The sequence below is a fragment of the Streptomyces sp. NPDC002787 genome, from assembly GCF_053592095.1.
This window is the reverse complement of the sequence record NZ_JBSFVC010000011.1, coordinates 230,687-279,727: the sequence shown is the minus strand read 5'-3', so window position 1 is coordinate 279,727 and position 49,041 is coordinate 230,687. Positions and strand designations below refer to the sequence as shown.

Annotated in this window: 50 protein-coding genes (1 of these 50 running past the window's edge); 24 read left to right on the top strand and 26 right to left on the bottom strand. The window is 71.1% G+C overall.

What is annotated here, in order from left to right:
• Positions 1-177 precede the first annotated feature (177 nt).
• Complete coding sequence (gene rhaI, locus ACWD26_RS17760) at positions 178-1,338, bottom strand: L-rhamnose isomerase (protein WP_451270984.1); 1,161 nt, start codon at positions 1,336-1,338, stop codon at positions 178-180.
• Between the two features lie 257 nt (positions 1,339-1,595).
• Between rhaI and ACWD26_RS17755 the strand changes: the two genes are divergently transcribed.
• The 7 genes from ACWD26_RS17755 to ACWD26_RS17725 all read left to right on the top strand — a co-directional run bounded on the left by ACWD26_RS17755 (position 1,596) and on the right by ACWD26_RS17725 (position 9,321).
• Positions 1,596-3,113 (top strand): sugar ABC transporter ATP-binding protein, encoded by a 1,518-nt coding sequence (locus ACWD26_RS17755; protein WP_451270982.1) that lies wholly within the window; start codon positions 1,596-1,598, stop codon positions 3,111-3,113.
• Positions 3,110-4,150, top strand: coding sequence for an ABC transporter permease (locus tag ACWD26_RS17750; RefSeq protein WP_451270980.1), 1,041 nt, complete (start codon positions 3,110-3,112; stop codon positions 4,148-4,150). Before ACWD26_RS17755 ends, ACWD26_RS17750 begins: the two co-directional genes overlap by 4 nt.
• Entirely contained in the window at positions 4,143-5,168 is a 1,026-nt protein-coding gene (locus tag ACWD26_RS17745; RefSeq protein ID WP_451270978.1) for an ABC transporter permease, read from the top strand. Before ACWD26_RS17750 ends, ACWD26_RS17745 begins: the two co-directional genes overlap by 8 nt.
• 99 nt (positions 5,169-5,267) lie before the next feature.
• Complete coding sequence (gene rhaS, locus ACWD26_RS17740) at positions 5,268-6,350, top strand: rhamnose ABC transporter substrate-binding protein (RefSeq protein ID WP_451270976.1); 1,083 nt, start codon at positions 5,268-5,270, stop codon at positions 6,348-6,350.
• 17 nt (positions 6,351-6,367) lie between these two features.
• The gene (locus tag ACWD26_RS17735) at positions 6,368-6,688 is read left to right on the top strand and encodes an L-rhamnose mutarotase (protein WP_451270974.1); all 321 of its coding nucleotides are present in this window, start codon (positions 6,368-6,370) and stop codon (positions 6,686-6,688) included.
• 62 nt (positions 6,689-6,750) lie between these two features.
• Positions 6,751-8,175, top strand: a complete 1,425-nt coding sequence (locus ACWD26_RS17730; protein ID WP_451270972.1) for a BNR repeat-containing protein — start codon at positions 6,751-6,753, stop codon at positions 8,173-8,175.
• A 120-nt stretch (positions 8,176-8,295) separates the two neighbouring features.
• Positions 8,296-9,321, top strand: coding sequence for a LacI family DNA-binding transcriptional regulator (locus ACWD26_RS17725; RefSeq protein ID WP_451270970.1), 1,026 nt, complete (start codon positions 8,296-8,298; stop codon positions 9,319-9,321).
• Between the two features lie 41 nt (positions 9,322-9,362).
• On the opposite strand, the gene ACWD26_RS17720 is transcribed toward ACWD26_RS17725, so the two are convergent.
• A complete protein-coding gene (locus ACWD26_RS17720) occupies positions 9,363-10,250 on the bottom strand; it encodes a GNAT family N-acetyltransferase (RefSeq protein WP_451270968.1) in 888 nt (295 codons plus the stop codon).
• A 295-nt stretch (positions 10,251-10,545) separates the two neighbouring features.
• On the opposite strand from ACWD26_RS17720, the gene ACWD26_RS17715 reads away from it, so the two are divergent.
• Positions 10,546-11,847: an alpha/beta fold hydrolase gene (locus ACWD26_RS17715; RefSeq protein ID WP_451270966.1), complete on the top strand. Its 1,302-nt coding sequence runs from the start codon at positions 10,546-10,548 to the stop codon at positions 11,845-11,847.
• 29 nt (positions 11,848-11,876) lie between these two features.
• Positions 11,877-12,341 (top strand): GNAT family N-acetyltransferase, encoded by a 465-nt coding sequence (locus tag ACWD26_RS17710; protein WP_451270964.1) that lies wholly within the window; start codon positions 11,877-11,879, stop codon positions 12,339-12,341.
• Positions 12,342-12,379: 38 nt separating this feature from the next.
• Here ACWD26_RS17710 and ACWD26_RS17705 read toward each other — a convergent pair whose 3' ends face one another.
• From ACWD26_RS17705 to ACWD26_RS17690, 4 genes are read right to left on the bottom strand one after another with little or no spacing between them, the layout of a single operon-like run.
• Entirely contained in the window at positions 12,380-15,292 is a 2,913-nt protein-coding gene (locus ACWD26_RS17705; RefSeq protein WP_451270962.1) for a TIR-like protein FxsC, read from the bottom strand.
• Positions 15,285-16,220, bottom strand: coding sequence for an AAA family ATPase (locus ACWD26_RS17700; RefSeq protein ID WP_451270960.1), 936 nt, complete (start codon positions 16,218-16,220; stop codon positions 15,285-15,287). Before ACWD26_RS17700 ends, ACWD26_RS17705 begins: the two co-directional genes overlap by 8 nt.
• The gene (locus ACWD26_RS17695; protein ID WP_451270958.1) at positions 16,217-18,295 is read right to left on the bottom strand and encodes a vWA-MoxR associated conflict system protein; all 2,079 of its coding nucleotides are present in this window, start codon (positions 18,293-18,295) and stop codon (positions 16,217-16,219) included. Before ACWD26_RS17695 ends, ACWD26_RS17700 begins: the two co-directional genes overlap by 4 nt.
• On the bottom strand, positions 18,292-19,248 hold the full coding sequence (locus tag ACWD26_RS17690; protein WP_451270956.1) for an alpha/beta hydrolase: 957 nt from the start codon (positions 19,246-19,248) through the stop codon (positions 18,292-18,294). The genes ACWD26_RS17695 and ACWD26_RS17690 overlap by 4 nt, the downstream gene beginning before the upstream one ends.
• A 132-nt stretch (positions 19,249-19,380) precedes the next feature.
• Between ACWD26_RS17690 and ACWD26_RS17685 the strand changes: the two genes are divergently transcribed.
• Positions 19,381-20,133: a PIG-L deacetylase family protein gene (locus ACWD26_RS17685; RefSeq protein ID WP_451270954.1), complete on the top strand. Its 753-nt coding sequence runs from the start codon at positions 19,381-19,383 to the stop codon at positions 20,131-20,133.
• 59 nt (positions 20,134-20,192) lie between these two features.
• Positions 20,193-21,032, top strand: a complete 840-nt coding sequence (locus tag ACWD26_RS17680) for a pentapeptide repeat-containing protein (protein ID WP_451270952.1) — start codon at positions 20,193-20,195, stop codon at positions 21,030-21,032.
• On the opposite strand, the gene ACWD26_RS17675 is transcribed toward ACWD26_RS17680, so the two are convergent.
• Complete coding sequence (locus ACWD26_RS17675; RefSeq protein WP_451270950.1) at positions 21,000-22,496, bottom strand: cytochrome P450; 1,497 nt, start codon at positions 22,494-22,496, stop codon at positions 21,000-21,002. The genes ACWD26_RS17680 and ACWD26_RS17675 overlap by 33 nt on opposite strands.
• A 116-nt stretch (positions 22,497-22,612) precedes the next feature.
• On the opposite strand from ACWD26_RS17675, the gene ACWD26_RS17670 reads away from it, so the two are divergent.
• Entirely contained in the window at positions 22,613-23,221 is a 609-nt protein-coding gene (locus tag ACWD26_RS17670) for a TetR/AcrR family transcriptional regulator (RefSeq protein WP_451270948.1), read from the top strand.
• A gap of 83 nt (positions 23,222-23,304) precedes the next feature.
• The gene (locus ACWD26_RS17665; protein WP_451270946.1) at positions 23,305-24,030 is read left to right on the top strand and encodes a DUF2470 domain-containing protein; all 726 of its coding nucleotides are present in this window, start codon (positions 23,305-23,307) and stop codon (positions 24,028-24,030) included.
• Here ACWD26_RS17665 and ACWD26_RS17660 read toward each other — a convergent pair.
• The 5 genes from ACWD26_RS17660 to ACWD26_RS17640 all read right to left on the bottom strand — a co-directional run bounded on the left by ACWD26_RS17660 (position 23,998) and on the right by ACWD26_RS17640 (position 29,099).
• Entirely contained in the window at positions 23,998-25,260 is a 1,263-nt protein-coding gene (locus tag ACWD26_RS17660; RefSeq protein WP_451270944.1) for a lactonase family protein, read from the bottom strand. The two genes, ACWD26_RS17665 and ACWD26_RS17660, sit on opposite strands and share 33 nt — an antisense overlap.
• A 133-nt stretch (positions 25,261-25,393) precedes the next feature.
• Positions 25,394-26,551 carry a hypothetical protein gene (locus tag ACWD26_RS17655; protein ID WP_451270942.1) on the bottom strand — a complete coding sequence of 386 codons (1,158 nt, stop codon included), beginning with the start codon at positions 26,549-26,551 and terminating at the stop codon, positions 25,394-25,396.
• 34 nt (positions 26,552-26,585) lie between these two features.
• On the bottom strand, positions 26,586-27,842 hold the full coding sequence (locus tag ACWD26_RS17650; protein ID WP_451270940.1) for an aromatic acid exporter family protein: 1,257 nt from the start codon (positions 27,840-27,842) through the stop codon (positions 26,586-26,588).
• A gap of 87 nt (positions 27,843-27,929) precedes the next feature.
• Entirely contained in the window at positions 27,930-28,424 is a 495-nt protein-coding gene (locus ACWD26_RS17645) for an FBP domain-containing protein (protein ID WP_451270938.1), read from the bottom strand.
• 201 nt (positions 28,425-28,625) lie between these two features.
• Complete coding sequence (locus ACWD26_RS17640) at positions 28,626-29,099, bottom strand: NUDIX hydrolase (protein WP_451270936.1); 474 nt, start codon at positions 29,097-29,099, stop codon at positions 28,626-28,628.
• A 189-nt stretch (positions 29,100-29,288) separates the two neighbouring features.
• Between ACWD26_RS17640 and ACWD26_RS17635 the strand changes: the two genes are divergently transcribed.
• Positions 29,289-29,555, top strand: coding sequence for a hypothetical protein (locus ACWD26_RS17635; protein ID WP_451270934.1), 267 nt, complete (start codon positions 29,289-29,291; stop codon positions 29,553-29,555).
• 94 nt (positions 29,556-29,649) lie between these two features.
• Here ACWD26_RS17635 and ACWD26_RS17630 read toward each other — a convergent pair whose 3' ends face one another.
• Positions 29,650-30,678 carry an SDR family oxidoreductase gene (locus ACWD26_RS17630; RefSeq protein WP_451270932.1) on the bottom strand — a complete coding sequence of 343 codons (1,029 nt, stop codon included), beginning with the start codon at positions 30,676-30,678 and terminating at the stop codon, positions 29,650-29,652.
• Positions 30,679-30,853: 175 nt separating this feature from the next.
• Between ACWD26_RS17630 and ACWD26_RS17625 the strand changes: the two genes are divergently transcribed.
• Positions 30,854-31,510 carry a M15 family metallopeptidase gene (locus ACWD26_RS17625; RefSeq protein ID WP_451270930.1) on the top strand — a complete coding sequence of 219 codons (657 nt, stop codon included), beginning with the start codon at positions 30,854-30,856 and terminating at the stop codon, positions 31,508-31,510.
• A 360-nt stretch (positions 31,511-31,870) separates the two neighbouring features.
• Here ACWD26_RS17625 and ACWD26_RS17620 read toward each other — a convergent pair whose 3' ends face one another.
• Together ACWD26_RS17620 and ACWD26_RS17615 are read right to left on the bottom strand one after the other, a co-directional pair.
• Positions 31,871-32,536, bottom strand: a complete 666-nt coding sequence (locus ACWD26_RS17620; RefSeq protein ID WP_451270928.1) for an HAD family hydrolase — start codon at positions 32,534-32,536, stop codon at positions 31,871-31,873.
• A gap of 52 nt (positions 32,537-32,588) precedes the next feature.
• Positions 32,589-33,632: a PHP domain-containing protein gene (locus tag ACWD26_RS17615; protein ID WP_451270926.1), complete on the bottom strand. Its 1,044-nt coding sequence runs from the start codon at positions 33,630-33,632 to the stop codon at positions 32,589-32,591.
• A gap of 77 nt (positions 33,633-33,709) precedes the next feature.
• Here ACWD26_RS17615 and ACWD26_RS17610 point away from each other — a divergent pair, with 77 nt between their 5' ends.
• The gene (locus ACWD26_RS17610; RefSeq protein WP_451270924.1) at positions 33,710-33,946 is read left to right on the top strand and encodes a hypothetical protein; all 237 of its coding nucleotides are present in this window, start codon (positions 33,710-33,712) and stop codon (positions 33,944-33,946) included.
• Here the strand turns inward: ACWD26_RS17610 and ACWD26_RS17605 are convergent.
• Both ACWD26_RS17605 and ACWD26_RS17600 read right to left on the bottom strand, forming a co-directional pair.
• Entirely contained in the window at positions 33,927-34,553 is a 627-nt protein-coding gene (locus ACWD26_RS17605; protein WP_451270922.1) for a VanZ family protein, read from the bottom strand. The two genes, ACWD26_RS17610 and ACWD26_RS17605, sit on opposite strands and share 20 nt — an antisense overlap.
• Positions 34,554-34,725: 172 nt before the next feature.
• Positions 34,726-35,382, bottom strand: a complete 657-nt coding sequence (locus ACWD26_RS17600; RefSeq protein WP_451270920.1) for a DUF4230 domain-containing protein — start codon at positions 35,380-35,382, stop codon at positions 34,726-34,728.
• A gap of 196 nt (positions 35,383-35,578) precedes the next feature.
• On the opposite strand from ACWD26_RS17600, the gene ACWD26_RS17595 reads away from it, so the two are divergent.
• The gene (locus ACWD26_RS17595; protein WP_451270918.1) at positions 35,579-36,544 is read left to right on the top strand and encodes a ribose-phosphate diphosphokinase; all 966 of its coding nucleotides are present in this window, start codon (positions 35,579-35,581) and stop codon (positions 36,542-36,544) included.
• Between the two features lie 12 nt (positions 36,545-36,556).
• Here the strand turns inward: ACWD26_RS17595 and ACWD26_RS17590 are convergent, their stop codons facing one another.
• Positions 36,557-36,940 (bottom strand): anti-sigma factor antagonist, encoded by a 384-nt coding sequence (locus ACWD26_RS17590; RefSeq protein WP_451270916.1) that lies wholly within the window; start codon positions 36,938-36,940, stop codon positions 36,557-36,559.
• A gap of 147 nt (positions 36,941-37,087) precedes the next feature.
• A complete protein-coding gene (locus tag ACWD26_RS17585) occupies positions 37,088-37,516 on the bottom strand; it encodes a MarR family winged helix-turn-helix transcriptional regulator (protein WP_451270914.1) in 429 nt (142 codons plus the stop codon).
• Positions 37,517-37,621: 105 nt separating this feature from the next.
• Here ACWD26_RS17585 and ACWD26_RS17580 point away from each other — a divergent pair, with 105 nt between their 5' ends.
• From ACWD26_RS17580 to ACWD26_RS17570, 3 genes are all read left to right on the top strand, one after another.
• The gene (locus tag ACWD26_RS17580; RefSeq protein ID WP_451270912.1) at positions 37,622-39,079 is read left to right on the top strand and encodes an aldehyde dehydrogenase family protein; all 1,458 of its coding nucleotides are present in this window, start codon (positions 37,622-37,624) and stop codon (positions 39,077-39,079) included.
• Positions 39,080-39,150: 71 nt separating this feature from the next.
• Positions 39,151-40,260: an NAD(P)-dependent alcohol dehydrogenase gene (locus tag ACWD26_RS17575; protein WP_451270910.1), complete on the top strand. Its 1,110-nt coding sequence runs from the start codon at positions 39,151-39,153 to the stop codon at positions 40,258-40,260.
• Between the two features lie 171 nt (positions 40,261-40,431).
• Positions 40,432-41,298 carry a hypothetical protein gene (locus tag ACWD26_RS17570; protein ID WP_451270909.1) on the top strand — a complete coding sequence of 289 codons (867 nt, stop codon included), beginning with the start codon at positions 40,432-40,434 and terminating at the stop codon, positions 41,296-41,298.
• A 32-nt stretch (positions 41,299-41,330) separates the two neighbouring features.
• Here ACWD26_RS17570 and ACWD26_RS17565 read toward each other — a convergent pair whose 3' ends face one another.
• Together ACWD26_RS17565 and ACWD26_RS17560 are read right to left on the bottom strand one after the other, a co-directional pair.
• Positions 41,331-41,903 carry a TetR/AcrR family transcriptional regulator gene (locus ACWD26_RS17565; RefSeq protein WP_451270907.1) on the bottom strand — a complete coding sequence of 191 codons (573 nt, stop codon included), beginning with the start codon at positions 41,901-41,903 and terminating at the stop codon, positions 41,331-41,333.
• Positions 41,900-42,262, bottom strand: coding sequence for a DUF1304 domain-containing protein (locus ACWD26_RS17560; protein WP_451271001.1), 363 nt, complete (start codon positions 42,260-42,262; stop codon positions 41,900-41,902). The genes ACWD26_RS17565 and ACWD26_RS17560 overlap by 4 nt, the downstream gene beginning before the upstream one ends.
• A gap of 262 nt (positions 42,263-42,524) precedes the next feature.
• Here ACWD26_RS17560 and ACWD26_RS17555 point away from each other — a divergent pair, with 262 nt between their 5' ends.
• Together ACWD26_RS17555 and ACWD26_RS17550 are read left to right on the top strand one after the other, a co-directional pair.
• The gene (locus ACWD26_RS17555; RefSeq protein ID WP_451270905.1) at positions 42,525-42,884 is read left to right on the top strand and encodes a GNAT family N-acetyltransferase; all 360 of its coding nucleotides are present in this window, start codon (positions 42,525-42,527) and stop codon (positions 42,882-42,884) included.
• A 73-nt stretch (positions 42,885-42,957) separates the two neighbouring features.
• On the top strand, positions 42,958-43,350 hold the full coding sequence (locus ACWD26_RS17550) for a VOC family protein (protein WP_451270903.1): 393 nt from the start codon (positions 42,958-42,960) through the stop codon (positions 43,348-43,350).
• 77 nt (positions 43,351-43,427) lie between these two features.
• Here the strand turns inward: ACWD26_RS17550 and ACWD26_RS17545 are convergent, their stop codons facing one another.
• A complete protein-coding gene (locus tag ACWD26_RS17545) occupies positions 43,428-43,724 on the bottom strand; it encodes a DUF4235 domain-containing protein (protein WP_451270902.1) in 297 nt (98 codons plus the stop codon).
• A 14-nt stretch (positions 43,725-43,738) separates the two neighbouring features.
• Positions 43,739-44,776 (bottom strand): glutathione S-transferase family protein, encoded by a 1,038-nt coding sequence (locus ACWD26_RS17540; RefSeq protein WP_451270900.1) that lies wholly within the window; start codon positions 44,774-44,776, stop codon positions 43,739-43,741.
• Between the two features lie 106 nt (positions 44,777-44,882).
• Between ACWD26_RS17540 and ACWD26_RS17535 the strand changes: the two genes are divergently transcribed.
• Positions 44,883-45,926 (top strand): cation diffusion facilitator family transporter, encoded by a 1,044-nt coding sequence (locus ACWD26_RS17535; protein ID WP_451270898.1) that lies wholly within the window; start codon positions 44,883-44,885, stop codon positions 45,924-45,926.
• A gap of 86 nt (positions 45,927-46,012) precedes the next feature.
• Here ACWD26_RS17535 and ACWD26_RS17530 read toward each other — a convergent pair whose 3' ends face one another.
• The 3 genes from ACWD26_RS17530 to ACWD26_RS17520 form a co-directional block, all read right to left on the bottom strand.
• Complete coding sequence (locus ACWD26_RS17530; protein ID WP_451270896.1) at positions 46,013-46,459, bottom strand: nitroreductase family deazaflavin-dependent oxidoreductase; 447 nt, start codon at positions 46,457-46,459, stop codon at positions 46,013-46,015.
• A 146-nt stretch (positions 46,460-46,605) separates the two neighbouring features.
• Positions 46,606-47,259, bottom strand: coding sequence for a LysE family transporter (locus tag ACWD26_RS17525; protein WP_451270894.1), 654 nt, complete (start codon positions 47,257-47,259; stop codon positions 46,606-46,608).
• Between the two features lie 252 nt (positions 47,260-47,511).
• On the bottom strand, positions 47,512-48,084 hold the full coding sequence (locus tag ACWD26_RS17520; RefSeq protein WP_451270892.1) for a MarR family winged helix-turn-helix transcriptional regulator: 573 nt from the start codon (positions 48,082-48,084) through the stop codon (positions 47,512-47,514).
• 66 nt (positions 48,085-48,150) lie between these two features.
• On the opposite strand from ACWD26_RS17520, the gene ACWD26_RS17515 reads away from it, so the two are divergent.
• Positions 48,151-49,041 carry the 5' portion of an LLM class flavin-dependent oxidoreductase gene (locus tag ACWD26_RS17515; protein WP_451270890.1) on the top strand. 51 nt of this gene lie beyond the right edge of the window, so only the first 891 of its 942 coding nucleotides appear in the window; its start codon is at positions 48,151-48,153; its stop codon lies beyond the right edge, outside the window.

Genomic DNA, 49,041 nt, shown 5'->3' with positions numbered 1-49,041 from the left:
CGCAGTTCCCCGCGCCCCTGAAAAGCAGGGGCTGCGCCCCATGCTTTCCAGGCCCGCAGGGCCTGGGCCTTTAGGGGCGCGGGGAACTGCGCGACCAGCCACGAACCGGCCCGCAGCCCGCGACCGGCGGTTACCCGGCAGACGAAACGCGGCATCGGCTTCAGCTCGGCGCGGCGGTCACGCCCCCCAACCCGCCTGCTCCCCACCCACCCGCTCCTCAACGATCTTCGAGGCCCACCCGGACCGCCGGTACGCCTCCATCGGCTCGGGGTCCAACCCCATCTCCTCCCGCACCTCACGCAGCAACGGCCGCACATCCGTGTTGTACGCGTCCATCACCACGGCGTTGGCCTCCAGCACATCCCCGGCCTGCTGAGCGGAGCGCAGCGCGTCCCGGTCCACCAGCAGCGCCTTCGCCGTGGCCTCCTGCACGTTCATCACCGACCGGATGATCGCCGGGATCTTCGCCTCGATGTTGTGGCACTGGTCGAGCATGAACGCGACCTCGGGAGTGAACCCGCCCCCACGCACGACCTCGTACATGATCCGGAACAGCTGGAACGGGTCGGCGGCGCCCACCATCAGGTCGTCGTCCGCGTAGAAGCGCGAGTTGAAGTCGAACGCCCCGAGCTTCCCCTCCCGCAGCAGCGTCGCCACGATGAACTCGATGTTGGTCCCCGGCGCGTGGTGCCCGGTGTCGACCACGACCTGCGCCTTCGGCCCGAGCTTCAGGCAGTGGGCGTAGGCCGTGCCCCAGTCCGGCACGTCGGTCGTGTAGAACGCCGGCTCGAAGAACTTGTACTCCAGCAGCATCCGCTGGTCGTCCCCGAGCCGCTGGTACACCTCGGCCAGCCCCTCGGCCAGCCGGTCCTGCCGCTCACGGATGTCGTCCTGGCCGGGATAGTTCGTACCGTCCGCGAACCACAGCTTCAGATCGCGCGACCCGGTCGCGTCCATGATGTCGACGCACTCCAGCAGGTGGTCGACGGCCTTGCGGCGCACCGCCGCGTCCGGGTGGCAGATGCTGCCCAGCTTGTAGTCGTCGTCCTGGAAGGTGTTGGAGTTGATCGCGCCGAGCTTCACACCCCGCTGCTCGGCGTGCTTCGCGAGCGCCGCGTAGTCCTCGACCTTGTCCCAGGGGATGTGCAGGGCCACGGTCGGGGCCACGCCGGTGAACTCGTGGACCTTGCCGGCGTCGTCCAGCTTCTCCCAGGGGTTGCGCGGAACACCCCGTTGGGCGAACACCTTGAAGCGGGTTCCGGAGTTTCCGTACGCCCACGACGGCGTCTCGACGGCCTGGGTTTTGAGGGCGGCCTTCACCGCGGCGAGCTCGGTCACGTCAGGGCTCCTACCGGCTTTGATGTCTGAAACGATTCAGAACGGGAAACTATGAGCGGCTCGCCGGACTGTCAACCCCCCAGGTCAAGACCGCTATCCGTGACCCGGTTGTGACCTCATCCATCGAAAGAATTTCGACCGAAACCCATTGACGTGACCTGCGTGCGATGCCTAACGTCCCGGCAACCAAGTTGAAACCTTTCACGACGCAGTGAGGCAGCCTCTCGCTAGCCACCGGCCGTCGTCGAGGAGCCTCCATGACCCACCGGTCCGACAAGGGTCCGGCCCCCGTTCTCGCTCTGAAGGGCATCTCCAAGTCCTTCGGCGCCGTACGCGCCCTGCGAGACGTGTCCCTCGAACTGTTCCCGGGCGAAGTGCACGCACTCGCCGGGGAGAACGGCGCGGGCAAGTCGACCCTGATCAAGAGCCTCGCCGGGGTGCACCGACCGGACTCCGGTCAGGTGCTCCTCGACGGTGCGCCCACGGTCTTCCACGGCCCGGCCGACGCCCGGGACGCGGGCATCGCCGTGATCTACCAGGAGCCCACGCTCTTCCCCGACCTCTCGATCGCCGAGAACATCTTCATGGGCCGCCAGCCCCGGCGCGCCCTCGGCCGCATCGACCACAAGGCCACGCACACGGCGACCCTCGCGCTGATGCAGCGGCTCGGCGTCGAACTCGACCCCGACCGCCCGGCGCGCGGCCTGTCCATCGCCGACCAGCAGATCGTCGAGATTGCCAAGGCGCTCTCCTTCGACGCCCGCGTCCTGATCATGGACGAGCCGACCGCGGCCCTCACCGGCAGCGAGGTGGCCCGGCTCTTCGGCGTCGTCCGCACCCTGCGCGAGCAGGGTTCCGCCGTCCTCTTCATCTCCCACCGTCTGGAGGAGATCTTCCAGATCTGCCAGCGGGTCACCACCCTGCGCGACGGCGCCTGGATCTCCAGCGAACCGATCGACGGCATGACCGAGGACGACCTGGTGCGCCGCATGGTGGGCCGCGACCTCGACGAGCTGTACCCCAAGCAGGAGGTCGAGCCCGGCGAAGTCGCCCTCAGCGTCCGCCGGCTGACCCGCGAGGGCGTCTTCACCGACGTCTCCTTCGACGTCCGCCGCGGCGAGATCGTCGGCCTGGCCGGCCTCGTCGGCGCAGGACGTACGGAGGTGGCCCGCGCCGTCTTCGGCATCGACCGCTGGGACGCGGGCGAGGTCTCCCTCGACGGCCACGCGCTCACCAACGGCGCCCCCTCCACCGCCATGGCCGCCGGGCTCGCCCTGGTCCCCGAGGACCGCCGCGCCCAGGGCCTGGTGATGGACATGTCCATCGAGCGGAACATCGGCCTCACCGGACTCCGTACGACCGTCAGGGCCGGCCTCGTCGACCGCGGCGCCGAACGCAGCCGCTCCCTCGACTGGGCGGTCAAGCTCCAGGTGAAGTACGCCCGGATCGCCGACACCGTCAACACCCTGTCGGGCGGCAACCAGCAGAAGGTCGTCCTCGCCAAGTGGCTCGCCACCGGGCCGAAGGTGCTGATCGTCGACGAGCCCACCCGAGGCATCGACGTCGGCACGAAGGCCGAGGTGCACCGCCTCCTCAGCCAGCTCGCCGCCGACGGGGTGGCCGTGCTGATGATCTCCTCCGACCTGCCCGAGATCCTCGGTATGGCCGACCGCGTGCTCGTGATGCACGAGGGCCGGCTCACCGCCGAGATCCCTCGCTCCGAAGCCACCGAGGAATCCGTGATGGCCGCAGCCACCGGGAGGGCCGCCGCATGACGGTGACCACCCCTCAGAACACCCCCGTCGCCGAGGTGCCCAAGTCCAGCGGCACCCGGCTGGTGGACCGCGTCTTCAAGATGCGCGAACTCGCCATCCTGGTCGTGTTCCTGGCGATGATCGTCGTCACCCAGCTGGGCAACAGCGAGTTCCTGACCGAGCAGGGCATCAAGGACCTGCTGCTCAACGCGACCATCCTGGTGCTGGTCGCCGTCGGTCAGTCCCTGGTCGTCATCACCCGGAACGTCGACCTGTCGGTCGGTTCCACCCTCGGCATCAGCGCCTTCGCCGCCGGTACGTATCTCCAGGGCGGCGGGAACGCGGTCGTGGCCGTGGCCCTGGCGGTCCTGCTCGGCATCGGCTTCGGCCTGCTCAACGGCCTCCTCGTCAGCCTCGGCCAGGTGCCCGCGCTCGTCGTCACCCTCGGCACGCTCTACATCATCCGGGGCATCGACTCCATCTGGGTCGGCTCCCGGCAGATCACCGCGGCCGACCTGCCCGACGGCTTCATCGACTTCGGCTCCGGCGGCGTCTCCGCGGTGCCGTACCTGGCGCTGATCGCCCTGGCGGTGCTGGTGGCGACCGCGTACTACCTGAAGCACTTCGGCAGCGGCCGCGAGCTGTACGCGCTCGGCTCCAACCCCGAGGCCGCACGCCTCGCCGGCATCCCGGTCCGCAAGCGGATCCTCGTCGCCTACACCTTCTGCGGCGCCCTCGCCGGCCTCGCCGGAGCGCTGTACCTTGCCCGGTTCGGCAACGTCGACTCCGGCACGGGCAACGGCTACGAACTGACCGTCGTCAGCGCGGTCGTGGTCGGCGGCGTCGTCTTCACCGGCGGCTCCGGCAGCGTCTACGGCGCGGCCCTCGGCGCCCTGCTGCTGACCTCCATCAACAGCGTGCTGCCCGCCCTCGGCGTCAGCTCGGTGTGGGTGCTCGCCATCAACGGCATCCTGCTCATCCTCGCCATCGCCGTGGACCGTGTGGTCGCGCTGCGGGTGGCGACCGCCCTGAAGAAGAGGAACGCCCGCCATGGCTGACTCCACGTTCTCCCGCGCGATCCGCTGGGACACGGTCGTCGGCGCCCTCCTGATCGTTGTGCTCCTGCTGTCCTTCTCCACCGTCGACGGCTTCGGCAACGCGCTCAACCTGTCGTTCCTCATCGGCAACACCCTGCCGATCGCGCTGATCGCCCTCCCGATGACCCTGCTCGTGGTCTCCGGCGAGATCGACCTGTCGGTCGCCTCCACCGCCGGACTCTCCGGCGCGGTGATGGGCGCCCTGTGGAACCAGGGCATGACCATCGAGACGATCATCCCGATCTGTCTCGCGCTCGGCGTGGTCTGCGGACTGATCAACGGCCTGCTGGTCACCAAGCTCGGCCTGTCCTCCCTCGCCGTCACCATCGGCACCCTCGCCGCCTACCGGGGCGTCGCACAGATCGTGCTCGGCTCCGACGCGGTGACCGACTTCCCCTCGCAGTACCTGGACTTCGCGGCCGGCCGGATCGGGGACAGCTTCGTCCCGCAGGCCTTCATCCCCTTCCTGGTCCTGCTCGTGATCGCCGTGATCGCCCTGCACGCCACCCCGTTCGGGCGGTCCCTGTTCGCGATCGGCGCCAGCGAGGAGGCCGCACGCTTCACCGGCATCCGCGTCAAGCGGCAGAAGCTGATCCTCTTCACCGTGACCGGGCTCATGGCCTCCCTCACCGGCATCTTCTGGGCCCTGCACTACGCCAGCGCCCGCTACGACAACGCGACCGGGCTCGAACTCTCCGTCATCGCCGCCGTGTTGCTCGGTGGCATCGACTTCGACGGAGGCAAGGGGACACTCGGCGGCGCGATCGCCGGCGTGTTCCTGCTCGGCACCCTGCAGAACGTCATGAGTCTCCAGGACGTCTCCGCGCAGTCGCAGATCGTCGTCACCGGTGTCCTGCTCGTGCTGTCCGTGCTCGGGCCCCGGGTCGCACGGCAGGTCGGTCTCGCTCGGGCCGGACGAAAATCCGTGCTCGGAGCCGCCGGCGGCTCCGCGAGCGGCTCCGCCGGAAAGACCGTTTGAAAGCTGCCGGTCCCCTGTGGCTGGTCGCGCAGTTCCCCGCGCCCTCGAAGACAAGACAAGGCGCGTCACATCACTCCTCCTCGCAAAGGAACCCTCGTCATGCGTAGAGCAACCCTCCGTCGCTCCTGTGCGGCGCTCGCCGCCGTCACCTCCCTCGCCCTCGCCGTCACCGCCTGTGGCGGCACCACGAAGAGCGACGTCAAGGACGACTCCGCCGGCGCGGCGGCCACCGGCAAGGCCGACCCGAACGCCGAGCTGAAGAAGGGCCTGACCGTCGGCTTCCTGCCGAAGCAGGTCAACAACCCGTACTTCACCTCCGCCGACAAGGGCGGCGAGGCGGCCCTGAAGGAGCTGGGCTCCAGCTACAAGGAGGTCGGCCCGTCCAGCGCCACGGACACCTCCGGCCAGGTGAACTACGTCAACACGCTCACCCAGCAGCAGGTCGACGCGATGGCCGTCTCCGCGCAGGACCCGGGTGCCCTGTGCACCGCGCTCAAGCAGGCCATGAGCAACGACATCAAGGTCGTCACCTACGACTCCGACACCAAGCCGGAGTGCCGCAACGCCTTCGTCTCGCAGGCCAGCGCCGAGGACCTGGGCCGCACCGAGGTCCAGCTGCTCGCCGAGCAGATCGACTACAAGGGCGAGATCGCGATCCTGTCGGCCGCGCAGACCGCGACCAACCAGAACACCTGGATCGAGTTCATGAAGGACGAGCTCAAGCAGGACAAGTACAAGGACATCAAGCTCGTCAAGGTCGCCTACGGTGACGACGACGCCCAGAAGTCCTTCCAGCAGACCCAGGGCCTGCTGCAGGAGTACCCGAACCTGAAGGGGATCATCTCCCCGACCACGGTCGGCATCAAGGCGGCCGCCCAGTACCTCTCGGGCTCCAAGTACAAGGGCAAGGTCATGCTGACCGGCCTCGGTACCCCCAACGACATGCGCAAGTACGTCAAGGACGGCACGGTCGAGGCGTTCGAGCTGTGGGACCCGGCGAAGCTCGGCGAGCTGGCCGCCCGTACCTCGGTGGCGCTGGTCTCCGGCCAGATCACCGGCAAGGAGGGTGAGACCTTCACCGCCGGCGACATGGGCGAGTACACCATCGGCAAGGACGGCGTGATCAGCCTCGGCAAGCCGACCGTCTTCAACAAGGACAACATCGACAAGTTCAACTTCTGATACCTGGAGGGGTGTTGATGAAGCGCGTGTGCTTCCTGCTGAAGGTCAGGGCGGATCGCCTCGACGAGTACCGCGAGCGGCACGCCGCCGTGTGGCCCGAGATGCTCGAAGCGCTCTCGGCCACCGGCTGGCACAACTACTCGCTCTTCCTGCGCGAGGACGGCCTGCTGGTCGGCTACTTGGAGACGGCGGACTTCGAAGCCGCTCTGGCGGGCATGGAAGCCACGGACGTCAACGCCCGCTGGCAGACGGAGATGGCGCCGTTCTTCGAGTCGCTGGACGGCGCCCGCCCCGATGAGGCCATGAAACCGCTCACCGAAGTGTTCCACCTGGACTGATCCCCCCGCTGGTCCCCCCTCCCCTCCCTCCCCGCCCCTCGCTCGACAATGGAGTCCCCGCGATGAAGAGACGTACGCTGCTCGGCGCCGCACTCGCCGGTGCCGTGGTGACCCCCGCCCTCGGCGCCACCACCGCCCGGGCCGCCGACCCCGGTCCCTCGGTCACCCAGACCGGCAACACGCTGCTCGACAGCCAGGCCATCTTCTTCGTCTCCTACGACGGCCTGGTCAACAACAATGCGTTCCAGAAGAACGCTCTGCTGACCTACAAGGGCTACCAGTACGCCGTCTGGTACACCGCCGACCGCAACGCCGTCGTCGGCCGCCGCGTCCTCGGCTCCAGCACCTGGTCCACCGTCAAGGTCGGCCACACGCTGCGCTACAACGACTCCCACAACGTCATCTCCATGGGCGTCTCCAAGGTCGACGGCCGCCTCCACCTCAACATGGACTCCCACAGCGACGGCTTCACCTACGTCAAGTCGGTCGCCGGGCTCCTGGACAACCCGGCCGGCCTGAGCTGGACCACGAGCCGCTTCGGCGCCCCGCAGTCCACCCTCGACGGGCTCGCGCTCACCTCGCAGTTCACGTACCCGCAGTTCATCTCGATGCCCGACGGCAAGCTCCAGCTGAGCTACCGCGCCGGCATCTCCGGCAACGGCCGCAACGCCCTCGCCGAGTACAACGGCACCTCCTGGGCCAACCTCGGCGAGTGGACGTCCTCCACCGGCACGTACACCAGCGAGCACGGCTCCAGCACGGCCCGCAACATGTACCTGCACGGCATCGACTACGACCGCAACGGCCGCCTGCACGCCATGTTCACCTGGCGTGAGCAGAACGGCGCCGTGATGTGCAACGGCGGCGGCATCACCAACCACGACACGGGCTACGTCTACTCGGACGACCTGGGCCGCACCTGGCGCAACAACGCGGGCGCCGTCGTCGGCACCACCGGCGGCTCCGACCGGGTCTCCGTCACCGACGCGGGCCTCGTCGTGGACGCGCTCAACCCGGACCACTCCCTGATGAACCAGGAGAGCCAGTGGACCGACTCCGCCGGCCGACCGCACGCCATCATCAGCTACGTCCCCGGCCGCTTCGGCCAGTGCACCACGAACTACGTCGCCGACCGCACGGCCAACGGCCGCGCCTTCCTCGTCCGCAAGAGCTCCTCCGGTGCCTGGGCGAAGACCGAGATACCGGTGCCGCTGAACTCCAGCCAGCGCACCAAGCTGGTCATGGACAAGTACAACAACGCCTACGCGATCTTCCCGTTCGGCCGGATCGCCGGAGCCTCGGCGGCCTCCGGGCACACCGACTGGAAGATCCTGTTCGACGGCTCCGGGCTCAACGCCTTCGGCGAGGTCGTCTTCGACGAGAGCCGGATCGCCCAGGACAACGTCCTGTCCGTGATGTACCAGGTGAAGTCGAGCGGCACCACACCGTCGGCGCTCCGCGTCATCGACTTCGCCCTGCCCGCCTGATCCCTCGTACGACCGTACGACGGGAACGTTCCCGCTGCTGACCGGGTCATTTCCACGGAGGCCCGGCGGTAATGTGAACGCATGCCCGCCGCTCCGCACCTTCCTGGAGGTCCCCGCCCCATGGCCCAGTCGGTGGGTATCAAGGACGTCGCCGCTGCCGCCGGAGTCTCCGTCGGCACGGTGTCCAACGTCATCAACCGGCCGGACTCGGTGGCCTCCGGGACCCGGGCCCGGGTCCAGGCCGCGATAGACCGTCTCGGCTATGTCCGCAGCGAGTCGGCGCGCCAGCTGCGGGCCGGGCGCAGCCGGATCATGGGGCTGCTCGTGCTCGACATGGGCAACCCCTTCTTCGTCGACGTCGCGCGCGGTGCCGAACGGGCCGCGCGCGACGCCGGACTCGGTGTGATGGTCTGCAACAGCGCGCAGAGCGCGGGTGAGGAGTCCGAGTACCTCTCACTCTTCGCCGAACAGCGGGTGCGCGGCGTGCTGCTCACCCCCGCCGACGCGACGGGACGCAACATCGAGGCGTTCCGCCGCCACGGCATCCCCTTCGTCCTCGTCGACCGGGTCGCCGAGGGCACCACCGAGTGCTCCGTCTCCGTCGACGACGTCGCGGGCGGCGCCCTCGCCGTACGGCACCTGGTCGACGCGGGCCACCGTTCCATCGCGTACGTCAGCGGACCGGCGGGCCTCAACCAGGTCCGCGACCGCCGCACGGGTGCCCTGGGCGCCCTGCACGAGGCGGGGCTCGGCCCGGAGGCCCTGCGTGAACTGCCCACCGAGCGCCTCGACGTGGCCGCCGGCCGGGACGCGGGCGCCCGCCTCCTCGGCCTCGCCGACCGCCCCACCGCCGTGTTCTGCGCCAACGACCTGCTCGCCCTCGGCGTGCTCCAGGCCATGTACGCGGCCGGCGTGAGCGTCCCCGACGACCTTGCCATCGTCGGCTACGACGACATCGAGTTCGCCGCCGCGGCCGCCGTCCCCCTCACCTCCGTACGGCAGCCCGCCGTCACCCTGGGCGCCCTCGCCGCCGAGCTCCTCCTGGAGGAGACCGAGGCCGAGACCGCCCCCGTCCCGCACGAACACCGGCGGGTCGTGCTCCAGCCGGAGCTGGTGGTACGACGCTCCAGCCTCTCTGCACGCTGAGCGTCACCCGGCGCACCGGACACCGGCAGTCGGCCGGAGCCCTACCGCGGGTGGAAGTTGAGCCGCTCCCGGACCACCGGGAAGTGCGCCTTGGCGAAGTTCGCGGCCATGGGGAAGTTCCCCCGGTCCGTCGCCGCGCTGACGAACCCGGCGCCCCGCTCGACGAGGAAGTGGGTGCACTCGGCCAGGAGGTCGTAGGCGTAGCCGTGTCCGCGCTGTTCGGGCAGGACGCCGATGAAGCCGATGGTCGGGCCGGACGGGTTGTGCGCCGGGATGTGGATGCCGACCGGCTCGCCCTGCGGCGTGGACGCCACCTGCCACCACTCGCGCGGTGACGGGCACCACCGGAAGAAGTCCAGCTCCTCCTGGGCCGCCTGGTCGACACCGCCTTCCTCGATGGCCTTCAAGGCGTGGGCGTCGAGGGTGGCGGAGTGGATGCGGCGCAGTGCGTCGAAGAACACGGCGTCGTCCGGTTCCGCGCGGAACACCAGGCGTCCGGGCCGCTCGGGCAGCCCATGGGTGGGGGTCCAGCGATACAGGAACCGCTCGACCAGCAGTTCGTAGCCCGCTTCGCGTACCGCGGCGAAGCGCGTCTCGGCGGCGGCGCGGGCTGCGGGGTCGTCACGCCAGTCGGCGGGCAGGTTCAGCTCGAGCTCGACCTGCCAGGGGGAGCCGCGCAGGAGCTCGGCTCCCGCCTCCTCCTCTCCCTCGGCCACGTCGAACCAGTTGATGTTGACGGGCTCGGTGTCATCGGGGCCGCTCCACCAGGCGCCGCGGGCGACGACCCTGCCGTCGCGCAGGGCCACGCGCTTCCAGTCGGGGCGGTGCCGGGTCAGCCGGTGCGCCTCACGGGCGCCCAGCGGGTCCGGCAGGGTGTCGAAGAGATGGGCGTCGCTCTCGTCGAGCGCGCGGATGACCAGATCGGTCATGGATTCCTCCGGGATACGTGCGTGCGTCAAGCGCTCCCGGTCGGATCAGACGAGGCACGCCGGGACGGGAAGGGAGCGCTGAAATGGTGTGAACTGCACGGCTCTGCCCTCCTTCCGTCGGTCTCGGGGCGTGGCGTCACACGCTACGGGACCATCCGAGGACTCGTCCATCGATTAATGATCGGCTTACTGACCCCGGATTCAGCGGGAATTTCTTGATCCACGGGGTCGGCCGGGCGAACAATGTGTGCTGGACTGGAGCACGGCCTGGAATCCGTACGTTCAAGGAGACTTGTTGTCCGTCAGCTATCGGCAGCCCGGTGTCGTCCTCACCGACCGCCGCTTCGCCGTCCCCCTCGACCACGACGACCCGGCGGGGGAGCGGATCGAGCTCTACGCCCGTGAGGTCGTCGCGAGCGACAAGACGGACGCCGGACTGCCCTGGCTGGTCTATCTGCAGGGCGGCCCCGGCTTCGGAGCCAACCGTTTCATCGGCCGTGAGGCCTGGCTGGAGCGGGCCCTGAAGGAGTACCGGGTCCTGCTCCTGGACCAGCGCGGCACCGGCGCCTCCACCCCGGCCAACCGCCAGACCCTTCCGTCGCGCGGCGGCCCCGCCGAGCAGGCCGGCTACCTCGCCCACTTCCGTGCCGACTCCATCGTCCGCGACTGCGAGGCCATCCGCCCCGAGGTCACCGGCGGCGCCCCCTGGACCGTCCTCGGCCAGAGCTTCGGCGGCTTCTGCGCGGTCACCTATCTGTCCCTCGCCCCCGAGGGCCTGAGCACCGCCGTCATCACCGGCGGACTGCCCTCCCTCGACGCGACCGCCGACGACGTCTACCGGGCCGCCTACCCGCGCGTCGAACGCAAGGTCGCCGCCCACTACGCCCGCTACCCGCAGGATGTCGAGCGGGCCCGGCGGATCGCCGAGCACCTCCTCCAGCACGACGTGGTCCTGCCGAACGGCTACCGGTTCACCGTCGAGGCGTTCCAGTCGCTGGGCAATCTCCTCGGCCGAAGCGACGGCAGCCACCGGCTGCACTTCCTGCTGGAGGCCGCCTTCGTCCGCACCCCGGGGGGACCCGCCCTGTCCGACTCCTTCCAGGAGGAGGTCCAGGGGCTGCTGTCGTACGCGGGCCACCCGCTGTACGCGCTCCTCCACGAGGCGTGCTACGGCCAGGACCCGGGCCCCACGGACTGGGCGGCGGAGCGGGTGCGCCGCGAGTTCCCGCAGTTCGACGCCGCCAAGACGCTGACCGGCGACGGCCCACTGCTGTTCACCGGCGAGTCCGTGCACCCCTGGATGTTCGACAACGACCCCGCCCTGCGCCCGCTGCGCGAGACCGCCGAGAACCTGGCCGAGGAGCGGGGCTGGCTCCCCCTGTACGACCCGGAGCAGCTCGCCGCCAACGAGGTCCCGGTAGCCGCCGCGATCTACCACGACGACATGTACGTCGACACCGCCCACTCCCTGGCGACGGCCCGCGCCATCCGGGGCCTGCGCACCTGGGTCACGGACGAGTTCGAACACGACGGTGTGCGGGCCGGGGGACCGAGGGTGCTGGACCGGCTGCTGGCGCTGACGCGCGACGAGGTGTGACGTCGGCGCCGTCGCCTAGTATGTAATGCATGCTTGGCAATAGTGACCCTTACGAGTTGAGTGTTGGTGTGCCCTCCGTCGAGGTCTTCCGCCGTCTGCGCACCGATGCCGGTCTCTCCGACAAGGACCCCGAAGCCGTGGCCCTCGCGCTACCCCACACCTGGCACGGGGTGATACTCCGGCACGCGGGGGAGCCCATCGGAATGGGCCGGGTCATCGGCGACGGCGGTACGGCGTTCCAGATCGTCGACATCTGCGTGCACCCCGCCCATCAGGGGCGCGGCCTCGGCAAGCGCATCATGGCCGCGCTCACCGGCGAACTGGAGCGCCGGGCCCCCGCCACCGCCTACGTCTCCCTCATCGCCGACGGCCCCGCCCGCTTCCTGTACGAGAAGTTCGGCTTCGCGGACACCGCCACGCACGACTCGATCGGCATGTACCGCGTGATGGAGGGGAGTTCGGGGGTCAGTGGGGGCATGGGCCTGCTTCCCTGACCTCCCGGTGCGCATGGCCGGGCGCGGGACGGAGGCAGTCACACGTCGTTGTCCGGGGGCACCGGATCCGGCCCTGACAGCCGCAGCAGCGGCCCGCTGGGCGCTGCCGGGGCGTCTGACGAGTATCGGACATACTGCCGGGTGGCCTGGGCCAAGACCCCCGGAAGGATCTCGGCGAACGCCTTCAGGGTGGGTACGCCGTTGACAGCCGACCAGGTCTTGCCACGGCGCCCCTGTTCCAGCAGCAGCGGCAAGGTGTCCTCCAACTCCTCCCGGAGCCGTTCGCCCTGTTCACCGCGGCACTGAGTGTCCAAGCGGTTCCAGGGAACGATCGCACAGACCCAAGGCTGTGCGGCCGAGTCGAACAGCTTGAGCCGACGCCGCCGCTCCCGGTCGAGCAGGGCCCACCGGTCCACCAACAGGATCGTGGGTCCGCTGGTTGGGGTGGCCTCGCCCGCGGATCGCAGGTCGTGCTCACTGCCCGTCGTCGGGCTCCCCGAGGGCAGGTCCAAGTCGTCGAAGTCCGACACGGTGACGCGGTAGTCGAGCGAGCGGATCAACTCCTCGGCCAGCAGGGCGAGCGGCCGCCTCGACTCGCTGTGGTAAGGGGTCCAGTCCGTGGCGCCCTCACCGTACGGTGAGGCGTCCCGGCCCTCCGGCAAGGCGTGCCGAGTGGGCGCCGCCACGATCAGCCGAACGCTGGTGGGGTTCTCGCCGGGCGGTCGGAATGCGCTGTGCGTCGACTCGTAGGGCCGGGGCCGGCTCGACGGCAGTGGGGTGTTCTCGGCGACCTGCACGATCCGTTGGGCGAGGCCGAACACGATCTCCTCGTACTCGTCCCGCAACCGCTTGATTTTGATCAGCCCGTAGAGCCCGTACGACGAGTAGCGCTCCCCGAAGTCGGAGTGCGCGATCTGGAGGTGCCGCGCGGACTCGGGAAGTCCTCCGAGGTCCATGCCGGTCCACAGCACCGGGACGATGGCCGGGATGTCCCCGTAACCGGCGTTGCGGGCCTCCCGGATGCGCTCGCTGAAGGCGAACCACTCACGCCCGCAATTCTCGCTGGAGAAGTAGCGGCGCGAGTACAACGGGACGAACACCCGGCAGCGCGCAAGGTTCTCACTGAGCCGGTCTGGCCAGCCCTCCCCGGACCGCATCTCCCGGTCCAGGAACCCCACGGGTGTCCCCTGCGGATGAGCGGTGAGGTGCAGGACGTCCGCGCACAGATCCTTGAACAGTGTGTGCACCCAGTGGTCGGGATCGCTGTTGCCCGGCCCCGGGGACGGAGTGTGGGCGTAACTGAGGAAGAAGTAGGGCCGGTTGTCCACCGAAGCGGATGTCGCCCTCGGAAGGGGCTGCGGAGGGATCGGTCGTTCCCTCTCCTCCGGCTCCGAGTCGGCGTCGGGTATGGTCGGATCGCCTGTCGGCAGCCCCAGCAACTCAAGTGTCCGGCCTGACAGTTGCGCGAACGGTTGGGCAGCCGCCGGCAGTTCCGCGCGGCCGTCGGAGTTCGGCACCACCGCCGGCAGTCGTCCGCCCCAGCCGTCCTGGGACGCCACATGGCGGCTCAGCGCCCTGTTGATGCGCCACACCTCATGTTCGGCGAGTTCGCTCTGCAATCGCCGCTGCACGGTCTCCGGCGGGCTCATCTCCACGACGTCGCCGTCGCCCGGGCTGAGGGTGAAGAGCCCGCTGGTGAGCAGCTCGGCGATGTCGGAGACAGTGGCTTCGGGTACCAGTTCCTGCCGGATGAGATGGAGCAGGCGGGTGCTCAGCCGGTCGAACGTGGAGCACAGCACGGCCAGGCGAGCAGCCGGCGGCGAGGCTGTGTGCAGGAATCCTTCTGTGGCGACAACTCCGGGCCGCTGCCGGGGCCGTCGTTCCGTCCGTCCACCACGCGGTACGAGTACCGCGGAATTGCCCTCGGGGGCCGTGCGCATCAAGGCGCACGACCAGCGGCTCAAGGAGTGCGGGGACAGGGAGAAGACCGGGATGGGGAGCCAGTTCCCGTCTTGCCCCTCCCCCTCGCCGTCCGCGTCGCTCTCGTCCGGCAGTACCGGCGGTTGGAAGAGCAGCCGGGCGTTGGGCGGGCCCGGGGCGGTGGCGGTGACGCGGGTGGAGGGCAGGTCGAGGCCTGTTCTGCGCCAGAGTTTCGTCGGCAGCGGGTTGAGTAGCGCGACCGGGGCCATTTGGGCCCAGTCCCGCAGTTGACGCCACACCGCGGTGCCACGCCATCCGGGAGCCGCGCAGTCGGAGACGACCACGACCAGCCGACGACCGTCCGGAGAGCGCAGCTGACGGGGGGAAGTCAACCGGCCCTGCTTGTCGCGCAGTTCGAAACCACCGTCGCGGAAGCGGAGTTCGCGCAAGTGGAGGGTCCGGAAGGCACCTAGCCGGTCCAGGACTGCGGTGAAGTCCATGACGGTCTCCCGCCACACCCCCATCGCCGGCGAGCGGTCCAGCACCAGGACGAGATCGAACCATCTTTCGGGTGCGGGGGTGAGTACCGGGAGCAGTTCGCCGCTGCGGGCGTAGCTGTCCACGGTGGCATCGACGTCGAGGACCGATCGGCGTCCCTTGGGCCATCGCCGTTTCCATGGGCGCAGCGCGCGGGTCACTTCAAGTGTCCTCGGCAGGCCGGGGGCATGGGCGGGTGTCACCGCGTCGCCGCGCATCGTGATCGCTGCTCCGGCGAGGCGCTCGTGCAGGTCGTTCCCGTGTTCCTCGGACTGCGACCCGGGTTCGTCCTTGGCCTGTCCGTCGGCGGGCGCCGCCCCGTGGGAACGGCTCCGCGTCCGCCCGCCGGCGTCTTCGGCGGGCATGTCCATCAGGGATGCCAGCCAGAGGCACTCGGCGATGGCTGTGCCGTCGAGCTCCGGTGCGGCGGCGTTGAGCGCCGCCACCACCCGGGCGAGCGGGCCCCGTGCCGAGGAGCTGCCCCGGTCAGGCACGGGACAGCTCGCGCAGCACGAGGGACAGGACCTCCTGGTCGTCCTCTCCCGTCGCGAGACTGCCGCCGGTCAGCAGATGCACCGCGTTCAGAAGCTGGTCGATCGCGAGGCTCTCGCCCGCGGCGACCCGGTCGACGAACGTCTGGATGACGGTGTCGACGGCCTGTGTCCCGTCGCTGTCCACCTCGATCCGCAGATGGGCCTCGACGATCCTGCGCAGCGCGTCCACGGTCGGCTTCGGCATGGTGAACCGGATGCAGCGGCGGAGAAACGCCTGCGGGAAGTCACGCTCGCCGTTGCTCGTCATGACGATGAAGGGGAACCGGTCGCACTGCACCCGGCCCCGCACCACCGGGCTACGGGCGTCACTGCCCCATTCCCGGACCTCGACGAGATCGCTCGCGTACCGCGCGAGTTCGGGGATCTCGAACTCGCCGCGTTCCAGGACATCGAGCAGATCGCTCGGCAGGTCCAGATCGCTCTTGTCGATCTCGTCGATCAGCAGGGCACGTGGGTGTTCGGTGGGAAGCAGCGCCGTCCCCAAGGGCCCCAGTTGCAGGAAGGGCGCGATGTCGTCGTCGCCGTCGCGGCCGGCGAGCCGCTGAGCGTGGATGCGGCCCAGGGCGTCGTAACGGTAGAGCGCCTCTGTCAGTGTGCTGCGCGATGTGATGTGCCAGCGCAGCACGTCACCGAGGTTGAGTTCCGCCGCGACCTGCTCGATCACGGTGGACTTTCCCGAACCCGCGGCCCCTGTCACCAGCAGCGGCCGGCGCAGCATCAGCGCGGCGTTGACGGCCCGGATGAGTCCGGGCGGCGGTTGGAATTGCTTGTGCAGGGCCTGCCGGGGAAAGCTCCGCCACGGTGGCGGTTCGCCGAGATCGACGTCGCGTGGCGTGCCGTCACCGACGTAGAAGGGCTGCCAGGTCATGCGGAGTTCTCCTCCTCGGTGGTGAACTGCTCGAACCGGTCGCAGAAGTCGAGCCACTCGATGTCGTGCCACACGGTGCGCCATCGGGCCAACTGCTCCCGGCCATCGGGTTTCCCCGGTACCCGCTGTCCCCAGCTGTGCCGGTACGCCTCGCAGAACTCGGCGGGCAGTAGATGCCAGTACTGGTCCAAGGTGTCCCGGAACCGCTCGGGCGTGCAGTCGTCGGCGCAGGGCCACAGCACGATCGGGGCGTAAGCCAGCAGTACCTCCATCACCTGCTCGAAGCGTGGCGGCCTGTGTTCGAGGGCGATGGCACGGCGAAAGGTGTCGTTGCGGAGCAGTTTCCTGAGTTCGTGCGCCTCTGCGGTCTCGGGCTCGCCGAGCCAGTCGACCGGCGCGGTTCCTGTCGCGGACGCCCTCATCGCCGCCAGTTTCGTCCGGGCCCGCTCATTGATCCACCACAGGTGGTCGGGCGGGCACAGCCGCTCGCTCCAGCGCAGTACGACGTCGTACGCGACGCCCATCAGTTCCCCGAAGTCGGTCTCCTCCGGGCGCCAGCGCAGGAGGAGCGCGGCGGAGGCGGCGATCTCCACGCGCCGCAGCCGTGCGCCGATGCTTCGCGCCCGCGCCGAGGCCCATCTCAGCACGGTGGCGAGCCGCTGCTCGACACCGACCTGGTCGGGCGCGCAGGCGAACTCACGATGCGCGTGGACCTCTCCGCCGTCGAGCAGCCAGGCGTCGAGGCTCTCGGGCCATTCACCTGCGACAGCGGCATGCAGGCTGACGACCAGACGCAGCCTGGTCCTGCTGCCACGCTCGCGCAGCGACTCGAACGCGTCGCTCAGTTCGACCTCGCATCCCACCGCGTGCGCCCAGGAGGCGAGTTCCCCGTGGTCCTCGGTCAGGGCATCGTCGACGGCCAGCGCGGCGACGAAGGTCGCCAGGGGAGCCGTGCGCGCCTCGTGCAGACGTGGCGCCCGCAGGCGCAGAAACTCCACAGCGTCCCGCAGCAGTTCACGTCCCGATGTCTCCGGTGGACGAGCGGTCACCCGTTCCGAGGCCGACGACAACGCGCGGCGCAGCCGCTGCGAGGTCGGTCGGCAGCCGGGCCATGACGTCGTGAGCAGTTCGACCGTCCGCAACCCGTCCAGGATGCCTCCGACGACGCGCAGCGCCCAGGCGAGTTCGGCGGCGTTGCCCGAGGAATGCTCCGGCAGTGCGTCCCGCAGCCGCTCCAGGGCCCGGGCGTCGGTCAAGGGCGCCGAGAGCAGGGCGGAGCATCCCAACGGAGCGAGCGCCAGTTCCAGTTCCTCCGAGGCGACGGGCCCGAGCAACGGTGCGGTGGGCAAGGGATGGCGGCCGTTGCGCGCCAGCCAGGGCCTGTCGCCGAACTGTGCCCCGTCGTACTCGACCAGCCGCGCGTCCTGCCCCGGCACCGCCGCCCGCACGGCACCGAGGACCGCGGTGGGGTACAGGAACTCACCGCCGCCGCGGATGCCCCGTCGCAGTATCTCCGTGACACCGCGGGAGAAGGAAAGACGATAGGCGGTCTGCGCGGCGCCGACCCCCATCAGCAGCGAGAGCCGCGTCGCACCTTGCCGGACCCCGGCGTCCAGGGCTTGCAGATCGGGGGTGGCGCCACCCGCGTGGCATGTGTCGACGAGAGCGATCACCCCGGGCAGCCCGGGCGTCTCCAGCGCCTGTGTCAGTAACGCACCGACGTTCACCGCCGTGGCGATCTCGTCGGGCTGGGAGTCGCCCGCCATGAGGTAGAGCGTGGGGTTCTGCCCGGGGGTGATGCCGTGGCCGAGGAACGCGACGACCAGTACGGCCTGCTCCCGGGCCGCGTGCTTCGCGGCGGTTCGGACGGCCGCCTCGATACGTGCCTGGCTGACGGACACGCCGTAGAGCAGCGATGCCTCAGCGCCGGGGCTCCCTGAACAAACTCCCCTCCAGTGGTCGACGAGCAGATCGCGCAGCGACAGGGCCACGCCCTCCAGGTCATCCAGCAACCCCAGTTTCGGGCACTGCGGAGCGACGACGAGGGCGTGCCGAAGCGGAGTCGGAGCGGTCATGCGCGGGTGGCCGTCTCGATGGCCTCGACGATCCGGCCGGCCACGGCGGGCTGGGCGAGGTACTTGACCACCGGGTGCACCGACAGACCGTCCGAGTCCACGCGTCCGCTGACTGGCTTCACCGCACGGTCGTTGGGTCGTACGACCTTCTCCAGCGGCGGGCCCGCCGTGATCAGATCGTCGCGGTCCCAGTGGTCCAGCCATCGCTCGACGGCGAGGGGCGCCTGGAGGGGCTGTGGTCGCATTCGGGCGCCCACCGCCGAACGGAGTCCCATCGGCGAGCCGAGCGTGACGAAAAGCGGGACGGGCCCCCGGTGGGCGTGCAGCGTCTCCATGGCCACGACCGTGCCCAGTGAGTGGGCGACGACGATCGTGGGGCCGGTGGGGTCGAGGGTCTGCTCGACACGACGCCGTATGCGGACGTCGAGCGTCTGCCCTTCCCCGTCGGCCTCCGCCCGGCGCAGATAGCGGGCCACCTGACGAAGGTGGCCGACCATGAGCCCGGCGCTCGCCCATCCGCCGACGGCTCGGAACCCTGGCAGGCTCAGCAGGGTGTTGGCGGCGCTCAGTATCTGACGAGCGGCTGCTCCCGGCCCCTGGGCCGCGCCCTCCTGCGCGAGTTGGGCTCGCGCGTGGCGCAGGACCCGCTCCTCTTTCACGCCCACCGATCCGGCCAGCCGCTCGTCCAGGGCTTCGCACAGCAGGAGCCCGACGAGGACGGTTTCCTCGTCGTCCCCGTCGAGTGCCGCCCCTTGCGTCTGGGACGGGCCGAACAGGTTGCCGTAGTAGGCGAATCGCGCGTCCGCCGCCCAGCCCTGAGTCAGGTCCAGAACGCGACGCGAGTGACCTGCCGTACGAGCCCCCTGGGCCAAGGCCCGCAGCCAGACGTCGAGTTCGGTGACGGAATCCCGCGGTCCCCCGATGCCGTGCACGAACACCAGACGCGGCCTCATACGCACCCCCGCGAACCACCGCCCAGGCAATACCTGACAAACCATCCTACGCGTAACTTGCCCAGAGATCACAGTGCTTGCGCGGGTGGCCACCTTTCGCGCGGGGCCGGTACCCGGGTCTAATGTGCCGACATGACCGACTCTCGGCAGGATCCCCCGGCGCAGCTCGCGCCCATGCCCGACGACTGGCGGCGTGCCCTCGCCGTCGTGGCCCATCCGGACGATCTCGAGTACGGGTGCTCGGCGGCGGTCGCCGCGTGGACCGACGCGGGCCGTGAGGTCGCGTACGTGCTGGCGACCCGCGGCGAGGCCGGCATCGACTCGCTGGAACCCGCGCGGTGCGGCCCGCTGCGGGAGCGGGAGCAGCGGGCGAGCGCGGCCGTCGTGGGCGTGTCGGAGGTCGAGTTCCTCGACCACGAGGACGGCGTCGTCGAGTACGGGCCCGCGCTGCGCCGGGACATCGCGGCCGCCGTCCGCCGGCACCGCCCCGAACTGCTCATCACCCTCAACCACCGTGACACCTGGGGCGGCGTCGCCTGGAACACCCCCGACCACGTGGCGGTGGGCCGGGCGACCCTGGACGCCGCCGGGGACGCCGGGAACCGCTGGATCTTCCCCGAGCTCGTCGACCAGGGGCTGGAGCCCTGGGACGGCGTCCGCTGGGTCGCCGTCGCCGGCTCCTCCAGCCCCACCCACGCGGTCGACGCCGGCCCCGGTCTGGAGCGCGCCGTCGCCTCCCTCCTGGAGCACCGCACCTATATCGAGGCGCTGACGAAGGAGGACCCGGAGACCTACGTCCGCGACTTCCTCACCGGGTACGCCGACAGCGTGGGCGAGCGGTTCGGCGGGAGGCCCGCGGTGGCCTTCGAGGTGTTCCCCCGGTGACGGGCGGGGCCCGTGGCGTGCGGAGAGCGCCTCGGTGAGTTCTGGTTAGGGTGAACCGTATGGAACAAACATCCGGTGCGGCCCGCCAGGCCCATGATCTGCGCGACCTGCGCGCGGACTGCGGCAGTTGCTTCGGTCTGTGCTGTGTCGCCCTGCCTTTCGCCGCCTCGGCCGACTTCGCCGTCGACAAGCCCGCGGGCAAGGCGTGCGGTAACCTCGGGGACGACTTCAGGTGCGGGATCCACACGCGGCTCAGGGACGAGGGCTTCAACGGCTGCACGGTCTACGACTGCTTCGGCGCCGGACAGAAGGTCTCCCAGGTCACCTTCGGCGGCGAGAACTGGCGCACGGGTGGCCGCGAGCACGCCCGCCGGATGTTCGACGTCTTCCCGGTCGTACGCCAGCTCCACGAACTGCTCTGGTATTTGACCGAGGCACTGACCCTCCCCGCCGCCCGTCCGGTGCACGCCGACCTCCGCCGGGCCCTCGACGAGACCGAGCGGCTGACCGGGCGGACGGCCGAGGAACTGGCGGAGCTGGACGTCGCCGCGCACCGGCAGCGCGTCAACGAACTGCTGCTGAGGGTCAGTGACCTCATGCGCGCGGGCGCCGGACGCAAGTGGAACCGCCGGGGCGCCGACCTCATGGCCGCCCGCCTCAAGGGGGCCGACCTCAGGAAGGCCAACCTCCGTGGGGCCTACCTCATCGCCGCCGACCTGACCGGCGCCGATCTGCGCGGCGCCGACCTGATAGGCGCCGACCTCCGCGACACCGACCTCAGCGACGCGGATCTGACCGGCGCCTTCTTCCTCACCCAGCCCCAGCTCAACGCGGCCCGCGGCAACGCCGGCACACGCCTGCCGGCCTCAGTCACCCGCCCCGGTCACTGGACGGCGTGACGGCATCCGCCGCTCCACGTTCAGCCGCAGTCCGTCCGGCATCAGTGTCAGCCGCTCGGCCACCCGCAGCCGGTATGCCGGCTCCGGCCGCACCTCGTAGCGGCGCAGCAGCAGCCCCAGCACCAGCGTGGCCTCGTGGAGCGCGAACTGTCGGCCGATGCAGGCCCGCGCCCCCGTGCCGAACGGCTTGAACGTGTGCGGGGGCCGGGCCCGTACGGCCGCCGCGTCGAAACGGTCCGGGTCGAACCGCTCGGCGTCCGCGCCCCACACCTCCGGGTCCCGCTGCAGCATCGCGGTCAGCACCAGAGCCCAGGCGCCCCGCCGCATCGGATGGACCCCGCCCAGCACGGTGTCCTCACGGGCCTCCCGCGAGAAGGCGGGGGCGGTCGGCCACAGCCGCAGCGCCTCGTCCAGCACCCGTCGCACGTACCGCAGCTTCGCCACCTGCTCGTAGCCGGGCCGGACGGTGTCGCGCCACACCTGATCCACCTCGGCACGGGCACGCGCGGCCAGGTCCGGATGCTGAGCGAGGTAGTGCAGGGCGAAGGACAGGGCGCCCGAGGTCGTCTCGTGCCCGGCGACCAGGAAGGTGATGACCTGACGCCGGACGTTCTCGGCGGACAGCCGCTCCCCGGTCTCCGGATGCGCGGTCTCCAGCATGCGGTCGAGCAGGTCCCCGTCACCCGCACCACCGTCACCGCTACCACCCCTGTCGGCAGACCTGCGGGCCCGTACCACCGCGTCGACCGTCTCGTTCAGATACGCCATGTCCGCCTGGTTCTGCCGGGAGGCACTCCGCAGCAGCAGCGGGGCCAGCGGGTCGGGGACGACATTGCGGCGCTGCGCGTACGAAAGGGTGCCGACCATGGCGGCGACGAAGGGATGCGGCCGGGAGCGCTCGAAGGAGCCGAAGTCATGGCCGAAGCCGGTGCGGGCGATCGTCTCCAGGGTCAGCTTGGTCATGTCGCCGGGCACGTCCACGGTGTCACCGGCCACGCCCGCCCGGTCCCAGTGGTCCATCAGCCGCTCGGCGACGTCGAGCATCATCGGGTGGTAGCCGGCCATGGCCTCCCGGCTGAAGCCCGGGGCCAGGACGTCGTGCGCGAGCTGCCAGTTGGGCTCGTGGTTGTACGCCGTGAAGAGCCCGTCCCCGGCCAGCGGCCGGAGGTTGGCGACGCCGAGGCCGACGTGCTTGGCGAACCGCGACTCGTCCGCCAGCTCGGCCGCGAGCCCGGCACCCCCGACGAACACGATCTCCTTGCCGAAGGCCTTCCGCCGGAAGATGGGCCCGAGCCGCCGTCCGAGGCGCAGGGAGTCCTGGATCGGCGTGCTGACGTTCGTTCCGAGCGCGTCGCCGACGACGGGGAGCCGGTAGGGCGGGTGCGGGATGCGGTGCAGCTCGGGCCAGCCCAGCTCGGCGCTGCGGAAACCTCTGACAGCCGTGGTCCCCGTCGTCGCCGTCATGGCCACATCTCCCTCGCGCACAGGCCGTACGCAGCGGTTGACCGCTGTTGTACCCGGGTTCAATAACGGGTTCAGTCTCGACCTGTTGTTGAACCCGCGTCAAGTAAAGTGACGGCATGGCAGCCAAGCAGGGGGAGCGCCCGCGCCGGCGGCTCAGTACCGAGGAGCGGCGGGAGCAGCTCCTCGCGGTCGGGACCCGGCTGTTCGCGGAGAGTCCGTACGACGACGTGTGGATCGAGCAGGTGGCCGAGATCGCCGGCGTCTCACGGGGGCTGCTCTACCACTACTTCCCGAACAAGCGGGACTTCTTCGCGGCCGTCGTGGAGGGCGAGAGCGAGCGGATGCTCCGGATGATGACGCCCGCGCCCGGCCGCTCGGCGCGCGAACGGCTCGCCAACGGGCTCGACGTGTTCCTCGCCCATGTCGAGGAACACGCCCATGGTTTCCGGGCCTTCCACCGTGCGGACGCCACCGGCGACCAGGCCGTGCGCAGGGTCTACCAGCGTGCGCTGGCCGCGCAGGAGACGCAGATCCTGGCGGCGCTGGCGTCGGACGAGGAGTTCGGCGCGGCGCTCGACGGACGGCCGGAGATGCGGCTGGCCGTGCGCGGCTGGCTGTCCTTCACGACAGCGGTCTGTCTGGAGTGGCTGCGGGGTTCGGAGTTGTCCCGGGAGCAGGTGCGGGACCTGTGCGTGCGGGCGCTGTTCGGGGTGCTCAGGCCCTGAAGGGTCACGGACTGGCCGAGGGTGGTTGGCGTGCGCCCCGATCTTCGATAGGTTAGGCAAGGCTTACCTAAGGGAGGTTGGGGATGGGTGACCGTCACAGCTGGACGGCCGCGCCCGCCGCGGCGGAGCGTGCCCGCTCGGTGCTCGCGGCGGCGTGGTCCTGCGCGGTGACCGCCGAGGGCGGCCGCGAGGAGTTCGTCGGCGCGCACAGCGTCACGGAGGACGGCCGGGTGATCCTGTGCGTCCCGGAGGACAGTACGCTCGTCGCCGCCGCGATCTGCGCGCCGCGTGGCGAGCCGTCCGCCGTGCTGGAGTTCGCCGACGTGGCGCCCGTCCCCGTGCGCAACCGTATCCGGGCCCGGCTGTGGATCGCCGGCTGGTTCGCGCCCAAGGACGGCGACCTGGAGTTCCGGCCCACCCGCATCGTGCTGCGCGAGCCCTCCGGCGCGGTCGTGGTCGACCTCGACGACTTCGCCGCCGCCGCACCCGATCCGCTGGTCACCGCCGAGTCCCGGCTGCTGACCCACCTCGCCGACGCGCACCCCGACGCCGTCGAGCGCCTCACCCGGCTCGTCCCGCACGACAGCCTGCACGGCGCCGTACGCGTCCAGCCGCTCGCCGTCGACCGGCACGGCCTCACCCTGCGCATCGAGCGGGCCCGCGGCAACGGCGACGTACGGCTGACGTTCCACAAGCCCGCCGACGACATGGCTCAGCTCACCGAGCGCATGCACATCCTGCTCTCCCAGGCGAGCGCCGCCTCCTGCCCGCGCGCCCTACAGCGGCAGCGCACAGACGGCGACGGGTGACGCGAACGGCTCGCCCGCGAGCCGGAGTCCACCGGTCTCGGGGTCGACCCGGAAGACGCTGACGGCGCTCGACCGCTGCAGCGCGGCGAACAGCAGGCCCCCGTCCGGCGAGAGGGCGATCTGACGCGGGAAGTCCCCGCCGACCGGCACGGTGTCGAGGAGCCTCAGCCGCGCGCCGTCCGCCTCGACCGCGTAGCGCGTCAGACTGTCGTGCCCCCGGTTGGCGAGATACGCGTACGAGCCGTCCGGCGTCACGACCAGCTGCGCCGGGTAGTTCGTGCCCGAACCCGTGCCCGTGGACTGCGGCGGGCCCGGCGTGAGCCGCCCGCGGTCGGGCTCGTAGGCGCAGACCACGACCGTGTTGTCGACCTCGTTGGCGAGATAGGCGTACCGGCCCTCGGGGTGGAAGGTCAGGTGCCGGGGACCCGCACCCGCTCGGAGGCGCGCCCGCGAGACCTCGCTGAGCGTGCCCCGGGACTCGTCCAGGCGGTAGGTGTAGACCGTGTCAGTGCCCAGATCGACGGCGAGGACATGACCGCCGTCCGGGCTGGTGATGATCTGGTGCGCGTGCGGCCCCTCCTGCCCCGGACCCGGCGCAGGACTGCGGTGCGCCACCAGATCCGTGCGCTCGCCCAGCGCGCCCGAGTCCTCGATGGGGTGCACGGCGACACTGCCCGTGCCGTAGTTGGCGCTCAGCAGCCACCGCCCGCTCGGGTGCACCGACAGATGACAGGGCGCCTCGCCGCCGCTGCTCCGGACGCCGAGGACCTTGCGGTCGGACAGCCGTACGGCGGTCACACCGCCGTCGCTGCGCTCGTTCACGGCGTACAGCGTTCGGCCGTTCGGGTGCACGGCGAGGTACGACGGGTCGCCGACACCGGTGATCGTCCCCTGGCCGGCGACACGGCCGCTTCTGGCGTCGTACGTCGCGACGCCGATGCCGGTGCCGCCGCCCTCGGCCGAGGTGTACGTGCCGATGTAGAGCGGCTGAGGGCCGGTGGGCGTGGGGGACGGCGAGGCGGTCGCGGACCCGGTTCCCGTCCCGGCCTCCGCCTCCGCTTCGGCCGACGGGGCCGGAGCGTTCCGCGCGGGGGAGGACGCCAAGTCCCCGGCCCGCTCGTCGGATCCCGCGCAGCCGGCCAGGCCGGCCGGTACGGCCGTCCCCGCCAGCACCGCCAGGACCCGGCGCCTGCTCCAGCCGCCTCGGTCCCCTGTCGCCTCACTCGTCATGCGTGCACCTCGGGTGTCGCTCGTCTCGGCCGTCACCACCTTGACGGGTACGAGCGCCTCGGCGCAAAGCACGACGGCGGACGTCGCGCGCCATGCGACGTCCGCCGTCGAAGTCGGCCGACAGCCGGGCCGGCTACCAGTCGCCGTCCTGGATCGGCCTGCCCGGCGCGTCGCCGAGCGGCTTGACCTGGCCGGGGGCGGGCGGCTGCCACGGGTCGAGGTCGTCGCCGAGCCAGTCGCCGACCGGCTTCACCGTCCCGAAAGTGTCCGCCGGGTCGAGGTCGTGGGCATCCTGGTCGTAGTAGTCGAACCAGGGGAGCCCAGCCCGGGTGTAGGCGGCGCGGTCCACCGGCGACGGCGGTGGCGCCTCACCGGTGATACGCCGCCACTCGGGTGGGGTGACGAGGTGCACGAAGATCCGCCCGGCCGGCTTCTCCGCCCAGCTGCCACGCGGCCAGGTGTCCCGGTAGACCTCCTGGCGCATCGAGCCGCCCACTCCGAGGCCCATCGCGGCGGGCGCCCGGGGCGGGGCCGCGGGAGCGCTCCGCATCGGGGCCGTGCCCGGCGCCGCCATGGGGTACGCGGCACCCGGAGGCATCGGCCCGCCGCCCGGCGCGGGAGGCATGGGGGCACCCGTGGACGGGGGCGCCATCGGCAGGGCGCCCGGCGGCATCGGGACCGGACCCGTGCCGCCGTAGCCGCCGTACCCGCCGACCGGGCCGATGTTCCGTTCCCGCTCGGCGCGCAGCCGCTCCTCCTCCCGCCACACCGCGAGCTGCCGGTCGTTCAGCGGGAACGACTGCAGCTGCACCCCGCCGAACACCTCCTCGCCGGTGACCTGGCCCTCGACCGTGGCACCGAGCCCCAGCGGGACGGCCACGAACTGGCGGACCGTGCCCTTGCCGGAGTTGATGCCGTCGAGCCATGGCTGACGCGGCAGGACCACGTAGTTCTGCGGGTCACGGGTGAGCGTGCCGCTCCACGGCTTGCCGGACACCGCGCACACCTTGCCGACGCCGACCTGGAGCGCGGCCGGCTCCGTGGAACCCCCGAAGTGCAGCCACATCGCCTCGCGGAGGTACACGGGGAGCATCACGCCCCCGCGCGCCCGCATCTCCCGCGGGGCGGTGTGCGGATAGTCCTCGACCCGGCGGATCGGGAAGTCGCCCAGACCGGGCGGGAGTTGGTGTGTACCCGTCTCGGGAAGGCGCAGGGTGCGCTTGAAGCGCACCTGCACACCGCCCGGCAGATGGAGTGTGGTCCCGTCGATCCGCACGGCGCCTTCGGCCATTCCGTACGCCCCCTCTTTGTCGCGTTGTGCCTTGTCACTTAGTACGTCCGGCGAGGCCGGACCGGTTCCGCCGCAGGGGGCGCGGGATGCGTGCGCGCTCGCGGAGGCGCGTGAGGCGGGGGGAGCGCTCGCGCTGTTCGCGGGTGCAGCGGTCGAGTTCCTCCAGGAGCCGCTGCGAGCGGTGCTCGGTGTCCAGTTCGTCCAGTATGCGGTTGACCTCCGTCAGCACGGCACCGTGCAGCTGCCACTGGCTCGCGTCACGCTGGATCTCTTCGAGGAGCAGCTGGGCGAGTTTGTCGCGGGTCGCGGTGGCGGTGGACAGCTCCGCGGCGAGCCGGTCCTCCGCCGACTCGGCGCTACGGCTGACGTCGGTGGTGACCAGTACGGCGAAGCTGACCACGGCGTCGCCGATCTCGGCGAGCAGCCGCTCGATGGAAGCCCCCACCTGGGCGGAGAACAGCGGGCGCGGCTCCCGCTCCCGGGCGAGGTCGGTCAGGGTGCGGGCGAGCACCCTGAGGACCACCGTGCAGATCTCCAGCGTGTCCAGGCCGGTGCGCAGGACGACCCGGTGCAGCAGACCTTCCCGTACACGCGGATTGAGTTTCAGGCTGTCCTCGGCCTGTTTGAGGGCCGCGTCCACCTCGACGATGTCGAAGTCGAGCTCCCGGGCCTCGTGGAGCCGGGCCGCGGCGGCCTCGGCGGGGGTGCGGCCCGCGGCCTCCTCGCCGACCCGGATCATCAGCCGCCGCATCCGCCGGGCCAGGTCCTCGATGGACTCGCCGGCGGCCTCCACCCACACCGGGGGAGCGAGCAGGAAGTTGAAGGCGAGTCCGACGACCGCGCCGATCAGCGTCTCCAGGACCCGCGCCCACGCGGTGTCCCCGACCCGGGTCACCCCGAGCACCAGCATCGCGCTGATCGCCACTTCCGGCACGAACTCGCTCACCCGCACCAGATGCCCGACGGCCAGCGAGGCGAGGATGATCAGGCCGAGGCTCCACCACGTGAGCCCCACCAGGATGCTGAAACCGATGGCGATGACGACACCGGCGACCACCGAGTTCACCCGGCGGATACCGGTGGTGAGCGTGGAGTAGAGGGTCACCTGGACGACGAGGAGCGCGGTCAGCGGCGCCGTCAGGGGTGCCGCCTCCCAGCTGAGCTGCAACGCCACCACATAGGCCACGGTGGCGGCCGCCGCCGACCGCACCGACTGCACGATCACCGGATCCTGCCGCCACTTCCTGACCCGCGTGCCGATCAGGTCCCACACATCACGTACGTCTCGCATCCTTGCGCTGTTCCCGTTCCACTGCCCCACCGAACTCCTGAGCGAGGACCCTAACCGCCTGGGTGACTCCCCGCCGGGCGGGACCGCTCAGTCGTACAGCTTGTCCAGGAAGGCGGACAGATTGCCCACCGTCCGGGCGATCTGTTCCTCGGTCGTGAGGCTCTCCTCGAACCGGCTCCCGGTGTCGAGGGCCTTCCTGCCGCGCACATACAGCGAACACGCCAGGTCGGCGCACATGTACACCCCCACCGAGTTCCCCTCCCGTCCGGCCGCGCCCGCCTTACGGGCCGTCATCAGGGAGACGCCGCTGCCCCGGTGTGTCGTCAGACACAACGAGCACATGCTGCGGTGCAGGAAGCCGCGCTGGGCGGAGGGAAAGCGCAGGGTGACGCCGATGAGCCCGTCGCCGCGTTCGGTGACCAGATAGCTCCGATCGGGTGCGCCGGGGTCTCGCCAGCCGAGGAAGTCCAGGTCGTCCCATGGCCGTTGCTCCAGATCACGCGGTAGGGACAGCCTCTTCGCCTCTCCCTTCGAGCAGTTGACGAACGAGGCGCGGATGTCCTGTTCGGTGAGCGACTTCATGGTGTGTCCTCCGAGATGGATGAAGGGTGATGGCTAATGCCTAGGGTCACTAGGTTCAAGCCTAAGATACTGGGAGCTTGGGCGAGGAGCCAACGGATTAGGGGCGGCCGGCGGGAGGACGGGACGTCGGCCCGGCACGGCGAACGGCTCGTCGCTCTTCCGACTCGCCGGCGCGGCGGGGACCGGGGCGCGAAGGCGGTCTCAGTGCTGGATCAGGCCGCCGACGGAGACCGGAGCGACGTGACCGGTCGCCGGAAGGGTCCGTGCCAGGGTGAGTCCGATGTCGACCAGCGAGGACCGGCGCAGAGCGGCGGTGTCCGGGATCGGGGTCCAGACCGACTCGACGACGTCGCCGTTCGGCTCGGGCCGGAGTCGGCCACCGGTGATGCGGGCCTGGTAGAAGATGCCGACATTCTGGTGATCCGGTGCCCCGGGGATCGTGCGTTCGGCCGAGGGGATCACCCTCGAGTCCACGCCGAGCAGCCGCTCGACCACCGCGTCGCAGCCGGTCTCCTCGGCGATCTCCCGGATCACCGCGTCGAACGGGTCCTCCCCGTGCTCCACCTTGCCGCCGGGGAGACTCCACTGCGATGCGCCGTCGGATGCCACGGAACGGGCGAGCAGCACCCGCCCGCCCTCGATGCACACGGCGTACGCCGCCAGCCGGAAACTCATCCCGCCCACCTCCCCACCGGACGCTGCCCAACCCCCGAGATCCACACGCGCCCTGATCCGATTTACTCCGTCGGCGCCGCCGTGGGCGGCCGCACTTCCTGACCCCACGCCGCGTTCACGGATCACCTGGTTTGATCCGATCGGACCGAGGTACTCGCGCCCGGTGCACGGACAGGAGAGGAGCACGCCGTGACCGATCACCGGCTGGAGGGTCCCGGCGAGCACGGTGACCCCATACCGAAGGACCTGCCCGACCAGCAGGCGAACGAGGGCGAGGACCCGTGGGAGGTGGCGCCGCCGCGCGCCGCCGACGACGAGACCACCGGCGACCAGGGGGGCGGCGGCCGGGAGGCGGACGTGCCCGACACGGACGAGGCGGGTACCGGCCGGCAGGGCGCGACCCAGTCGGGCGCCGTCAACCCCGAGCAGCCGGTTCCCGACGAGCCGTCCGGCTGACCGCCCGGCACGCTGGGCCCGAGACTCGGCGCCTCCCCGGTGGGACCCGGGGAGGCGCCGTCATGTCTGCCGTGCGCTCATGGCGTACCGCACCTCAGCTGACCTTCCGGCCCCGAAGCGGCTCGGTCTCCGCCCCGGCTCCTTGCCGCAGCCCCTCCAGGAACTCCTCCAGTACCTCCACCGCCGTACGCTCGGGCCGCCAGCCCAGCTCGGCGCGGGCCTTCGTGCAGTCCATCAGCGGCAGCCGCAGTACGGCGTCGAAGAGATGCGGGGAGGCGGGCAGCAGCCGCAGATTCCAGGCGGCGGCCACCGCGGACCGGGCCGCGACCCGCGGCAGCCGTACCGCACGGGAACCCAGCACCTCGCTGAGCAGCGCGGCGTCCACGGGCGGCTCGGCCGCGAGGTTGAACGCGCCGTGCACTTCGGTGTGCAGCGCCAGCCGGTACGCCTGGGCGGCGTCGTCGGTGTGCAGCGCCTGCACCTTCAGGCCGGGTATGTCGGGCAGGAACGGCAGCAGCTCGGGCCGGGCCAGCGGCCCCGGCAGGAAACGCCCGCCGAAGATCCGGCGCTGCTCGCTCGCCGACTCCCGCTTGAACAGGAACGCGGGCCGCATCCGCACCACCCGGACCCCGGGGTGCTCGTGCTCGAAGGAGTCCAGGGCACGCTCCAGATACGCCTTCTCCCGGCAGTACGCGGCATCCGGCCAGCCATGCGTGGGCCATGACTCGTCGACCGCGCGTTTCTTCGGCCCCGGTGAGTAGGTGCCCACCGACGAGGCGTGCACGAGTGTGGGGACCTTGGCCGCCGCCACCGCCTCGAAGACCCGCATGCTGCCCAGCACATTGGTCCGCCAGGTCACGGCCGGGTCGTGCGTCGGCTGGAACGCCCAGGCGAGATGGACGACGGCGTCCGCCCCCTCGAACTCCTCGGCCAGATCGGCCTCCTCGGACCCCACGTCCACGGCCGACCAGTCCGTCTTCGCGGGCGCCCACTCGGGAACCCGACGGGCCAGCCCGCGTATCCGCCCGACCCGTGCGTCCTCCGCGAGCAGACGCACCAGGCTCGTCCCCACATTGCCGGTGGCGCCAGTGACCACGATCCTGCCGCCGGTTTCTCCGTTCACCGCCGACTCCTCTCGCGTGCTTCGTTCCTCCAGGGCCGCCCACGAGTACCCGGGCCCGGCGGATACACGCAGCCGCCGGCGGACGCGCCCGCCAACGCCGGCCACAGCCGCGCCCCGGCCACCGGCATGGCCGATTTCCCACGGGGGCCGGGCGATCCCACGAGATGATCAGCCCATGACCGAGATCATCCTGATGGCCGACCCGAAGGTGGCGGCCGTACCCGTCCACGACTGCGACGAGCCGCTCGTCGACGTACGCCGGGACAGCGCCCTGCTGGTCGACGAACGCAAGGCCGACTCCACGGGCGCGTACGCCCATCTGCGCGCGGGCGTGCTGGAGCGGCTGGTCAAGGCCCAGGCCCTGCTGCCCGAGGGGCTGCGCCTGCTGTTCGTCGAGGGCTACCGGCCACCCTCCCTGCAGCGCGGGTACTTCGACCAGTACGCGGCCGAGCAGCGGACCCTGCACCCCGACTGGCCCGCCGACCGCATCCGCACGGCGGCCAGCCGCTACGTGTCCCCGCCCGAGATAGCCCCGCACTCCGCGGGCGCGGCCGTGGACCTGACCGTCGTCGACGCGGACGGCCGGGAACTCGACTTCGGTACGCGGGTCAACGCCAGCCCGGAGGAGAGCTCCGGCGCCTGCTACACGGGGGCCGAGGGCATCAGTTTCGAGGCCCGCGCCCACCGGGAGACCCTGGGCGCCGCCCTCACCGCGGCGGGCCTGGTCAACTACCCCACGGAGTGGTGGCACTGGTCGTACGGCGACCGCTACTGGGCCCTGATGACGGGCGCGCAGGCCGCGCTGTACGGGCCGCGCGAACTCGACGCCTGAGCCCTGAGCCCCGCCGGGACGGCCTGACGAGACACTCCGGCAGGGAAGCGGAGAGGCCCCGGCCGGGGAAACGGAGAATCCTCGACCGGGAAAAGGGGAAGCCCCGACCGGGACGGGGGAATCACGGTCGGGGCGGTCTGTGCGTGGGCGCGGATGGCGGTCGCCTCTCGGCGAAAGGCTCCACAGGGCTTCAGCCGAACGATCGTCCCTGTGGGCTAAAGGTGAGGCCCGGGGACACTGTCCCATCCGCACCCACGGCTGGTTCAACGGGAAACCACCGGCGGGTGTTCCTCCGTATCGGGACATTGCCGGTGATCTGTGTCACGTCACCCAAGCGTGCTCACAGCGGCCGTCACCAGGTCATTCCTCCCGGCCGAGTGGGCTCTCCTCCAGCGCGGCCAGCAGATGGGCCGGATTCCGGAACACCGCCTCCGCGCCGGACGCCTCCAGCTCGGGCCGGGGAATCCCACCACAGAGCACCGCCACACAGCGCACCCCGGCGCGGACGCCCGCCCGCATGTCCCAGACCGTGTCCCCGACGAACACCGACCGCTCGGCCGGCGCCCCCGCCAGCTCCAGGGCCTGCTCGACCGGATCCGGTGCCGGCTTCCCCTCGGCCACGTCGTCGGCACTCGTCGTCGCCATGATGGCGTCATCGGCCCCGATCGCCCGCCGCAGCGCGGCCAGTTCCGCCCCGCCCGCCGAGGTCGCCAGCACGACGTTCCACCCCTGCCCGTCGAGCCGCCGCAACAGCCGCCCCGCGTCCGGCAACGGGGGCAGCCGGTCGAAGTACGTCCCGTACAGCGCCTTGTGCGCCGCACTGAGCGCGTCCTTCTCCTCGGGGTCCCGCTCCTCACCCAGCAGATGCGTGATCAGATCCCCGGACGGCAGTCCCACCGCCCGATGAATGTCATGCATGGCCACCTGATGCCCGCCCTGCCGGAACGCCTCCCACCAAGCGACCACATGCAGATGATTGGTATCGACAAGAGTCCCGTCGACATCAAAAACAGCAGCCCTACCCATCGCTCACCTTTCCTGGAAACTCCGACGTCCGCGCCCTGTAGGGGGCGAACTCCTAGACACCCCCCACTCCCACCCCCTCCGGAATCTCCCGATCCCGGGCCCACCCCAACACCTCCTCCACCCCCCAGGTCGTCACCACCCTCTCCGCCGGCACCCCGCACTCCTCCGCCCGTGCACACCCATGCACCTGCCACGTCAACTGCCCCGGCGCATGCGCGTCCGTGTCGACCGAGAACAACACCCCCGCCTCCACGGCCCGCCGCACCAACCGCCGAGGCGGATCGAGCCGCTCCGGCCGGGAATTGATCTCCACGGCCGTCCCGGTCTCCGCACACGCCGCGAACACCGCGTCCGCGTCGAACTCCGACTCGGGCCGCCCCCGCCCGGTCACCAGCCGCCCCGTGCAGTGCCCGAGCACATCGGAGTGCGGATTCCGGACGGCGGCGACCATGCGGCGGGTCATCGCCCGCGCGTCCATCCGCAGCTTGGAGTGCACGGACACCACGACGACATCGAGCCGGTCCAGCAGCTCGGGCTCCTGGTCCAGCGAACCGTCGTCGAGGATGTCGCACTCGATGCCGGTGAGCAGCCGGAACGGCGCCCACGTCTCGTTCAGCGCGGCCACCACGTCGAGCTGCTCGCGCAGCCGCTCCGGGGACAGCCCGCGGGCGACGGTCAGCCGGGGGGAGTGATCGGTCAGCACCGTCCACTCGTGGCCGAGACGCGCGGCGGTGCGGCCCATCTCCTCGATCGGGCTGCCGCCGTCCGACCAGTCCGAGTGCACATGGCAGTCGCCCCTGATCAGCTCCATCAACCGCTCGCCACCGCCCGCGAGCGGGGCCTCGGCCTCCTGTTCCAGCTTCCGCAGATAGCCCGGCACTTCCCCGGCGAGCGCCTCACGCACCACCTGCGCGGTCTTCGGCCCGACCCCCTTCAACGACTCCAGCGAGCCGGCGGACGCCCGCTCGGCCACCTCCCGCGCCGACAGCCCGCCGAGCACGGCGGCGGCCGTACGGAACGCCCGTACGCGGTAGGTGGGGGCCCGGTCCCGCTCCAGCAGGAACGCGATCCGGTCCAGGGCCTCGACGGGGTCCATGGCACCTCCAGCCTCGTGCTTCCAGCCTCACCCAGCGCCCGGGTACCCGCACGGCGGAACCGATCTACTCTCTAAACATGACCGAAAGCGCAAGCCCCCACATTTCCCACCCCCGGGTCATGGTGCTCGGGGTGCAGCCCGGTACGCCGCCGTTCCGGATCGTGGAGATCGACGGCCAGGTGGTCGGGGAGGCGAAGAGGCTGACGGACGTGCTGCAGGCCGCGGCGGCCCACGGGGTCGTCGTCCATGACCTCGACGACCCCGACCAGGTGCGCTGGGTGGGCGGCGACAAGCTCACTTGGACGCCGCGCTAGCCCCCTTGCGGCGGCCGCCGCGCAGACGCCGGGTCCAGCCGCCGCGCGGCGGCTCGGGCTGGGCGGGCGCGCTCTCCGGGGCGCGCGGGGCCCGGGTGTGCACCGCCCGGCCGAGCCGGCGGCCGAGCAGCAGATAGCCCAGCAGCGCGCCCGCGGTGTTGAGGATGACGTCGTCGATGTCGAAGGCGCGTCCGGTGACGACCGCGCCCTGCACCAGCTCGACCAGCAGCATCATCAACGCGGTCAGGGCGGGCACGCGCAGCAGGCCGCGCGCCCCGGGGGCGAGCACCGGCAGCAGGATCCCGAAGGGCACACCCAGCAGGACGTTCCCGCCGACCTGTTTGAGCGCGTCGCGCGGGTCGGGGTGGTGCCAGTACAGCTCCAGGGAGCTGCCGGGGCGGAGGTTGCTGTGGGTGAGCGCCTCCGACGCCGGGGACGGCTGGAGGGTGAGCCCGGCCAGCACCGCGCCGAAGGCCACCATGGCGGCGAAGGCCAGCGCCATCGCCAGCAGCCGCAGGGGAAGCGCGAGTGGCCGTCGCTCGCGCGAGGCCGCCGGTGTGCGGCGGCCGGAGGTCGTGGAACGGGAACGCGACGTGGTACGGGCCATGCAACCCTCCCAGTTTCAACTTCCCTTTGTCTCAAGGTGGTTACCCCCGAACCGGCCCCCGATTCCCGCCCCGCGAGGACCTGTCCGGGGATCGGGCGGACACGCGGAGGCGGCGGACGGCCGACGTGCGACGCGCCCTCCCCGAACCCCGGGGAAGGCGCGGGGAGCCCGCTCAGGACCCGTACGTCACCTTCACCTCCTCGAAGCCGAGGGACTTCAGCAGCCCTTCGAGCATGTCGGTGGTGTTGGCCTCGGCGCGGTCGGTGAGCTTGCTGTCCTCGGCGGCGTCGCCGATGTGCTTGACGGCGAGGCGCTGCACGGCCTGTTCGCCGTTGGGGTTGTCGGAGAACAGGTCGCCGAGGCGGTCGAGCAGACCGCGCTCCTTGGAGACGGCGTAGGAGTGCTCGGTGTCGAGGGCCGGCTTGCCGAGCCGTGCGTGCGGGAGGTTGATGGTGGCCGACGTACGGTCCTCGTTGACCTTCACGTCGTTCTCGCCGACCTTGCCGAGGTCGACATAGGCGTCGACGGTGCCCGCGCCGACGTACAGCGTGCGGGTGCCGCGGATCGCGTCCGGCAGGTACTTGGCGTCCTTCTCCAGGTCGACGACCACCTGGAAGTTGCCCGAGGCGGCGTCGTAACGGCTCATGTCCTGGATGGACTTCAGGAGCGTGGGCCCCGAGCGGTCGTGCTCCTCGGTGCCGAACACGTCGTCCAGACCCCCGAAGACCAGCATCCGCAGCGCGGCCAGCAGCACCACGATGAGGATGACCACGGCGGTGAGCAGCTTGGCCCAGCCGGGCAGACGCGTGCGCTTGATGGACGTCGTCATGTCGACGGTCCTCCTTCCTCTTTCAACGAATGCCCTCAAAGGCCCTGAGGGAACGCCGAGTTGGGGATTGTCCGCTGTTCGCCGTAGACCGGGGGTGCGGGCCGTCCGGGACGCCGTACCGAATAGGCGTACGCCGGGCGGCCAGTAGCATGAGCCGCGCAACCCGTAATGATCATGTTCATACGAGGAGCCGACCGTGCGTGACATCGCCGTCTTCACCGGCAGCGCCCATCCCGAACTCGCGGACGAGGTCTGCGCGCACCTGGGGGTTCCGTTGAGCCCGTCCCGGGTGAGCCGGTTCGCCAACGACTGTCTGGAGGTGCAGCTCCAGGCCAACTGCCGGGAGAAGGACGTGTTCCTGGTGCAGCCGCTGGTCGCGCCGGTGCAGGAGCACCTCGTCGAGCTGCTGCTGATGTGCGACGCGGCGCGCGGGGCCTCGGCGGGCCGGATCACCGTGGTGATGCCGCACTACTCGTACGCCCGCTCCGACAAGAAGGACGCGCCGCGGATCTCCATCGGCGGCCGGCTCGTCGCCGATCTGATGGTGGCGGCGGGCGCCGGCCGGGTCCTCGCCATGACGCTGCACTCGCCGCAGGTGCACGGCTTCTTCTCGGTCCCGGTCGACCATCTGCACGCGCTGCGCGAACTGGCCGCGCACTTCCGGCGCTACGACCTCTCCCGTACGACGGTCGTCTCCCCGGACCTCGGCAACGCCAAGGAGGCGGCGGCGTTCGCGCGGATGATCGGCGCGCAGGTCGCCGCGGGCGCCAAGCAGCGGTTCGCGGACGACCGGGTGAGCATCAGCTCGGTGATCGGTGAGGTCGCCGGGCGGGACGTCATCGTCCTCGACGACGAGATCGCCAAGGGCAGTACCGTCCTGGAACTGCTGGAGCGGCTGCGGGAGTTGGGGCCGCGCTCGATCCGGGTGGCCTGCACCCACGGGCTGTTCGCGGCGGGTGCGCTGAAGCGGCTGAGCGAGCAGCCCGACATCCTGGAGATCGTCTGCACCAACACGGTGCCGGTCCCCGTCGAGGAGCGCACCGAGAAGCTGAAGATCCTCTCCATCGCGCCCGCGCTCGCCGAGGCGGTGCGCCGTATCCACAACGGCGAGTCCGTCAGCGCCCTGTTCGACGCGCCGACCGGGGAGCAGGCGGCCTCATAGGGTGCGGCGGCCTCATAAGGTGCCGGACGTGGCCTCGGGCCGCTCCAGGGCCGCGTCCAGCGACGGCGCGGGCGGCAGCAGGCGGGACAGGCCGGTGACCTTGAGGACGCGCAGGGTGAGCGGGTGGGTGCAGACGAGGTGCAGCTCGCCGTCCCGGTCGAGCACCCGCTGCCGGGCGCGGTAGAGCAGGCGCAGCCCGGAGCAGTCGAAGAACTCGACGTACCGCAGGTCGATCACGATGCGGGCGCCGGGGTGGCCCGTCGCCGCGTCGAGGTGCGGAATGATCTCCACGGCCGCCGCGATGTCGATCTCGCCGCGCAGTTCGAGCACGGTCCGACCGCGGTCCGTGTGGACGCGTAGGAACCCGGTTCCCGGCGGTGTGGGGTCGCTCGACACGACGGCATCGCCTCCAACCGGACTGTGTGAGGGCAAAACCCGTCCCCGCCCTGCAAGTTACCCCCGTCAGAGTGAATTTCAGCATGTTCGATTGACATATGTCTTCGAATTCTCCGGCAATCCGTCCGGAGTTTTGCGCAGGGCTCCCTACGACAGCGCCTGCCACGCCTTCGACAGCGCCTGCCGGAACTGGTCGGCCTGGTGTGCCGTGAGGTCGCGGGTCATGCGTTCCTCCAGGTCACGCATCGGCTCCGCGTAGCGGGCGAGCAGCTCGCGCCCTTCGTCGGTCAGCAGGATCAGCAGCTCGCGCCGGTTGCGCGGATTGCGCTCCCGGCGTACGAGTCCACGGTTCTCGAGACTTCGTACGAGATCCGCGATGGACTGGGCGGTGACGAACGAGTCGCGGGCCAGCTGGGCTGCCGACAGTCCGTCGTGCCGCTCCAGGACCGTGAGCGAGGTGTACTGCAGGGCCGTGATGCCGGCCGGCCTCACCAGGTCGTCGAGGTGCGAGCGGACAACGAGCTCGACCTGCTTGACCATGTAGAGGAGGGAGGGGGGTGCCTTGGTGCCGACCATGGGGTCAGCGTAAGGCATTGACAGGAAACCTGTGTGTAATGAAACTGCGAACCAACAGGAATCCTGTTGGTTGAAGACTTAGCGAACAAGGCTGAGGAGTGGGCAATGACGACCACCTTCGAGAGCGAGCCCGGGCGGCTGTTCATCGGTGGACAGTGGCTTGAGGCGACTGACGGGGCACGCGCGGACGTGATCGACCCGTCCACGGGTCAGGTGGTCACGACCGTCGCGGAGGCGGGCGCCGCCGACGTCGACGCCGCCGTGCGCGCCGCGCGCGAGGCGTTCGACAACGGCGCCTGGTCCGGACTGAGCGGCCGCGAGCGCGGCCGGATCCTGAACCGCGTCGCCCAGCTGATCCGGGAGAACGCCGACGAGATAGCGGCCCTGGAGAGCCGTGACGTCGGCAAGCCCATCACTTTGGCACACGCCGTCGACGTGACGAACGCGGCCAACGACTACGAGTACTACGCCTCCCTCGCCTGGTCCCTGGACGGCTCCGCCCGCGACGTCCCGAACAACCGCCTCGCCTACACCAAGCGCGGCCCGATCGGCGTGATCGCCGCCATCACCCCGTTCAACTTCCCGCTGATCCTGGCCGGCAGCAAGATCGCCCCCGCGCTCGCGGCCGGCAACACGGTCGTGCACAAGCCCGCCGAGGAGACCCCGCTCAGCGCCCTCTACATGGCGAACCTCCTCAAGGAGGCCGGTGTCCCGGACGGCGTCTACAACGTCGTCACCGGCACGGGCCCCGTCGCGGGTGAGGCGCTGCTGCGCAACCCCGGCGTCGACAAGATCGCCTTCACCGGTTCCACCGCGACCGGCCGGCACGCGGCGAGCGTCGCCGGCGAGGGCCTGAAGCAGGTCACGATGGAGCTCGGCGGCAACGCCGCGCACCTCGTCTTCGAGGACGCCGACATCGAGAAGGCCATCGGCGCCATCATCAAGGGCTTCGTCTTCAACACCGGCCAGTTCTGCATGGGCGGTCCCCGCCTGCTGGTCGCCCGCCCGGTGTACGAGACCGTGGTCGGCATCCTCGCCGACGCCGTGCCCGGCGTGCCCCTCGGCGACCCCCGGCAGCCCGAGACCGTCATCGGCCCGATGGCGGGGGAGCGGCACCTGAAGAAGGTCGAGGAGTACGTCGAGCTGGCCCGCAAGGAGGGCGGCCGCATCGTCTGCGGCGGCGAGCGCCTCGACCTGAACGGCGGCTACTACTACAAGCCCACCGTCATCGCCGACCTCGCCAACGACTCCCGCGTCGTGCAGGAGGAGGTCTTCGGGCCGGTCCTCACCGTGCAGCCCTTCGACTCCGAGGACGAGGCCGTCGAGCTGGCCAACTCCACCCCGTACGGCCTGGCCTCCGGCATCCAGACCACCAATGTCACCCGCGCCCACCGCGTCGCCGACCGCCTCCAGGCCGGCATCGTCTGGGTCAACGACTGGCCGATGCTCGACCCCGCCGTGCCCTTCGGGGGGGTGAAGGCCTCCGGCTTCGGCCGCGAGTACGGCCCCGAGGCCCTGGAGTCCTACACCAAGGTCAAGTCCGTCGTCGTCTCGCTCGACTGAGCACCTCCCCGGGATCACTTGTGAGCCTCAGGCCCGCTCCGGAGGCTCACGGACAAACAAGGAGTTTGAGCATGTCCACCACCACACGTGCCGCAGTGGTCGAGTCCGGGGGCGCGCCCTTCACCCTCTCCGAGGTCGTCCTCGACCAGCCGGGACCGGGCGAGGCCCTGGTCCGGATGGTCGCCGCCGGGCTCTGCCACACCGACCTCACCGTCGCCACCGGCGCGCTGCCCTTCCCGCTCCCCGGGGTCCTGGGCCACGAGGGCGCCGGTGTCGTCGAGGCCGTCGGCCCGGGCGTCACCTCGGTCGCGCCCGGCGACCATGTCGTCCTGTCCTTCACGTCCTGCGGCAGCTGCCAGAACTGCCGTGACGGACACCCGGCGTACTGCGCCACCTGGCTCCCGCTGAACCTGCTCGGCGGCCGCCGCGCCGACGGCACCAGCACCATCAGCCGCGAGGGCCAGGATCTTGGCGGCCACTTCTTCGGCCAGTCCTCGTTCGCCGAGCGCGCACTGGTCGACGAGCGCGGCCTCGTCAAGGTCGACCCGGACGTACCGCTGGACTCCATCGCCCCGCTCGGCTGCGGCGTTCAGACCGGTGTCGGCGCCGTCTGGAACGTGCTGGAGCCCCGCGCGGGCAGCACGGTCGTCGTCCTCGGCGCCGGAGCGGTCGGCCTCTCCGCCGTGATGGCGGCGGCCCTCACCCCCGCGACCACGGTGATCGCCGTCGACAAGGTCGCCGAGCGCCTGGAGCTGGCCAAGGAGCTGGGCGCCACGCACACGGTGAACGGCGGCGAGGTCGCCGACATCACCGAGGCGATCATGGAGATCACCGGCGGCCGGGGCGCCGACGGCGCCGTCGAGACCACCGGCAGCGTCTTCGTGCTCCGCAAGGGCGTCGACGCGCTCGCCGCGCGCGGCACCCTCGTCATCGTCGGTGCCCCGCCGTTCGGCACCGAGGTCTCCCTCGACGTCAACGGCATGCTCGGCGGCAAGCGCGTCGTCGGCCTGACCCTCGGCGACAACGAGATCCAGACCGCCATCCCGGTCCTCGTCCAGCTCGTCAAGGAGGGCAAGCTCCCGCTCGACCGGCTGATCAGCCGCTACAAGTTCGAGGACATCGACCAGGCGGTCGCCGACATGAGCGGCGGCAAGAGCATCAAGCCGGTGCTCACCTTCTGACCGCGGCGGACGTCCCGAGGAGCCATCTCCCGCCGGGGCACGTCCTCCCCGCGTGACCCCGGCCCTGTGGGTGACCTGGACTCCAGGTCACCCACAGGGCCGTCGAACGTCCTGGGTCCCTTCGGCGTCGGAGGAGGGACACGGAGTGTGTGAACGAGCACGGGGGTGGAGATGCGCGGGGGACTCGCGGCGACGGCGGTCGTGATGGCCGTGGCGGCGGTGGGATGCGGGGCCGGAGGCGAGGGCGACCTCGTGGTGACGGGCGGGGCACCGGCCACGCCGTACGCCGGGCCGCTGTACGTGCCGCGCGAGGCGGTCGACGAGGACGGTGCGGAGGCGGTCCGGACCGAGTCGGGCGCGGCCGGCCGGGCACTGGAGTGCGACGGCGGGATCCACGACGGCAGCGGCGGACCGGGCTCCTGGGGCGAGAGCGACGGCGGTGACACGCCCGAGGAAGGCCTGGAGGCGTACTTCGACATCGAGGTGCCCCAGGTCCCCCGGGACGGCTATCGCGTGGAGCGCGAGGAGAAGGACCGCGTCCTCTTCTCCTACGACGTCGACGGCCGGACCAAGGTCGCGGTGATCGTCGCCAAGGACCGTGAGAACAGCCCCGGTTGGGGACCGGAGACCAGCGCCTCCTGCGATCCGGCGGAACTCCCGGCCGACTACACCGCGGCCGAGGGGTACGAGATCTGGACGGACCGCGAGGGCCGGCGGGTGGCGACCACCACGGTCAGCAGCTCCGAGGGCCCGGAGCACTGCGACTGGCAGCGGGCCCACTTCCTGTCGACCGGCGAGGGCGAGAACGGGAACGGCCACCGCTACGGCCGCGACCCCGGGGGCGTCCTTCCCGACGGGATGCTCACCTCCGCCTACGACGGCGACGTCCGCATGCCCGCCGACGCACACGACACCGGCTACCGCTACGAGGACCGGGCACTGTGGCTGGTCGAGGACGACCCGTCGAGGGCGTACGTCCGCACCCCCGACGGGGTCGAGGCCTGGCCGGCGGTGGCCGAGGGCGTGGGCTGCAAGTGAACCCTGGTCCACCCCGACAGGCGCGCGCCCGCTCACCGGCTGCGGTGCAGCGCCACCAGCAGTTGCCACGCCTGGTCGGCGATCTCCCGCGGAGTGCCGTCGAGGAGCCCGTGCAGCCAGTCGGCGAGGACCCCCGCGAAGGTGGCCGCCACGGCCGAGGCGACCAGCGGGGCGTCCGCGGCGCCCGCGAGCTCACGTTCCCGGAGACTGTAGGCGCGCAGATCCCGGTGCAGGACCCGGCCGAGCGGCCCGCCGCCCCCGGGCGCCAGCAGGGCGCGGTAGAGGGCCGCGTGCGGGGCGAGGCCGGCGAAGAACTCCGGCAGCGCGGCGGGCGCCCGCACCGGGTCGGGGCGGCCCCGCCAGGCGTGCAGGGCCTCCACGGCCTCGCGTACGACATCGGCGCAGGCGTCGACGGCCAGCGCCTCCAGGTCCGGGTAGTGCACGTAGAAGGTGGCCCGGCCGACCCCGGCCCGGCGGACCAGAGCGGCCACGCTGACCTCGTGCAGCGGGTGGACGGCGCACTCGTCGAGGAGGGCCTCCCGCAGCCTGGCCCGGGTACGGGCGGCCCGGGGGTCCTCAGGGGTCCGGGCGTCCTCCCGGGTCATCCGGCGACGAGGACGGCGGCCAGGGCGAGGGCCCCGGGGAGCGCCTGGGCGACGAGGATGCGGCGGTTGGCGGTGGCGGCGCCGTACACACCGGCGACGATCACGCAGGCGAGGAAGAAGATCTGCGCGCGGTAGCCGGTCGGGTCGTCGGCGATCAGGCCCCACACCAGTCCGGCGGCGAGGAAGCCGTTGTAGAGCCCCTGGTTGGCGGCCAGCGAGGCGGTCCGCTTCGCCATCTCCGCGTCCAGCCCGTGGAACGCCATGCCCTGCTTCTTCTGCCACAGGAACATCTCCATCACCAGGATGTACGCGTGCAGCACCGCCACCAGCGCGACCAGCACGCTCGCCAGGATCTCCATGGTCAACAGACTCCGTCGTTCACTCGATGTTCCCACTTCTTGGACAGATGTCCACTATACCTGGACGACTGTCCAAGAAGTCCAGTCGGGGTCGAGGGCCCGTAGGTCGGCGGGGCTGTCAGTCCCTGCCGCTAGGTTCCCGTCCATGAGTGAGCAAGAGGTGATCGTGCGGCGTGCCCGTGACGAGGACGTGGCGGGGATCGTCGTCTCCAGTTCCCTGCTGTTCGCCGAGGACGGCGGGTAGCGGGACCCGACCCTGAACGTGGACTGGCCGCGCCTGCACGGCGCCGAGGCGTTCACGGCCGCTCTCCGGGACCCCGGCCGGCTGCTGCTGGCCGCGCTGCGGGACGGCGAGGTGGTGGGCCATCTGTCGGGATCCATGTCCGGGCCCTCCGCCCTGCGGCCCGTCCGGTCGGCCACCCTGATGGCGCTGTACGTCCGGCCCGAACACCGGCGCGCCCGGGTCGGCGCCCGGGTCGTCGAGAGGTTCCTGCGGTGGGCGCGGGAGGAGGGCGCGGCGCACGCGGAGGTCACCGCCTCGGCGGCCAACGCGGACGGCATCCGGTTCTACGAACGCGAGTCGTTCCGGCCCCAGGCGCTCACACTGCGGCTGAACCTGTAGCCGGCGGGTACCCGGGGAGCGTATGGGCGGCGGCGGACCTTCCCCCGCGCCCGGGATCCCGTACGGAGGAGACATGGCACTGGTACAGGCGGGCCTCGTGGTGCTGGACTGCGCCGAGCCGGAGAAACTCGCGGTGTTCTACAAGGAACTGCTGGACGCCGAGGAGACGGACGCGACGGCCAACCGCGTCGAGATCAAGGGTGCCTGCGGCGCCCGGATGGCGTTCCGCCGGGACGTGAACGCCACCCCGCCGAGCTGGCCCCGCCCCGAGAACTCCCTCCAGGCCCACCTGGACTTCTATGTCGAGGACCTGGACGGGGCCGAGCGGCTGATCGTCTCCCTCGGCGGGCGCCCGGTGGACACCAAGGAGGCGAGCGGGCCGTTCGAGGAGCGCGGCTACTCCGACCCGGCCGGCCACTCCTTCACCCTGCGCCGCGAACACCCCACGGCGCCCAAGCAGGGCTAGCTAGTACACCTTCCGGCCAGAAAAAAGGGCCTGTCCGGCGGCTCGCGCGGGATCCGCCGGACAGGCCGCCCGAAACGTCAGTCCCGGCCGCCCTTCTCCGCGGCCGGCCACACCCCGGTGGACCGCTCGATGGCCTTGGCGCCCGTGCGGTCCACCGCGCTGCGTACGACCGCGAAGATCGCCCCCTGGATGGCGGCCGCGAGCAGGACCTCGCCCCAGCCGCGGTCCCGGTCCAGCGCGTCCGGTGCGTCGTCCTCGTGGCGGATCACCTTCCAGACCTTCTGGAACGCCAGGGAGGCCAGCGCACCGCTCGACCAGCCGAGGGCGAAGCCGAGGGGCTTGTAGGCGAGGGGGAGCTTCTTCTTCTTGGACATGGGGTCTTCCTCCTTCACGTCGGGATGTCGCCGGCTCGGGGACGGCCCGTCGGGGCCACGACCTCGCCGGCGGGCACCGGCCCCGGCGGAGTCCCGTCGCCGAACGGGCTGCCGCCCAGGTCCTCGCGGCCGTGGGGCGTGAGCCAGCCCGCCAGATCGGGCCCGAGCGGCACGATGGCGGTCGGGTTGATGCCGGTGTGCACCTGGTAGTAGTGCCGCTTGATGTGGTCGAAGTCGACGGTGTCCCCGAATCCGGGGGTCTGGAACAGGTCACGGGCGTACGCCCACAGCACCGGGTCCTCCGTCAGCTTCCAGCGGTTGCACTTGAAGTGACCGTGGTAGACGGGGTCGAAACGCACCAGCGTGGTGAACAGCCGGATGTCCGCCTCGGTGATCCTCTCCCCGACGAGATAGCGCTGCCGCGCCAGCCGCTCCGACAGCGCCTCCAGCCGCCGGAACACCCCGGCGCAGGCCTCCTCGTACTCCTCCTGCCCGGTCGCGAAGCCCGCCCGGTAGACGCCGTTGTTGACGTCCTCGTAGACCTCCGCCATCACCGTGTCGATCTCCTCGCGCAGGGCCACCGGATACAGGTCGGGCGCGCCCTCACGGTGCAGGTCCGTCCACTCGGTGGCGAGGTCGAGGGTGAGCCGCTGGTAGTCGTTGGTGACCAGCTCCCCGCTGGGCACGTCGACGATCGCCGGCACGCTGACCCCGCCGGGGTAACCGCTCTCCCGCGCGTCGTACGCCTCCTTCAGGAACCCGATGCCGAGCACCGGGTCCCTCTCGTCCGGGTCCAGGGTGAACCGCCAGCTGCGGTCGTCCTGGATCGGGTCGGCCACGGCCATCGACAGGGCGTCCTCCAGGCCCAGCAGCCGCCGCGAGATCACCGCCCGGCTCGCCCAGGGGCAGGCCCGGCTGACGACCAGCCGGTAGCGGCCCGCCTCCACGGGCCAGCCGTCCCGGCCGTCGGCGGTGATCCGGTCCGTGAAGTGACTCCGGGACCGTTTGAACGCCTTCCTGCCGTACGCCTCGTTGCCCTCGCCGACACTCATGCCGTCCGTCCTCCCGTGCTGTCCGGATACATGTGCCCTGATGAGAGTTCCCCGATTTCCGCGACCCCCACGGTGTGAGCGCGACCGGTCGGGGCAAGCGGCGAAAGTGACGCGGACACCAGAGGACACGGAGACGACGGAAGACCGGGGCGAGGCGGTTCTCGAAGGACCGCGGACGCACGAGGAGGGGAAGACACGAGCGGACCGCAGGACCCGGATCACCGTCCTCGTCGCCCTCGGCGCGAACCTTCTGATCGCCGTGGCCAAGACCATCGGCGGACTCCTCGCCGGATCGCCCGCCCTCCTCTCGGAGGCCGCCCACTCCGTGGCCGACAGCATGAACGAGGTCTTCCTCCTCGCCGCGCTGCGTCGCAGCCGCCGCCCCGCCGACAGCCGGCACCCCTTCGGCTACGGCAAGGAGCGCTTCTTCTGGTCCCTGCTCGCGGCCGTCGGCATCTTCGTGATGGGCGGCTGCTTCTCCTTCTACCAGGCGTTTCACGCCCTGACGACCGGAGGCGAGGAGTCCTACGACGGCTATGTGGTCGGCATCGCCGTCCTCGGCGTCGCGCTCCTCTCCGAGGGCGCTTCACTGCTGCGCGCCCTGCACCAGGTGCGGAGGCAGGGCGGCGGTGTCGGCGGACTCCGGGACCCGGCCTTGCGTACGGTCGTCGCCGAGGACGGCACGGCGGTGCTCGGCGTGACCCTCGCGATCGCCGGGATGGCCCTGCACATGGTGACCGGCCAGGTGCTCTGGGAGGCGTCCGCCTCCTTCGCGATCGGCGCGCTGCTCGTGTACGTCGCCTACTGGCTCGGCCGCGACGCCCGCGAACAGCTCATCGGGGTCGCCGCCGACCCCGAACCCAGCCGGAGGATCCGCGCCCTGCTGGAGGCGCAGCCCGAGATCGACAGCGTCGAGGCCCTGCTCACCATGCAACTCGGCCTGGACTCCACCCTCGTGGCCGCCCGGGTCGACCTCGTCCCCGGCCTCGACAGCGAGGAGGTCGAGGAGGTCGCCGTACGCATCAAGCGCTCCATCGCCCATGTCGTCCGCGAGGCCGACCAGATCTTCCTCGACGTCACGGAGAAGGCGGGGCACGGCGAGCGGACAGGGGAAAGCCCCGCCGCGACGGGGGAACGCGGCGGGGCCTGAGGCTCAGGTGCCCGGTGCGAGATGGATCATGCGCGATCCATCGAAGTTTTTCCGCGGGCCTCCAGCCCACCACCGGCCGGGAATCCCTATCCGTCCGCCGGCTCCAGCACGAAGACCGGAATCTCCCGGTCCGTCTGCTCCTGGTAGTCCGCGTACGGCGGATACGCGGCGACCGCCCGCTCCCACCACTCGGCCTTCTCCTCGCCGGTGACCTCGCGCGCGGTCAAGTCCTGCCGCACAGGCCCGTCCTGGAGCTCCACGTGCGGGTCCGACTTGAGGTTGTGGTACCAGACCGGGTGCTTGGGCGCGCCGCCCTGCGAGGCGACGACCGCGTACCGCCCGTCGTGCTCCACCCGCATCAGCGGAGTCTTGCGGATCTTCCCGCTCTTCGCGCCGCGGGTGGTGAGCACGATGACCGGCAGGCCCGTGTCCATCAGTGTGGTGCCCTTCGTGCCACCCGAGCTCTCGTACAACTCGACCTGTTCCCGCACCCATTGCGTGGGGCTGGGCACGTACTCGCCCTCCAGAGGCATGGCAACCGTCCCTTGCTGTCGCGTACCGAGGCTGTCCCGGCGTACAACACCTGCCCCGGCCGGATTCATCCTCACCTGCCCGCACGGGACTTGCGGGTGCGCGTGCGGTGACGCCGAGCGTGAAGTGTGCGGCCGTTGCCGCCACTTCACTGGCGGAGGCCGGCGAGCAGATGTGACGGCTCCAGCATCAGCACCGCGAGCACCGCGATCACGGCACTCGACAGGAGACCCGTCACCAGACGTCCCCGGTGGCCGGTGAGTGCCCGGCCGAGCAGCGCGCCGCCGCCCGCGAGCAGCAGTTGCCAGCTGGCGGAGGCGAGGAACGCGGCGAGGACGAACACCGCCTGCTCCAGGGGGCGCACGGCGTCGGTGGCGCGGCTGCCGAGCACCAGCGCGGCGAAGTAGACGACCGTGGTGGGGTTCAGGAGGGTGATGCCCAGCAGGGTGGCGTAGGCGCGGGCGGGGCCCACCGGGTCCTGTCGCTGTCGGGTGCTCAGCCGCCGGGCGCGGTACTGCCCGAGGGCCGTCGTCGCGCCGCGTGCCGCCAGGGCGAGGAGCACCAGGGCGGACGCCCAGCGCAGGGGCACCAGCACGGGTTGCAACGCGGTGGCGAGGGCCGTACCGCCCAGGGTGGCGAGCAGGGCGTACAGGCCGTCGGCCGTCGCGACGCCGAGTGCGGCCGAGGCCCCGGTCCGCAGGGACGTACGGGCGGTGAGGGAGACGAGGTAGGTCGCGACGGCTCCGACGGGGATGGCGATGCCATAGCCGGCGAGGAGCCCCGCGACGAGCGCGGCCGTCACGACCGGGGCGGTGTCGGCCCCCACGGTCGGCCGGACTGCTGCTGACCCCGCACCGGCGACGCGGCGGCGAGGGACAGCGGCAGGAAGGCGTCGATGATGAACATGGGCAGATCCTGGGGCCGGGCGCCCCACCCCGCAAGCGAATTACCGGCGGCTCTTGACCCTGGTTCCGCGCCCACCTACCTTGTTTGAATCCAAACAATATGAAAGGGTCGCGGGCGTGGACGGACAGGTGCGCCGGGCGCTGGGGCGTCAGGCCTTCGGACGGCGACCACTGCGGCGCGGCGCGGGCTCGGCGCCGTTCAACAGGGTCCGACGGCGCTCCTCGCCGTGTTCCTCGACCTGCAGCACGACACTGCGCAGCCCCTCCGCGAGGCTCCGGCACTCCGTGTCGCTGAGCTGCCCGGTGACGAAGGCCTCCTCCTCGTTGAACGCCGGGAACACCCGCCGCATCAGCTCCTCGCCCTTGTCGGTGAGGGCCAGCAGCACCAGTCGGCCGTCCGTCGGATGGTCCGCCCGCCGCAGCAGCCCACGCGACTCCAGCGTGCGCGCCACACCCGTGAGCGTGCCCTTGGAGATGCCCGCCTCCTCCGCCACGTGCCGCGTCTCGGACTCCCCCCACACCCACACGACCCACAGCACCACGAAGGCCGTCCAGGTGAGGTCGGAGCCGCGCAGCACGGAGTTCTCCAGGTGCTGCCGCACCGCCGAGGCGGCCCGGTAGATGTTCGCCACCGCCGCCATCTGGTCCCGGCGGATGGGGAAGTCCCCCAGTTTCGCCGCGGCGAGCTTCTCGGCTTCGGTGATGGATCGCTGGCCGGGCACGGGTGCTCCTTGGATCGCTCGGTCGGTCATTCGGGATCAAATTGTACGGAGGAGAGGGAATCCACCATGAGCACCACCCCCCGCATGCTGCTGGTCCTCAGCGAGAACTGGACACTCACGGGCGGCCGGGCCGACCTGCCCACCGCCGTACGCTGGGCGCGCGAGGCCGAGGACGCCGGGTTCGACTCCGTCATGGTCAGCGAACACATCGTGCTCGGCCCCGACGCCGCCGCCGACGGCATCATGGGCAACCCCCGCGACTACGCCCTCCCCGGCAACCAGGACCCGTACACCCCCTGGCCCAACTCCCTGCTCCTCCTCGCCTCCATCGCCTCCGTGACCGAGCGCCTCCGCCTGGCCGCCGCGGCCGTCCTCGCCCCCCTGCGCCATCCCCTGCTGATGGCCCGGGAACTCGGCACCCTCGACCTGCTCAGCGACGGACGGCTGCTGGTCCAGCCCACGGTCAGCTGGAGCAAGGACGAGTACGACGCGCTCGGCGTGCCCTTCGGCAAGCGGGGTCAGCTGCTCGACGAGCACCTGGAGGTCTGGACGAAGGCCTGGGGGCCGTCCCCGATCTCCCACGACAGCGCGCACTACCCGTTCCGGGACGTGTACTTCGAGCCCAAGGCGTACCGCCGGGAAGGCCCACGTCTGTGGTTCGGCGGACAGCGCCTGCACGGACCCGTACTGCGCCGACTGGTCCGCTACGGCCACGGCTTCCACCCGCTCGGCCGGCCGACCCCGGAGGACCTGAAGGCGCTCGACGAGGCGATGACCGCCGCGGGCCGGGACACGACCGAGCTGGAGATGATCGGCGGCACCCAGGCGGTCTTCCCCGACGACCACTCCCCGGCGGACCTCGGCGCCGCCCTCGCCTCGATCCCCGAGCAGCTGGAGCAGGGCTTCACGACCTTCTGCGTCAAGCCGAACCAGTTCATCGACGACGCCGACGAGGTG

Bases quoted from the DNA above. Each gene is read 5' to 3' on its own strand.
- ACWD26_RS17540 (WP_451270900.1), bottom strand. From the start codon at position 44,776: ATGAGTGTCGGCGAGGGCAACGAGGCGTACGGCAGGAAGGCGTTCAAA.
- ACWD26_RS17690 (WP_451270956.1), bottom strand. From the start codon at position 19,248: ATGAGGCCGCGTCTGGTGTTCGTGCACGGCATCGGGGGACCGCGGGAT.
- ACWD26_RS17620 (WP_451270928.1), bottom strand. From the start codon at position 32,536: ATGGGTAGGGCTGCTGTTTTTGATGTCGACGGGACTCTTGTCGATACC.
- ACWD26_RS17650 (WP_451270940.1), bottom strand. From the start codon at position 27,842: ATGCGAGACGTACGTGATGTGTGGGACCTGATCGGCACGCGGGTCAGG.
- ACWD26_RS17665 (WP_451270946.1), top strand. From the start codon at position 23,305: ATGGGTGACCGTCACAGCTGGACGGCCGCGCCCGCCGCGGCGGAGCGT.
- ACWD26_RS17660 (WP_451270944.1), bottom strand. From the start codon at position 25,260: ATGACGAGTGAGGCGACAGGGGACCGAGGCGGCTGGAGCAGGCGCCGG.
- ACWD26_RS17745 (WP_451270978.1), top strand. From the start codon at position 4,143: ATGGCTGACTCCACGTTCTCCCGCGCGATCCGCTGGGACACGGTCGTC.
- ACWD26_RS17645 (WP_451270938.1), bottom strand. From the start codon at position 28,424: ATGAAGTCGCTCACCGAACAGGACATCCGCGCCTCGTTCGTCAACTGC.
- ACWD26_RS17550 (WP_451270903.1), top strand. From the start codon at position 42,958: ATGGCACTGGTACAGGCGGGCCTCGTGGTGCTGGACTGCGCCGAGCCG.
- ACWD26_RS17545 (WP_451270902.1), bottom strand. From the start codon at position 43,724: ATGTCCAAGAAGAAGAAGCTCCCCCTCGCCTACAAGCCCCTCGGCTTC.
- ACWD26_RS17735 (WP_451270974.1), top strand. From the start codon at position 6,368: ATGAAGCGCGTGTGCTTCCTGCTGAAGGTCAGGGCGGATCGCCTCGAC.
- ACWD26_RS17720 (WP_451270968.1), bottom strand. From the start codon at position 10,250: ATGACCGATCTGGTCATCCGCGCGCTCGACGAGAGCGACGCCCATCTC.
- ACWD26_RS17605 (WP_451270922.1), bottom strand. From the start codon at position 34,553: ATGGCCCGTACCACGTCGCGTTCCCGTTCCACGACCTCCGGCCGCCGC.
- ACWD26_RS17655 (WP_451270942.1), bottom strand. From the start codon at position 26,551: ATGGCCGAAGGCGCCGTGCGGATCGACGGGACCACACTCCATCTGCCG.
- ACWD26_RS17565 (WP_451270907.1), bottom strand. From the start codon at position 41,903: ATGACCCGGGAGGACGCCCGGACCCCTGAGGACCCCCGGGCCGCCCGT.
- ACWD26_RS17755 (WP_451270982.1), top strand. From the start codon at position 1,596: ATGACCCACCGGTCCGACAAGGGTCCGGCCCCCGTTCTCGCTCTGAAG.
- ACWD26_RS17680 (WP_451270952.1), top strand. From the start codon at position 20,193: ATGGAACAAACATCCGGTGCGGCCCGCCAGGCCCATGATCTGCGCGAC.
- ACWD26_RS17600 (WP_451270920.1), bottom strand. From the start codon at position 35,382: ATGACGACGTCCATCAAGCGCACGCGTCTGCCCGGCTGGGCCAAGCTG.
- ACWD26_RS17610 (WP_451270924.1), top strand. From the start codon at position 33,710: ATGACCGAAAGCGCAAGCCCCCACATTTCCCACCCCCGGGTCATGGTG.
- rhaS (WP_451270976.1), top strand. From the start codon at position 5,268: ATGCGTAGAGCAACCCTCCGTCGCTCCTGTGCGGCGCTCGCCGCCGTC.
- ACWD26_RS17585 (WP_451270914.1), bottom strand. From the start codon at position 37,516: ATGGTCGGCACCAAGGCACCCCCCTCCCTCCTCTACATGGTCAAGCAG.
- ACWD26_RS17615 (WP_451270926.1), bottom strand. From the start codon at position 33,632: ATGGACCCCGTCGAGGCCCTGGACCGGATCGCGTTCCTGCTGGAGCGG.
- ACWD26_RS17530 (WP_451270896.1), bottom strand. From the start codon at position 46,459: ATGCCTCTGGAGGGCGAGTACGTGCCCAGCCCCACGCAATGGGTGCGG.
- ACWD26_RS17675 (WP_451270950.1), bottom strand. From the start codon at position 22,496: ATGACGGCGACGACGGGGACCACGGCTGTCAGAGGTTTCCGCAGCGCC.
- ACWD26_RS17570 (WP_451270909.1), top strand. From the start codon at position 40,432: ATGCGCGGGGGACTCGCGGCGACGGCGGTCGTGATGGCCGTGGCGGCG.
- ACWD26_RS17575 (WP_451270910.1), top strand. From the start codon at position 39,151: ATGTCCACCACCACACGTGCCGCAGTGGTCGAGTCCGGGGGCGCGCCC.
- ACWD26_RS17730 (WP_451270972.1), top strand. From the start codon at position 6,751: ATGAAGAGACGTACGCTGCTCGGCGCCGCACTCGCCGGTGCCGTGGTG.
- ACWD26_RS17700 (WP_451270960.1), bottom strand. From the start codon at position 16,220: ATGACCTGGCAGCCCTTCTACGTCGGTGACGGCACGCCACGCGACGTC.
- ACWD26_RS17695 (WP_451270958.1), bottom strand. From the start codon at position 18,295: ATGACCGCTCCGACTCCGCTTCGGCACGCCCTCGTCGTCGCTCCGCAG.
- ACWD26_RS17710 (WP_451270964.1), top strand. From the start codon at position 11,877: ATGCTTGGCAATAGTGACCCTTACGAGTTGAGTGTTGGTGTGCCCTCC.
- ACWD26_RS17750 (WP_451270980.1), top strand. From the start codon at position 3,110: ATGACGGTGACCACCCCTCAGAACACCCCCGTCGCCGAGGTGCCCAAG.
- ACWD26_RS17580 (WP_451270912.1), top strand. From the start codon at position 37,622: ATGACGACCACCTTCGAGAGCGAGCCCGGGCGGCTGTTCATCGGTGGA.
- ACWD26_RS17560 (WP_451271001.1), bottom strand. From the start codon at position 42,262: ATGGAGATCCTGGCGAGCGTGCTGGTCGCGCTGGTGGCGGTGCTGCAC.
- ACWD26_RS17625 (WP_451270930.1), top strand. From the start codon at position 30,854: ATGACCGAGATCATCCTGATGGCCGACCCGAAGGTGGCGGCCGTACCC.
- ACWD26_RS17640 (WP_451270936.1), bottom strand. From the start codon at position 29,099: ATGAGTTTCCGGCTGGCGGCGTACGCCGTGTGCATCGAGGGCGGGCGG.
- ACWD26_RS17685 (WP_451270954.1), top strand. From the start codon at position 19,381: ATGACCGACTCTCGGCAGGATCCCCCGGCGCAGCTCGCGCCCATGCCC.
- ACWD26_RS17725 (WP_451270970.1), top strand. From the start codon at position 8,296: ATGGCCCAGTCGGTGGGTATCAAGGACGTCGCCGCTGCCGCCGGAGTC.
- ACWD26_RS17670 (WP_451270948.1), top strand. From the start codon at position 22,613: ATGGCAGCCAAGCAGGGGGAGCGCCCGCGCCGGCGGCTCAGTACCGAG.